The following is a 57,671-nucleotide window of genomic DNA, read 5'->3' on the forward strand; positions in this document are numbered from 1 at the left end:
GGGGGGGGGGTGTTCCCAGACGATGTCGACATCGACGCTGTCGTGGCCCGGTTCGGGTGGGTGGGTGAGGGTGAGGGGTGCGCGGGTGAGGAGTTCGGTGACGGGGTCGGTGACGGGGGTGGGGGTGAGGACAAGCGGCTCGTCGGGGATGCAGGTGCGCCGGCCGAGGAAGGGCGCCCAGTGGGGTTCAGCGAGGGCGTCGGCGATGCGGGCGATGAGCGGGGCGGGGCCGTGGACGGCGACGGTGAAGACGGCGTCTGCGAGGTAGTGGCGCCAGGACTGGAGGGTGGAGGCGGCTTCGGTGCGGTGGCCGCCGTCGGAGGTGGGCAGGAGGCCTTCGCGGCCGCGGCCGCGGTACCGGGCGCCGCCGACGGTGTGGTAGTCGGTGTGGGGGGTGCCGGGTTTGTCGATGCGGACGGTGAAGGTCAGGTCGTGGTGGCTGGGGTTGCCGGGCAGGTCCGGATAGGGGTCCAGGGCGTGGTCGCGTGGGCGGCCCTGGGCGGAGGCGAACATGCCGATCAGGGCGGAGCGGGTGGGATGCGCGGCGGTGTCGCGGTGGTGGAAGGCGCTGTGGTGGCCCCAGGACTGGAGGGGGCCGGCCAGGCGCAGGAGCAGGCCGCTCACGAGGTGGGCCAGTTGCCGGTGGCGGCCTTCACGCACGCCTGGGCGAGGTCCTCGAAGCCGCTGTGGCGGGTGCCGAGGCCGGTGACGGGGTCCTGGCCGGTGCAGGCGTAGCCGTGGGCGACGCGTCGGCGGGTGCCCACGAGGAGATCCATGTCGCGGGCGTGTGCGGTGAGGGCGGCGCGGGCGGGGAGGGTATAGCCGCCTTGGGGGCGGGCTTTGACGGGCTGTTCGAACGCGCCGCTGTAGGAGACGGGGCGGCGGTCGCGGATGACGTAGTGGACCAGGTCGGGGACAGTGTGGGGCGCGGTGGAGGTCTTCTTCCCCTGCGGCAGTTCCATGATGAACGCCTCGGTGAACAGGCCGAGGAGGTGGGCGGTCTGGTCGGTGTCGCCGTCGAGGTTGTGCAGGAGTTCGGTGATGTTGACGGTGGCGTAGCGGTAGAGGACGCCGGTGGTCAAGAACGCGGTCTGCAGGTGGGCGCCGCCCCGGTCGCCGGGGCGGGGCCAGTCCTCGACGGCGGTGAAGAAGTCCGGTTGGAGGTCTGCGGTGTGGACACTGAAGGCGGGGGCCATGTGGACGGCGCCGTCGACCTGTCCGTCGGGGATCTCGGCGAGCATCCGGCCGAAGAGGTTGATGGTGGCGGTGCGGCGGGTGAGCAGCTGCTGGATGTCGGCGGCCGGCAAGATGCCGTCCTTGTCGCTCTTCTTCGCCTTGGGGGTTTTGGCTGAGGTGTTCTTCCCGCCTGCGGTCTTCGTCCTGTCGCTCTTCGCTTCGGCTGCTTTCGCCGCCGCTTCTTCGAGTGCGTGGCGGTGCTCGTGGCACAGGGCGGCAAGGCGGTCGGTGGTGTCGGCGGGCAGGTAGAGCATCGCCTGGGTGCGGCCCTGCTGCGCGGGGTCAGTCTTCAGGCCGCCTTCCTTGCCGGTGGCGCAGCGGGCGACCTCGGCGGCCGCGAACGCGGCGAGGTCCTGGCTCCAGCCGTCGACGTGCAGGCGGTCGGCGAGGACGACGGGCACCATGCGGGTGCGGGCTGCGTACTCCTGGAGGTCGTCCTCCAGGGCGTGGCGGATCACGTGCTTCCAGGACTGGCTGGAGTGGAAGAGGCGGGTGGTTGCGCCGTACTCGATGGTTTTGGGCTCCTGGGTGTCGGAGCGGTTGAGGTTGGAGGCCGGGATGGGCTGCAGGATGTGGAGGTCGACGTAGCGGGCGCGGGTCATGAGGGGTCCTTGGCGGCGTGGTCGAGGGTGGCGTAGTAGGCGTCGAACCAGCGGGTGCGGACGCGTCCGGGCTGGTGCTCGTATTGGGCGAGGTCGTCGAGGAGGACGGGCCAGTCCGGTGTCAGGCCGGCGCGCAGGATCCGCTCGGTCAGGGCGGGCAGGCGGCGGTGGGCCTGGTCGGTGCTGACGCGGGTGATGACGTCCAGGGCCTCCTCGGTGCGGCCGGGGGTGAAGCCGGCGCAGCGCACCGCGGTGGCGAGGAGCGCACCGAAGTTCGGGCGCCGGTACCAGGCGGGGTTGAGGTAGGTGCCCTCGTCGGGCGTGGCCTCTTTCGAGTCCGCGTCCGGGCCGGGTCCGGCGTCGGTGCCGGCGTCCGGGCCGGGACGGCCGGCGAGGGCGACGAGGCAGGCGAGGGTGTAGTGGGCGCGGCGGGCGGGGCTGGTGCGGGTGAGGCGGGACAGGTGGCGGTGGATAGCGCCGTCGCAGTCGTCGACGGGGCGTCCTCTTCCCAGGCTCAGCTGGTGGCGGATGCCGTGGTCGCGGCACAGGTCGGTGACGTGGGCGATGTAGGCGCTGTAGCCGCGGCGGCGTTCGACGGCGCTTGTATATGTGGGTGTCGGGGTCAACGGGGCCTCGTGGTGTCGGTCGCGGGTTCGCGGCCGGCGCGGCGCAGGGCGGTGGTGGCGTCGTGGAGGGCGCGGCGGGCCTGGCGGTGGTGGAGTGCGGTGGTGGAGGCGGCCCGGTGCAGGGCGTGAATCGCGTTGCCGGCGAACGCGGCGCGGGCGCTCTGGTGGTAGTCGTCGAGCAGGCGCCAGAAGGTGGTCTCGGCGAGCGGCCAGTAGGCGGCGAGGGCGTGGTGGGCCCAGGTGCTGCGGGTGGTGGCGGGCCGGGCGGGGCGGGCCGGTCTGTCCGGGGCTCGGGGGGTGGTGGCGTCCTTCCATGCCTGGTTGGCGGTTTTGGCCAGGGCGGCGGCAAGGGCTTCGGCGGCGTGGCAGCAGTCGGCGATGCGCTGGGCCAGGCGGGGGTCCCTGTCCTGGGCCCAGGTCCACACCGGCGGGGTGGTGGCGCTGTACCAGCCGTTGTCGATGACTTTGCTGCTGTCCTGGTCGAAGCCGTGGACGCGGACGCGCAGGGCGCGGCGCAGCTCGGCGGGGAGGTCGTTGAGGGTGTCGAAGACTTCCGGGCGGCGGATGGCGGCGGTTTCGTCGGGAGCGAGGACGAGGGCTTCGAGGTCGCGCCACCAGGCGCGGGAGATGTCGGCGAGGCGGGGGGTGCGGCGCCGTTCCACGGGTAGTTTGGCGTTGGTGTGGATGGCGAGGTAGGGGTCGGTGGCGGGGAGTCTGGGGTGTTGGGTGGCCCAGGTGAGGTAGGCGTCGGTGACGTGGGTGCCGTCCTCGTCGGGGACCAGGAGCAGGGCGTGGCGGGAGCGGCCGGTCAGCAGCCTGCCTGGCCAGGTGACGGGGTGGGGCGGGGCGTCGGGGTCGGGGGTTTTCGGTTCCTCCCATGGGCACAGGTCTGCGTGGTTCTGCTCGTCGCCGGTGAACTTGGGGATGCCGACGAGGAGGGTCTCGTGGAGGGTGCGTCCTAGCGGGTGGTAGGAGGCGGTGCCGCGCAGCGGGCCGGCGGTGGAGCGGACTGCGGTGCCGGCGGGGGTAGTGCGCGGGGTGCAGCCGCCGAAGGCGCCGTAGGAGTGGTGGATGAGCAGGTGCCAGAGGGCTTCCTTGACGGGCAGCGGCTTGGGGTCGGTGTCGGTGTGGGGGCTGAACCAGGCCAGGTTGTTGCCGGCGGGTCTGCCGTAGGTGAGCTTGTTGACGCTGACCGGGATGGGGCACTGGGCGGCGAGGAGGGGGTCTTGCATCCAGGGCCGGTGGGGGTGGAAGGCGTCCCATTCGTGGGCGTCGATGTAGGTGTGGACGGCGGTCGCGTCGAAGCGCCCGGCGGCGAGGTGTTCGCGCCGCAGCGCGTTCCACTGCGAGGCGGGCAGGTCCGGGTCGTCGAGGCCGGTGGTCCGGGCGCAGATCACGACGAGGATGCGCAGCAGCGCGGATGCGGCGGGCGGGACGGGGAGGGCAAGGTCGTCGAACTCGTGGGCGCGTAACAGGAGTTCGCGCAGTCCGACGGTTTCGTAGCGGTGCGCGGTGCGGACGTCGATCCAGGGGTCGTCTGCGGCGCTGAAGGACGGTCGGGTCGGCATGTCGGGCGGGCTCCGGGTCGGCCGCGCGGTGCCGGGCGGCCGGGTGGTCAGGGTGGTGGCGGGCAGGAGGGCTGTGGTTCGGCGGGCAGGCTCCCGCACCGCCGGGCATGGGAGGGCCGCGGCGGGTGCCGGATACCGGGGTGCAAGGTCACGTGCTGGGGGCAGCGGGGCGCGGTGGGGCCGGCGGGCAGGGGCTCACGGCGGGCTCCGCCACACGGGGTCGCCGGGGCGGGGGATGCTCTGTGCTGGGTCCTGCTGACCGCTGCGGATCAAGCCAATCACGGGCACGGAAGCCGTGTACAGCCGAGTGAGAAAGTATGACGATCCGTCAAATTGCTTTCTGCTCTTGTGATTTGAACCGATGCTGCTCCCCGGGGCGGCGGACCCCAGGGGTTGCGCTGTGCCGTGTGCCGGGCCACGACGCCTGCATGCCTCGCCAGCCGTCGGCGTATACTGGCGGCAGTGACGCACAGCGCAGATTCAGGTGTCGTGCCCGAGCACCTGGCGCTGTCCGAGAGTCAAAAATCTCTGAAGCCACACCCTCCCAGCACTACGAAGTCGACTCGGCAGACGAGACGTAGGCGGCGGGACTCCTTCGCGACCTGTGGAGTCTTCCGTGCCCCTGTTCTCTCTCGCCTGCATCGTTGTCCTGGTGCTGCTGGTGCCCATCGTGTTCTGTGCCTTCGCGGCCGTCCTTCACCCTGATCGCGACGCCGCCCGCCGGGCCATCACCGTCCTGGACAAGCTGCTGCGCTTCCTGTCCTTCGTCCGCCAGTAGTCGTAGCGGGTCCGACACCGCCTCGGTGTCGGACCCGGCCTCCTCTGTGTGCCCCACGGGTGCGACGTGGAGGTCCGCTACCGGTTGGGAGGCGTACGGCGCCCTGGTGCCGCGCTTCAACTGGCATGTTTGCGGCGACTCCAGGCCGCCCCCGGTCTTGACGAAGGCCGCAGTCCGATGGAGTGAACGCGCCGGCCAGTGATCCCACGGGGCCTGTCCCGTTCGCTGCCCGCTGGAGGCAGCAGTCCGGAGCTGGGCGCCGAAGCGCGGGAGCCTGCAGTCGCTCTGCGCGGGACAGGGCCGCCGGGAAAACCGCGCCCCCGCCTGCGCGCCACCCGTGCGAAGTGGTGCGCGGCCCGCGCGCGAACCCGGCCTGGGGGTCGGGCTGCGGGTGGGACCGGGTTCACTTCGCCCGGTGGACGAGTCCGAGTTCCTCCTCCAGGTGGAGCCGGTGGCCGCCGAACTGCTGGGGCCCGTCCATGGGCAGCAGCACGATGCCGGACAGCATCGGGTGCCGAGCCCAACCCTGCGGCGGAAGGTGGCGCAGGCCGGGGCAGGCGACCCACGCGGACGGGACCGGCAGGGTCCGCTGCAAGACGGCGCGCACCTGCCGGGCGGTGGTCGGTGCCTCAGGCAGTTCGATGCGGCCTTCGGGGTCCAGGGTCCGGCGCCGGGAGCCCGGCGGGCGGTAGCAGGGCAGGATCAGTGTGCGCGCCGCCCCGAGGCGGGTGACCGCATCCGCGGCGGTCAGGCGCTGGCGGTGCAGGTCGGCGAGGGAGGAGACGCGGCGGGGCGGGGGCAGGAGGTGGAGGGCTGCGAGGTGCTCCTCGGCCCTCTCGGCAGCGCGGTACTCGGCCAGGAGCCGGGCGAGTTCCTCGCCGGCCTGCCCGGGCAGGGGCGCGGCGCCGTGGATCTGTTCGACGGCTTCCTGCACGTGGTCGGGAACGAGGAACGGCTCCTGGCTGCGGGCGCGTAGGAGGCGGGCGGTGGCGTGCAGGAGGTAGGCGGGCTCCAGGGCCTGCCAGCTCTGGGGCAGGGCGGTGGTGCCGCAGGCGCCGACCGGTTCGAGGACGGTCAGGGTCCGGGGCAGCTCCCGCAGCCACGCCGCACGCCGGCGGCCTTCAGCGCGCCACAGGTGCTCGAACCGGCCCAGGCGTCCCAGGCGCTGCAGCAGCCGGGCTATGGAGGCGAGGTCGCTGACCATCAGATCGACGTCCACGTCCAAGCTCACGTCGAGCATGCTGGTACTCACCACGACCAGACGCCCGGGGCGCTGCCCGCACGGTCCCAGCGCCGCCCGCACGGCCCGCATCTTCTCCTCCCGGACCAGGCCGGGGAAGCGGGCGTGCAGCAGCACCAGGTCGCCTGCCAGGTCCGGCCGCATCGCCAGCAGGTAGCGGTAGGTGTCCTGCGCGTCCGCGACCGTGGCGCACGCCACCGCCGCGCAGCCGCCCCGCCGGGCGACGGGCGCGATCAGCTCCCCCACCGCGGCCAGGCGCTCCCCCGTCTCGACGTCGCGCACGACGCCGTCGGGAGACTGCCCGTCGTCCAGGGGCCGGTAGCGGACTTGGCGGATGTCGATTCGGGCCGCGCGGCGCTGGGAGCGGGCGTGGCGCAGCCGGGCGGTGAGAGCAGGGCGGACGGGTGCGGCGGTGCGGGCGGAGGCGAAGACCCAGCCGGGGTAGTGGGGTGCGTAGGTGTGGGCGGCGAGGCGGCGTGCGGGGTGGCCGGCGCCGGTGAGGTAGGCGCGCAGGAGGTCGTCGGCGGTGCGGGCGGGCATGGTCGCGGACAGGACGACGACGGGGCAGCCGAAGGAGCCGAGCCAGCCCAGCAGTCGGCGCAGGTGGTGCAGGCCGAACGGGGCCAGGGCGTGGGCCTCGTCGATGACGACGGTCTTGCCCGAGAGGGCGAGCATGCGCAGGGCGTTGAACTTCACCGGCAGGACCGCCATGAGGGCCTGGTCGACGGTGGCGACGGTGAACGGGGCGAGCAGGGCCTGGTCCCAGCCGCGCAGCCACGTGTCGGGCACCGTCGCACCGCAGCCGTCGGCCGCTGCGGTGGTGCTCTCGCTGCCGCCGGGGGCGGCCGGCCCGCTTTCGGGCACTGCGGCGGCCGGGGTCCTGTGCGCGCGGTCGGCCACCTGGTCGTCGATGACGCTGCCCCCGTCCGGGGCGAGGGCGTGGTCGCCGTAGGCGGCGTTCAGCCAGCTCTGGTGGTGGACCAGGGTGACCGGGGCGCGCTCGGGTTTGTGTGCCGCCACCCACTGCACGACCGTGTCGTACAGGGCGTCGGCGGTCGCCGTGGTCGGCAGCAGCCACAGCAGGCCGCTGGTGCCGCATGCCTCGTTCATGATGCGGACCGCTTCCAGGGCGGTGACGCTCTTGCCCGCGCCCGTCGCATCGGTGACCACGAGGATCCCCGGCCCGGCCCGGGCGACCAGGCCCGGAAGGTCCTCCATCACGGAGGCCTGCAGGGCGTTGGGCCCAGGCAGGCCCGGATGGGCGGTGGTGAAGCCGGCCTCGTCGAGGGCGATCCGCTCGAGCCCCGAGTCGTCCACCGCTTCCGGCGCCCGCCGCAGTGACCACGCGAAGTGCTCGCGCGCGCCGAAGGACGGAGCATGCGCTTTCGCAAGCCAGAAGCCCCGCCGGCTCGTCAACCGGTCCGCCACCACCCCGAGCCCGCACACCAGCACCGCCGCCTGGACCGACATCCGCTCGGGCACCACCCCCTCGGCGCCGGTGAGATGGGCGAGCTGCGCGACATAGCGGCGCCGCAGCCCGTGCCACGCCGCGCCCCCGAACAGCGCCCGGGTACGCTCCGGGGACGCGGCCCCGGCAAGGTCGAGCTGCAGGAACCGGCCATGATGGCCACCCAGGACCTGCGCCACCCGCACCCCGGCACTGTCGTTGCCACCCGTGTCGTAGCCGAGCTCGGCGAGCAGATCGACGGCCAGGTGCATGGAGGCCCTCTCGTGCGACACCCACACCGGGTCGGCCGCATCCGCCAGCAGCTCCTCCTCCAGACGCGACCATGCGCCCGGCAGCGCGGACTGGAACAGCACCGCCAGCTTGCCCATATCGTGGAGCGAGGCGAAGAACGCGGCCAACGACCGCGCCCGGGACACGTTCACACCCAACCCGTCCGCGACCAGCTGGCGCTGACTGTCCGTCAGGAACCTGTCCCACAACTCGAGGGCGACCGCGGCGGCATCCAGCAGATGGAACAGCAGCGGATACCCGGTGTCGGTCGCCCGGTCGTACTTGCCGACCGGCCCCAACGGCAAGCCGCCATAGCGCCCGTCCTCGACAACCCCCACCACTCCCCCGACCCTTCAATCCCTGGCACAGCCTGCTGGGGCCGCGCCCCGGCGAACACGCCAAGCCCCGACCGGCACCGGCCTACCCCATCACGGATCCCCGCGCCCCCGCCCGCAGCACCGCAATTCCAACTCCCGGACGCAAGGCCGCTGGTAGGCTCCGACGCAAGAGCTCGGGCAGCCCCACCATCGGCGGGCGCAACCCTTCCCCGCACCGGCGGGGGTGGCCCGACCCGCGGCGTCGCGGTGACGTAAAGCCGACGGCAGACTCTGAGACACAACACCTCCCTGCACACGCAGGGGTGCCACGTACCGGGCCTCGATCGTGCGATTGTGGAACGTCTCTTCCCCCACAAGCGGGGTGCCACGCTCCAGCACCAGCGGAGGAATTGGTCGGCTGTGCCTTCCCCGCATGCGCAGGGGCGTTACGTGCGCCTTCGACCTGGTCGTCGCGCCGCGCTTGTCTTCCCTGCACGCGTAGGAACCTCGCACGATAGACGGGCGCTCACTCAGGCACATCCCAGGGCGGGTCGGGCGCCGGGTGTCGCCGCCTCAGCTCTTCAGGAGACCTCCCTTTCACACACCGGGCCGACTCTTACGTTGCAGTGCTCCTCTACGACCCTGCCGAGGGGGCGGGAGAGAGACCGTGCCGCGCCCGGTACCAAGAGGTCAGGAGGTCGCGTTCACGCAGGCGCGCATTGCCGATGCGCGCAACGGGCGGGAAGCCCGGTTGCTTGGCCCACTCCCGCAGCACCCGGTCGGAGATGCCGGCAGCGGCCGTGATCTGGGAAGAGGTGACCATGTCACTCAACCCCTCAAGGGCGGCGAGGACTTGGGAGGGTTCTTTGAGCCCGCGGTGCCGGGCGAGCCACGCCTTCACGGCAGCGATGTCACGGGTTCCGCGGTCATCTGCGGGCGGAAATGGATCGTCCCCGTCCGGGCCGTACGTGTGAATGAAATATTTGACCATCGAGAAGGAGATGCCGACAGCCGACCCGAGTTCGGCGCGGTGGAGCCGAGGACCGCTGTTGGAGATCAGGATCTGCCGAGCGGTGGCCTCGCCGACGCCGAGTTGTCCGGCGATCCACTGTGCGCTCGCGGACATCGCCCGATCACTGGCCGCGGCCCCCTCGCGCATCTCGCCGATCCTGATCGCTTCTGCAGCTTTCACCGATGTCCGACCGCCACGTTCGCCGGCCTGCCGCAGGAACCAACTGCGAACTTCGGGCCAGGAGCGCAGTCCGTGCCCGTCCGCCCGGGGAAAGGGGTCCGCACCGCCCCCGTGGGCGGAGGCGTAGTAGCCGATCAACGAGGGGTGGACACCGAAGACTTCAGCCAACTGCGGTCCGCTCAGGTGCACATCAAGCGCGGCAACGGTGCGCGCCCGGTCCACCAGGTTGCGCGGGCCGGGCCGCCCGGCAGAAGAAGCACGGTACTCCTCGTACCAGGCAAGCACCGCGTCCCGAGACCTCAATTGGTTGCGTCCGGTACTTGTCGGCGGGGGAAAGTCCGGCTGGCGCGGCCAGTTGGTGCGCACGGAGTCGAACTTGTGCCCTGTCGCGTCGGCGACCTGCCGCATGGTGACGTACTCCGGCAGGCCCGTAAACGCCGCACGCACTTCGTCGAGGCTCTTCACACGTCACTCCTGCCGTTCCCGGCACCGGCCCCTTCCCCCGGCAGCTATCGCCAGGCCGACGCCACGCCACACATCCAATGCGGGTAATTTATCGCACCAGGACAGGCAGTGAGGTTCCAAAGACCAGCCCAAGCACGCCATGCCGTACAGTCGCACCGAAGCTGGAACGCTCACACCAACTGGCCAAGCAGGGCCGACACCGCCCACCACCGCTCCCGCACTCAACTGCAGATTCTCATCAGGTACCCCGATCCTGTATCGCGCAGTGACGTCACATGAGCGTTGCCTCTCGCCTGCCACGCAGGTCAGGAGAAGAGCCGACCCGGTCGCGAGCGATATCCGTGTGAGGCATCAAAAAACATCGGCATGCGACTCAGTAGCTGCCGCCCGGCCAGTTGGCCATCACCGCCGCAACTCTCCGAACATCTAGGCGCACCGCGCCAGTCCCGACTGCCACGACCCACAGAACGACGCGGACAACAGACCCCGCGAGGTAAGCTCATCTCCAGGCAAGCCCTGGCCCACCAAGAACCAGCAAAGCCGCAACATCACAGCACGTCAAAAAGGGTCTTCCCCGCACACGCAGGGGTGTCACCGGTGACGTTCTCACCCTGGCGGTGCTGCCGGCCGTCTTCCCCGCACACGCAGGGGTGTCACGGCCCGCTCGTCGGCACCGTGATCGACACCAGCGTCTTCCCCGCACATGCAGGGGTGTCACGCTCTTCCCCTCCCCGGGCGCACCGGTGACCACGTCTTCCCCGCACACGCAGGGGTGTCACATACAACCGCGGCGTCCGGGTCAGCGAACGCACGTCGTCCCTGCAGATGCAGGGGTGGCACGACCCGATGGGCCGCTGGCCTTGTGACCATGTTTCTTCCCTGCACGCGCAGAGACCCCGCATCGACGTCGTCGTCGGAACCGGCAAAACTCCGACTCTCCTCGCCCGTTCGGGGTGCTCAGCGGGCGTGTGCTGCGATGGCGTGAGGCGGATGTCTGCCACGGCGAGACCAAAGGACACCGGCTGATCAGCCGACAGGCTGAATGCCGAGGCGCTCGAGGGCATCACCGGTGGCGGCGAGCGGAGGATCAGGCCACAGCAGGTAGCTGCTCCCTGCCTCGCTCTCCGAGAATCTCTTCCTCTGCAGACCGTGCGGGGTGCTGGACGGCAGGTCGAACCAGATCTTGCGGTAGCTCGTTGAAACACTCCCCAGGTACGGAAGGTCGCCGTCCGCGACGATGAAGAACTCCCGCGAGCTGAAGATCGACAGTTGATCCGGGTCGTCTCGGCGAAGGGAGCTCCCACGCATGATGATGGCGCCCACGATGTTCTCCGCCAGAAACTGCCGAACGTATTCCGCCGTGGCGGAACTCCGCACGAAGAGCAGGATGCGCTGGTTGTTCTCGGTGTCCTCGCTGATGAGCTTGAGGAGTGTCAGGAGCTTGTCGTCGGGGCCCAGGTCGTCGATCCTGTCGAGGAAGTCGTCGACGGCCTCGTCAGGGATCGCCGCCACCACCGCTTCCACGTCGAACAGGCTGTCTTGACGGCTGTGCTCCGGGAAGCCCCCGGAACCGTGGAACCGACCAGAGCGGCTCCCGTGCGCCCCGGCCGCTGCGAGGCGCTCCAGACGGGGCCCGAGCAGCGCTGTGCTGAACGCGGCGCGGCTCTCCGCGGCGGTACGGAGCAGGGCTGCGCCTGCAGCACGGGACCATTGGGCATAGAAGGCTGCCGCGTCGTTGATGAGTGCGCGCTCGAGGGGACTGACACGGTAATGGACGACTTCCATGCGCAGGTCAGCCGGCGGGAGGAGGGAGCCGTGGAACGTCGGGGTCTGAATTGCCCTGACGCCGGAATGCCGTAGGGCCTGCGCTGACTTCTGCAGTTCCGCTGGGTGTCCAGTGACGACGACGGCGGTGTCGCCCGAGGTGATCAGGTCCGTCACTGCGGGCAGGTAGTGGGCGGCGTCCTCAAGGATGGCCAGGGCGAACCCCGTGTCGCGCAGGTGGGCTTGGGCGATCGACCCGATCAGGTTCCTGGCGACCACGACGGCCGGGGCCCCCGCGTCGGTGGAGTGGAAAAGCCAGGCGCGCATCTCGCCCTGGTCCCGAATGGCGGTAACGGGGACACCACGCCCGGCCAGGGCTTCGGCATGCTGGGTGACCGTCAGCGGGTGGGTGACCACAAGGACCCGCGCGCCGGGGTGCCGGAGGAGGAAGGCGTGAACGGCCGCGGCAAGTGCAAGGGTCTTCCCCGTTCCGGTAGCCAGAGTCATCGTGCGGACCTGGCCTGGTTCGAGCTCGGAGATCGCCTTGATCGCAGGTTCGTACGCAGCGGCAGGCCGGCGCGGGTCTGAAGTGTGGTGGGTCATCGCCCCTGGCCTGCCTTTCTGCGCATCTTCCTCAGGACCCATGCTCGTGCCATGGCGAGCTTTTGAAGGTCTTCGTCGGTCAGCTCGCGCTTGAAGTGGAAGACATCGTTGCGGATCTGTCCGACAGGTCTGATCTCGTAGGTGAACATGTCGCGGTTGGCTCCCATGATGCCGACGAAGTGGGGCCAGTTCCTGCTGTTCATCACGATGCTGACCTGCTCGTCAAAGGTCATAGCGACGAGCTCGGTCGGGAGGCGGTCCTCGCGGCCTTTGTAGAGGCTGGCAAGGGCGTGGCGGGCGCACTCCTCGAGTTGCTCGGGGCTCACCGCGGCGTCGATGAGGGACCGCAGCCCGGTCTCAGTCTCCTTGAGCAGCAGGTAGGGGCTGGCGACGCGGTAGAGGTAGGAGATCACGTCCGAGCCCGTCACGATGCCCTGCAGCCGGTCCGGATCGCCGACCAGCACGGCGTCGGCGCCGTCCAGAGGGGCGAAGAGGCTGTCGATCGGGTCGACGGCCCGGACGTAGACGGGCTGCTCCACGAAGTCCTCGACGACGAGCTGTTCGGGAGCCCTGGTCTTCTCCCACAGCCAGGTGCTGTTGACGAGGCGCTCGGTGAAGGAGCGGTGGGAGAACAGGCCAAGCACCTCGTTGCCGGCGACGACGGGCACCTGGTTGAATCCCAGCCCGTTCATGATCTTGAGGGTTTCGGGCACGGTGTGGTCCGCGGGCACGGTGACCGGCCCGTCGCCGGAGAGCAGATACGAGACCCGGTGGAACATGTGCAGTTCATCCGGGCGGGCCGGTGTCTGCGGCTCGTCCAGGGGTGCGGTCACGCGCTCCTCCAGTCGTTCCCGCCGGCCCCGCCGAGGTAGTGCCCGTCACCCCGGACGGGCACACGGTGTGCAGGTCCCAATGGAAGGGATCCTATCTCCAGACTGCCGGGCAGATCCCAGAACCAGTCCCCCAAGGCGCAGCCTCTTCTCTCCCTGGCTCCGCTTGCCCCCCTTGGTCGTTGCCACCCGACCGGCTGGCCGTCACCGTCGGAACTCTCCGAACATCTGACGCACCCCGCCAGTTCCGACTGCCACGACCCACAGAACGACGCGGACAACAGATCCCGCGAGGTAAGCTCATCTCCAGGCAAGCCCCGGCCCACCAAGAACCAGCAAAGCCACAACATCACAGCACGTCAAAAAGGGTCTTCCCCGCACACGCAGGGGTGTCACCGTTCCCCTCAGCCCCCGGTTCCGCCCTGTCGAGTCTTCCCCGCACACGCAGGGCTGGCACGACCACCGCGCTGCTGGGGGTCGGACGCGCCTGCTACCTCGTCACGCAGGATTGGCGCACCGGACGCCGGCGGGGAGGCAGGCTCGCGCCTCTCCTGCCTGTGCACGCAGAGCCAGCAGCGCCGTATCCGGTAGCGTTGCGCACGGCACCACTGCCGCGCCGACAGCAACAACGTGCCCGCCCCGTTTGGGAGCCGACACGGTGGTGACTCTGCTGAAAGGCCACCGCGGGAGCGCCTTCTCTGCACTTGCAGAGCTGCCACGCGCCACCAGATCCTGGGGCGCAGGCCGCGCTTCCTCCCTGCACACGCAGGGCCTGCACCGTCTGGTCGGGATCCGCCAGCGCTCCGAGCCTTCCCCGTACTCCCGGCGCAGGGCTGACGCATCTCGGGCGAAGATAGCTTCGGTGAGGTGGATCCCCAACCTGCATTCGCAGGACTGGCACGGATTCCACGCCGGCACGTCGAAGGCAACTTCAAGTCCCTAACCCTCTGGAGCTGATGTCGACTCGGACTTGCTCGGCGATTTTATGACGGTAGCCATATCAGGTTCCTGTCGCGGTGGACTGCACCGTTGCGGTCAGCACGTCGAAGGCGTCATCAGCCAACTGGGTGTGTTCGCGCCCGGGGGGCACGATCTTGCGGGTCGCGACGACGAAGTCCTCGATGTCCTGCCGGCAGGCGCTCAGATGGGCGTGGCCGTCAGGCGCGTCAAGGCTGATGTGGACGCGCCTGTCGCTGCCGTCCGTGGCGGCCAGGGCCGCCGGGTCGCTCCAGATCCTGACGTCGCCAGTGCCAGTGGGGTGGGTGAGGCCGTCGGTAAGAAGGTCTCGGGAGAACATCCACGTCACCGGCGGCTGCCCGTCGGGTGCGAGGGCCATCACCACAGCGTAGGGGTCGTGGGAGCGGTAGAGGAGTTCGGCGGGCACGCCGATGTCCTGCTGGCCGGGGGCGAGCAGGCGCAGGCGCATCCGGGCACGCAGTGTGGTCGCGCCGTTTGCGGTGACGCTCTCCATGTCCAGACGCGGGTTTCGGGGGCGGGTCTTTGGCCGGTCAGCGGTAGGTTTCGGGCTATCGGCCCGGTTGCGGGCAGGCCGCGGGGCGGCACCCTGCCGTGCTGGTGGCATGGCAGGGTGGGGTTGGCCGGCCGCTGGCGAGGCGGCCGACGGGTCGGGGGGCAACGGATGGCAGCCGTCGTTGAGCAGGAGCCTCAGGCGCTGCTCGAGTACCGAGGTGTCACCGTGAACAATTCCGTCGGTGTACAGCATTAGTTCGCTCCCAGGTGCGGGGGCGGATTCGGCGGGTTTCTGCCCGGGCGGCAGGGCATCTGCGGAGTGGGTGCTGTGCTGTGCTTCGCGGGCGGCGAGGCGGAGCAGGAGGGCGGGCTGATCCTTGGGGCATTGGTTCAGGGCCCACAGGGCCAGGCGCGGCCAGGGCTTGTCTTCCCTATCGGTTGCGTGTAGCCCTGGCCAGTAGGGGTCGGGAGTGTCGGTGGCGGTGTGGCAGGCCGGCGGTCGCAGGAGGAAGGAGTCGTGGGCCCACCAGGTGGGACGTCGATCCTCGTTCGGGGCGCCGCTTGCCGACGTGTGGCCGGCTGCGTTGCGGTATGCGTCGGGCCAGGCGCTTCGGTGGGTGCCGGTGTGGAGCAGGCATTCCAAGAGGCGCTCATAGGTGCTGGTGTGGCTGTGCCGAGCCGCTGATCGGGTCAGCGTGTGCAGGACCTCCTCGGCAAGTTCGCAGGGGTCGGCGGAGGGCGGCGTGTCGAACAGGCGCTGGACGGTGGTGGTCTTGCCTGTGCCCGGGCGGTAGGAGACGAACAGCATGACCGGCTCCTGGACGCCCTCAGGCTCGTACCAGGGGTCGCTGTGACGTCTGACGGTGGCGGCCAGGAGCGCAGCCAGGTCGGACTGGCCGGTGCCGGCGGTGTCGGCCAGGAGCGTGGGCAGGCCCGTGCCGGGCAGCCGCTCGAAGTGCAGGCCCTGCCCGTGGGCCCAGTGCCTGCAGCCGCAGTCGTGGAGCGCATCGTGAGCGGTCTTGATGCGGTAGTTGTCGTCGGCGTTGTCCAGCAGCACCGACCAGGCCGGTCCGGGTTCGGGACGAAATTCCAGCGCGGCGTACAGGGCTGAGGCGAATGCGTTCCTGCTTCGGGCGCCATCCGCGGCCAGAAGCTTGAACAGGCCGGCAAGGGGTGCCTGCGCCTGGGAGTGGAACCTGGACTCGATACTCCCGTCCCCATGCTCCAGAAGAGCTCGCAGCAGGGCCAGCGCCGCAGCCCGCCTGCCGCCCGTCGGCGAAGCCGCGAGGAGGACCGGGCCGCCCCTGCGGGAGGCAGCCGCGGTGTGCCAGGTGCGCGGCGCGCGCCAGGCTTCGCGCATCGAGGCGGCGTTCTTGTGCGCGTTGTCCTGCCCGGCGCTCTCCTGCCGGGAGGCGGGCTGTCGGGGGGAGTCGGCCGTGGCACTGCCGCTGTCGCCGTCGGCGCTGTCGTGGCCGAGGTGGCGGGTGAAGCGCTGGGCAACGGTGTCAGGCAGCGGCTGCATGAAGGCCTGCACGTGGGCAGCCCCCAGGCTGGAGGCGGCCAGCAGCTCGTCAAAGCCCGCAGCCGGGTCGGGAACAACCGCGTCATCGGCGGGGGTCATGTCGTCTCGGATGGTCATCGGTCCTCCCTCGTTTCAGTCGGTGTCGGTGTCTGAGGCACCGCCGCGGAGTTTGGCGCGGGCCCGGCCCACGCGGCTCTCCAGGGCCTTGGTCGTCAAGCCGACGTGGAGGGCGGCTTCGGATTGGCGGAATCCGGCGGCCCGCAGGACGAGTGCTTCCTTGACCTTGGGGTCCTCCAGGCGCTCGAGGACTCCCTCGACCCGCTCGCGCAGGACAACGGCCTTCAGCGGGTCGACGGCGCGCTGGTCCGGCAGGGCAGCCAGGGCCAAGTCGGGGCTGTCGCCTGCCAAAAGACGCTGGGAATCTCTGTGCCGCCGGTACCAGCGCTGGTATTCGGCCTTGAAACACAGCAGGCAGGCGCCGACGAAGAAACTGGTCAAACTCGCACCGCCCTCAGGAGCCCAGGCCCCTTTGAGAAGAGCGTGCCGGCGAAAGAGCCGGGCGGCGGCAATGGTCGTCTCAGCGGCGACCTCGTGGCGGTCGTCGCGCAGCCAGGGTGTGGCGATCATGTCGTCGGGGACGGGTCGGCCGAAGGCACGGGCTCGGGCGAACACCTCACCGCTGGCGCACCAGTGGTTGAGCACGCTCCAGCCGTAGCGCATCTGCTGCTCCATGAACGTGTCGTAGAGCGGCCCTTTGAAGCCGACCTGCCGCAAGCGGCGTACGACCTCGGCGTCCGCGGCGCGCCTGGCCGCCCGGTCCGCGAGGTGGCCGCCGCCGATCCGGACGAGTTCTTCTTCCAGGTCCGCCAAGTGGGGGCTGTGCTGCGCGGCGGTGCCGACAGGCTGTGGGCCTGAGCCGCCGGACGCGGTCTCTGACGTCTCGTATGCCACACCCGCTCCTCCTGGACGCATCTTGCGCCGCCCCCCTGACGGCCCGACACAGCCAGTTGTAGGTCCCGCCCCGCAGCCGCCCCTCGCCCCGCAGCACATTTTCTCAAGTGATGTACGTCACACGAGGGGTGATGATGCGTCAGCTGCCTACACCCCTGGTGCACGGGCACCGCGCACCAGGCGCAGCCGCCCCCTGACCCTCTATGGGAGCCCGCCATGACCAGCAAGCAGCCGCGCCCGCTGCTCAACCAGCGCGCCGCCATGATCTTCCTGCTCGGAGCCCTGTGCGCTGCCGGCGCCGGCATCCTGACCGTGGTGGCCGGAGCCGCACTGGCCACCGGCGCGCTGACCGCAGGAGGCACCTTCGCCGGCGCCGTCGTCTTCTTCCACTCGATCATCGAATAGGCACCCGCTCACGCCAATGGATGACCCTTTCGGCCCGGGCAGCGGTGTCACGCTACCCGGGCTCGGGGTCGCTGTAAGACGGGACTCTGCCTCGCCCGGTTACAGCGGAGGCTTCCCGTGTCCAGAGTTCACCGCCGGGTCTCATGCCCGGCCGCGCTTGGCCTGCCGCCCTGACGTGCCTTGGAGGTGAACAGGCGGGCACGCCAGCCGCACGCCCTCATCGGGCGCTCTCACCGGCCTGCTCACGGCCAGCCCGACCCGAGGGACGCCGAACTGCAGCGCCGCCATCAGCAACTGGCAGCAGGGCGCGGGAGGCACCGAGCAGGTAGTGGGTGACCGGCGCTTCCATCTCCTCGCCGCCCACACTGGCTTCGGCAGCCGAAGAGGGCAACGACCACCTCACCGCGGGCGCATCGAGGCTCCAGGTTGCAAGCGGCCCAGCGCTGATGATGACTCGTCGGGCTGTGCTGCAGGCTCCCCCTGGGGCAGTCGGCTCTGTCCGCGGCGGACCGGGGTCACCGTGTTGCGGTCCCGCACACGCGCAGGGGTGTCACGACCGGTCCGGCAACCGTCCGGTGACCGCCTGCCGGACGCGGGCGCTGCGGTCGTTGCGGAGCTGGTCGAGAATCGGGGCGTGGGGTTGTTGTTGGCCGGCAGGCATGCGGCTCAGTGTGTGGGCCAGGTTGGCTCTGACGGTGGTGTTCGTGTCGTTTGCGAAGGCCTGTACCCAGTGGGGTTCCTCGTGGGGGCGGCGGGCCCAGCAGACAACCGCGCACTGGCGCATGTGTGCGGCGGGGTGTGCGGCGATGAGGTGGATCGGGACCGGATCGAGCAGGTCGGTCGCATCGAGGGCTTGGGCACAAAGGCTGGCTGTGCTTGGGGGGCCGGGGTGGGCGGTGATGTAGGTCAGGGTGAGCCGGTTGATGGCGGCGGCCTGTTCGGGGGTGGTGGCGCACGCGGCGGCGGCATGGAGTGCGGCGGCGGGCAGGTTCTGGGCGTCGGTGGTGACGGTGAAGGCACTCAGGGGGTGGTGGGAGCGTTGTTCGAATTCGTCCATGGGGTGGCTGCCCGGATTGGTGTGCAGGGCGATCAGAGGGGCGACCATGGCGGTGCGTGTTTCGGACGGCAGGGCGGGGGCCAGTCGGGCGAGTGCCCGTAGGACGGTGGTGCGCCGGTCGGCGGTGTCGCGGGTGTCCTGTGCCCAGGACAGCAGGTGGTGTGCGGCCTTGTCGCGTAGTTGTTCGATGGGATCGTCGTCTTCGGTGCCTGCGGTGCTGCTGCCTGTGGGTACGACGGTGAGGAGGGCCGCGCACAGGACGGGCCAGGTGCTCATGCCTTGGATGACGCCGGGGGTCAGTACGGGTTCGGCGAGGAGCTTCGCGGTGAGTTTCCGTGCGGTGTTCTCGACGGCCGCATCGTCGATGCGCCAACTCGCCAGGATGGCTGCCGTGTCCAGGTCGCCTGTGCCGGCGCGTTGGAGCAGTTCCTGCTTGATGCGGTCGTGGTGGGTGGTGACTGCGGTGAGGTGGGCCGAGGCGTGGGGGATGCCGGATTTCAGGGCGTCCCAGAGTGCGTCGACCGCTTGGCCGGCCTCGGTGAGGTCAGCTTGGGTACATGCCGAGAAGAGGGCGAGCATCGGGTCGTCGGTGAAGCGGTAGTGGTGGGGTTGTCTCGGGAGCCAGGTCAGGACGGTCGGCCAGACGCGGGTGAGGGCGGCTTGCGGGAGGCGGTGGCCGAGTGCGGCCAGCGCGCCCGTTGCGTGGCGGACCGGGTCGCTGCTCGACATTCCGGCGGGCGGGCCGTCGACGACGATGCCGGCCAGGTCGTCGGCGATCTGCTCGACATCGCGGTCGGGGACGAGGTCGGCCTGTGCCTCGAGTACGGCAGCAGCGGCTTCTCTCACCCACCGGGCCCCGATCTCAAGGAAGCAGCCCGTGTCGAGGAATTGGTCCGTCTTCGCGGCGACGGCGACCGCCTTCTTCCGTTCTCCGGCGAGGATGAACTGCCGTACAGCCTGCTGCGGCATGTCGGCGCGCTCCCACGCCTCGCCCAGCCGCTTTCGGGCGATCTGCTCGTCTGCCAAGGCCCCGCCGAGGCGTTCTTGCCACAGCCAGCGGCGGGCGTCCCGGACGGCTTCACGGGGCCGGTCGTCGACGAGTTCCTCCAGTGCCCCAATGGCCGGGTCGTAGGCGCCCTGGATGAGTCCTGCTTCGCGGGATCCGATGGTGCGGGCTCCCAGCAGGGCCGCCGCGGACTGGGCGAAGCCGTCCCTGCCGTAGGAGAACTGGTGCGAGAGCATCGCAATGGTTCGCAGGGCGTGGCGGGCATCCGCCGCAAGGCCTGCGGACATCGCCGCCAGGACCGCTCGGCGGTAGGCCTCCACCGCCTCGGCTCCCTCGTCCGCCATGGCCAGGGCCCGGCCCTGGCGCATCAGTACCAGCGATGCGAGCCGCTCGGGAATGCGACCGCTCAGTGCCCGCGAGGCCAGGTCGGCATAGGCGCGCGCTGGTGGGGTGTGGGCGCGGATGGCGAGGTCTGCCAGGCAGCACTGCATGCGCACCCGAATCTCGGCCGGCTGGTCATCGGCGATGCGCTCCGACAGGGCCTGCAGGTCCTCGGGGTCGTCCAGCGGATCGTCCTCCACCACAACCTGCTCGGCCACAGCAAGCGCGAGACGGCCCGCAGGCCGTATGCCGGCGTCTGCGAGTTCGGTGAGGGCGGTGACGACGGGGCCCAGGTCGTAGCCGTGGACGTACCAGTCGTTGAGTGCCTGCAGCACGGTGTAGAGGTGTCTTTCGGCTCCCTGGCAGTCCGCGGCCAGGCGTTTTGCCTCTGCCAGTTCCTGCCCCGCTGTGAAGCCGTTGTCGTGATGGTCCATCAGGATTGCGGCGGATACCAGGAGGGCTTCGTGCGGCCTTCCGCCGGCGTGGAGCAGTTCTCTGCGGCGGGCGTGGATAGTGGCGGCGTGGGCCCGGTAGTTGGCCTGGGTGAGGATGTCGGCGAGGTCTGCCATCAAGATGGCCGCCTTGAGCGGGTCGGAGGCAGCCGTCTCCTCGGCCCTGGCCAAGGCGGGTGCCAGCTCCAGGTACTCGAGCGGGTCGTTGAGAAGGGCGTAGGCGTTCGGCAGTGCCGGCACGGGCGGCAGTTCGAGGCCGTAGAGGGCCTTCGCCCATTGGGAGCCGAATACTGCGCCCACCACGGTCGGGCGGTCCCGCAGGAAGCGGGTCAGGGCGGCGGCGTCGTAGAGGTCGATCTGCAGGTCGTCGTGGTACTTCTCCTGCAGGGCGACGAGTTCGTCCTCGACGGCGGTGTCGTCGACCTGGCAGCCGACCGCCAGGACGAACCGGACGGCTTGGAAGCGCCGCCTGGTCCATTGCGGCTCGGGGGTGGTCGTCCGTGGGGGGCCCGCAAAATCGGTCACCGCCTCGCGTAGCGCGGCCGGGCTAAGCGAGACGATCCTGCGGACCTGGTAGACGTGGGTGCTTCCGCCCTTGCGGCCGATCAGATCCAGGCCGCCCTGGTTTTGGCCGGAGCGCCCGTAGCCGCGGATGTCGTTCATCCCGTCGACTATCCACATCGTCTCGCCGACCAGCCGCTCGAAGAGGGGCGGCGAGAGCTTCCCGCACGGCAGGATGTCCGCGGCCAGAGGCGGCGGCAGAGACTGGGTCGGCTTCCGGCTCACCAGCGCACTCAAGCGCACCTGATCGAGACCGTCGTCCTCGTCTGCCATCACACGATCCCCTATCCGGCGCCGGTGCAGTCCATCACTACCACCAGGGACCGACAGGACCCGGCAGGCTCGCTTCACAGAGGAGAGCTGGTAGGCAGGGCAGGCAAATCCAAAGCTCTTCATCACCGGAGCCGCATCCGCTGGCAGGAGCAGGCCTTGAAGTACCCGGCCTCCAGCGGTGACTACGAGCCAACTATCCCGTTGTGCAGCCTCGTTCTGGCGGGAGGGCCGTACGCTGACCGTCCTGGATGGGCAGGTTCTCGATACGGTCCGAAGCAGGGTGGGGGCGAGTGGCCGAGCACGTGGGATCGGTGTGGGGGCGCTGGGACTGGGAGCACAGGGACAGCGAGCGCTTTTACGGCAGGGCGCTGGTTGCCTGCCTGGCGGAGGAGTCGATCAGCAGGAACTTCGGGCACAGGAGCGTCACCAAGGACCGGCTGGTGTCAGTTGCCGGCTCATGGGGGTTCGTCAGTGACGTGCTCGCCCAGACCAGGGGTGAGTATGTCGCCTACCGCCGGTTGGACAGTGACGCGGCCAACGCCCGCTTGGCCTTGAGTAGGGCGAGGTCCGCCCTGGTGGTCGACGGTTCGGTGAAGCTGTGCGCCGCCATCTTGTCGCTGGCCCCGCTGTGGCTGCTGGCCGACTTCCTCCTCGCTCATGGGAGCCTGTCCGGCTTTCCCGCGTTCTTGGCGTTCTCGGGTGCAGTCGCAGTGTTCATATGGTGCGTCCGCAAACGCCCGCAGTCGCAGCAGTCCGCGGAGAGCATCGCCTCCTGGTTCATCGCGTGGACAAGGGATCGTCGGCGTGAACGCTCGCGCAATGCGCACCGCGAGGTGTGGGCCAACGCGCTGAAACCGGTCCTGATACTGAAGTTGCAGGCCCAGGTCGACCTGTTGCTGGGGCCGGACCAGGAGTCCTTGCTGCGGGTGGAGGACCACGGGGGCCTTCGGGATGTCCACGCCCCGAAGTACGTGGTGGCGAGCACCGCAGAGGAACTGCTGCGGCAGAAGATGGACCAGCTCGAGGGCGGCACCATCGCCGTGTGCGGCCCCAGGGGCGCCGGGAAGACGACGCTTCTGCGGTCCTGCCTGGTCAGGCCCCGCCACAACTTCGACCTCACCGTGTTCGTCCAGGCGCCGGCCGACTACACGCCCCAGGACTTCCTCCTGGGCCTGTTCGCCAAAGTGTGCGAGCGCTATCTGGAGTTCTACGGCGAGGGCTCCGACAGCGCCGTGTTCACCCCCAAGCGGCGTCGGCAGAACCTGTACCAGCGGTCTTGGCGAGCGCTGAAGTGGCTGGCCAGTTTCGTTCTGGCCCTCGCCGCGCTGGCGGCCGCGCTGGGCCGGGGTGTGCGGTGGTCCTACGACCGGTACGTGAAGCCGCAGATCGTCGACCACCTCGGCTACTGGTGGTCCTGCTCCAGGGATTGGGCGGTGGCTTTCTGGACGAGCCATCCCTGGTGGTCAGGGGCGATTCTGCTCGTCGTGGGCATGCGCCTGATGCCAACTATCAGGTTCCGCAAGAGGACATCGGCGAAGTCGCTGATCAGCCAGCGGTGCCAGCGCTACCTGTACCGGCTCCGTACGGTGCAGAGCTCCAGCACCACGGTGAACATCGGCGTCGCGGGCCCGCAGGAGACCTCGCTCGGCCACTCGAAGACCACCTCGCTGTCCTCAATCCCGCTCACGTTCCCCGAACTCGTCTCGGAGTTCCGCGAGTTGCTGACCGATATCGCCGCCTGGCACCCCCGGTACTTCCGCAGGGCCAGGGTCGTCATCGCCATCGACGAGCTGGACCGGGTCGGCAACACCGCGCAGGCCCGCAAGTTCCTCGGGGAGATCAAGTCCGTCTTCGGTATCGAGAACGTCTACTTCCTGCTCGCCGTGGCGGAGGACCTCGGGGCGGCCTTCGTACGCCGCGGCCTTCCCCACCGCGATGTGACCGACAGCTCCCTCGACGACCTGCTCTACATCCCGCCGCGGACACTGGACGAGTCCCAGCAGATGCTGGCCCGCCGGGCCCCCAGCATCACGCCGCCCTTCGTCCAGCTCCTGCACGCGCTGTCCGGCGGCGTCCCCAGAGACCTGATCCGCTACGCGCGCAGGCTGGTCGAAGTGCACCGCTGGACGACCCGCTCCGAGCGCAAGGACCTGGCCCCGGCCGTGATATGCGAGGAACTCGGCGACACCCTCGAGGGCTTCCGGACCCTGATGGCCGCGCACCAGTGGTCGGCCGACAGCGGCCGGCTGCTGGCCGACCTGCAGACCCTCGTGCAACTGCTCCACTCCCCCCTCTACCGCGACAGCGCGGAGTCCCGCCACAGGATCCGAAACCTCGCCACCAACCCCTCCGCGGCGCAGGCGGGCTCGGCCGGAACCGGCCCGCAGGCGCAGCAACTGCCCGGAGAAGCGATGGTGCTGTGGCAGGAGGCATCGGCATGCACCTACTTCTCGCTGACCCTCCTGGAGATCTTCGGCGCCACGAACTTCGAGATGCTCCGCTCGCAGGCAGCCGACGAGGGACGCCACGGCAGCCCCCAGCGCTTGGCCGAGGCCCGGCAGGAACTCGCCGTCTCACCGCACAGCGCACGGATCATGCTCGACGACATCCGGGCGGCATGGGGGCTGCCGGTGTACAGCGCGTAACAGCCCGGCAGCGACAGGCAGCAGGCGCCGCTGCGCTCTGCCGTCCTATTGCCGATCCCAGCCGGGACTCGAAGTCTTCGCTTCCATGGCCCTGTTGCTGCCGGGCCGGTGACAGTGCTCAGTTCTACGGTTGCGGCATGGGATCGAAATCCGCGCGGCGCGCGCACCGGGAGAAGGCACGCAGACGCAACCGAGGGCTGCCCGGCGTCTCGGGTGTCATCGACGACTCGCCTGCGCTCTGGGCGGAATCCTCTGCCGAAGCGCTGCAGTTGCTTGCCGACACCGGCAGTGTGCAGGCCGCCGGAGCAGCCGCCCGTGACATGCTCGACCAGGCGGTCGATCACCTGGCGGAGTTGCTCGAACCGTACGACGGTTGGGATGTCATTGAGCTTCTGCGTATCCGGACCCTGCCGATCTCCGGGCCGTCGCCGGACGGCGGCGCGGAGAGCATCGTCTCCGTCATCGAACTCGTGGCGTTGATCGCCGCTTCGCGGCACGAGCCCCCAAGCGTCGAGTCGGCAAAGCAGCAGGAGCTCGCCGCGGTCGTCGATGCGGTGTACATGGCCGCGGCGCGGTGTCTGCGGATCGGCGCGCTGGTGACTGCGTTCAGCACGGCAGCGGACGGCGGCCCGCTGGCCCGGCTGCAAACGGGCACGGTCGTGCGTGAAATGACGCTGCGCAACGTCGCCTATCCGCACATGGCCCGTGACACCCTCCGGGACCTGTTCGGCCATCCTGCTGTCGAGTCGGATTGCCGCGCGGTCCTGGGGTTCAGCGCGGAAGAAGCCGTGGCCGTGCTGGACGCGTGCACGAAGCTGCGGACACAGTCGTGGCAGGCGCGGATGGAGCGTCTGGCGTCGCCAGCCAGAGGGCTCTTGTGCTCGACGAGGCCGTGCGCAGCGGTTCGGGCGACAGTCTCACAGCCTCCGCGCGCGAGGCCGCCGAGCAGGTGCAGGCGGCAATACAGGGGCTGTGGAAGGCTCCAGCGGACGGGGCGGCGTTCGGTGTGGACGACTTGTGCCGGCATACGGGCCTGTCGTCCGGTGTGGTGTCGGCTGTCGTCGATGCCTTCACCATGCCCGAGGCGCAGGCTCCGCCTCGCGAGATGGCGCTGCGCTTCCTTTCCGGTGTGTCGCCCCTGCGCACGCACCCGCTGCTACGGGACGCGACGGGACGCGTCCTGCTGGTCCATGACGTCCTACACCTTGCAGCTGTCCGGGAGACGCTCGAGCAGGATCTGAAGGATGCAGGCCGGTGGGACGCCTACAGCAAGCACCGCGGCCGGTACCTGGAAGAAGAAGCGGCCCGCCTGTTGACCGTGCACTTTCCCGGCGCTGAGGCATACAGCGGGTTCGAGTACTTCGTTCCCGACCCCGAGGCTCGCGTGGTACAGCAGGAGCCGTCGCAGTACACCAAGTGCGTCGAAGCCGACGCACTCGTCGTCGTCGACGATGTCGCCCTCATCATCGAGGCGAAGGCCGTGGCACTGACGCCTGCGGCGCGGGCAGGGCACGGCCAGAGACTGCGCCGGGATCTGAGCCGTATCGTCACCGACGCCGCCGAGCAGGCGCAGCGGCTACGGGAGCGAATTCGCTCGGATGCGGGATTGCGGCTGCGGGACGGCATGTGGATCGATCTCGGGCATGTCCGCGAGACGCACACGGTGGCGGTAAGCCTCGAGGACCTGTCCGGTATCACCACGGTGACCGCGGAGTTGGTGCGCGCCGGTCTGCTACCGCCCGGCGACCTGCCGTGGACGGTGTCGCTGCACGACCTTCGGGTCATCAGCGAGCTCGTGGCGCGGCCCGCGGAGCTGCTTCTCTACCTGCGCAGGCGCACCGGGGTGGAGACGACCCTGAAGTTCGTTGCCGTCGACGAGCTCGATCTCTTCCTGCAGTTCTACTCCAGCGGCCTGTGGGTGGAGCCAGACCCGGATGCGGTCGCGGCCGCACTGCCCGGGTTGGGGTCTGCGACCACCGCGTCACGGCGCCGCCGAAGCTCCGAGCACGGCGAGGTCATCGTCAGTCTCACCGGACCGCTGGATGACTGGTACGCGTACCAGCTCGGCGACAGCCCCGTGCCGGCGCCGAAGCCGGCCATGGTCGGTGACGCGGACCTGGTCGCGTTCGTCGACGCGATCGCCGAGACGGCGGCGCCGGGCTGGCTTGCAGCCGGGGCCGTCCTGCTCGGCGGATCAGCGAAAGGCCAGGGCCAGTTCACCGCCGCCATGCGGAAAGTCTGCACGATGACGGCGAACGACGGCCGACCGCACACCATCGCGCATGTGTGCGGCACGACGCCGGCGGACAGCAGCGTCCTGATCTGGATGAGCGTCCCCCATCCGACCAGTCAGAGAGCCGCCGAGGTGTTCCTGGACCGCTACCTGCGGGCGAAAAAACACCAGTTGGGCGTCAGCCGCGCCTTCGCCTTCCTTGTCGACGGCCGCTCCCGACGACTGACGGGAATGCTCTACGACAACACCCTGCCGGGTCCGGACCCTCTCCTGGACCGACTCGTCGCCCAGTAGGCGTGGCGACCGTGATACCCCGAACGCTCCCACCACCACCCCGCGCCCCGCCGTCGCAAGCCCAAGCGGCAAGGCTGAAAAGTTCGTTGAGTGACCGGCTTCCCTCCACTGCGACACCGCAGATGTGACAGCAAAGGAATGACTCGGCCAGACCTCTGCCACCCGGCTCGTCAGGAGACCTCACCCCCCGCACAAGCAGCAGTGCCTCGGCCGAGACGATTCTGCTGGCTGCCACGGCCGACAGGACAATGGCGCGGGCAACGGACTCTGCGAGGTAGGCTCATCCTCAGGCAAGCACCCATCCGCAAAGAACCAGCAAAGCCACGACATCACAGCACGTCAAAAAGGGTCTTCCCCGCACACGCAGGGGTGCCACGTACGGGCCTAGCCCGAGGGTGCGGCCTCCCGCGTCTTCCCCGCACACGCAGGGGTGCCACGTACGGGCCTAGCCCGAGGGTGCGGCCTCCCGCGTCTTCCCCGCACACGCAGGGGTGCCACGTAGCACGGGACGTCACCGTGGACCCCACCACCGTCTTCCCCGCACACGCAGGGGTGCCACAGCCGAGAAGAACGCTGGATGGGCCGCCATGCAGTCTTCCCCGGTGCCACGACACCGCCGAGCTGGTAAGTGCGCCCATGGGCGACGAATCCTCCCTGCACACGCAGGGGCACCGCCCGACGCCCGTGCCATCCCCTACCAGGCGGCATTCCCCGTGCTCGTGCAAGTTTCTTCGTCCACCCATCCACTGGGCACTCCGAAAGTCAAGAGCGCCACAATGCCGGGCACCATGACTACGCCGCAGGTCAGAGTGCCTCTCGTATTGCGATTCTCACTGCAGTTCGCTGCAGATTCTCATTAGATGTCTCGGCTCGTTCTCATGTGATGTCACCACACAAGCCTTGTCCCTTAACTCACAGCACAGGTCAGACACGCGAGCCCGCCCGAGCGCTATGACACTAGCGCGAGACATCAGGCAGACATCGAGATGCAACTCAGCACTCGGGCCCGGAGAAGAGCCTGGGGACATTCTCGCCTCCAACTCCTACGGCCCGTTGGTGCGGATCCTGACCGCGATCCGCTCGTATGACGCCCGCATGCTGGAAGCCCTCGCCGTGCCGCAGCGCAGCGGCAGGCGCAGCAAGGGGCGCAGCGCTGAGGCGGTCGGCTCCGCTGGTGAAGGCGGGGGTTCGGGCGGGGTGGGGGCGTTCACGTTGCCGGTTCGGTTCCAGGGGCGGGTGGATGAGGACGCGTTGGCGCTGTTCGTCTCCACCCAGGTGTTCCGGAGTGAGAGCGCTTACTGGAGGGAGGGGATGGAGCACTGCAAGAAGTGGTTCGACGAGACCGGATCATTGGAGGTCCCCTACAACCAGATGGTCGGTGAGCTGGGCAATTTTGCGCTCGGCCGGTGGGTTTCGGATCGTCGGTACGAGCGGGTCTGTGGCGACATGCCCGGCTACCGGGTTCTGCTGCTCGATATGGTCGGGATGATCTGGTCGGTGTCCGACGCCAAGTTCGAGACCGGACTGGCTTGGGCGCGGCAGTGGGCCGCTGAGCACGGCGGGGGCCTGGCTGTGCCGGCCCGGGCCTCGATCCAGGGCTACCCGATTGGTACCTGGCTGGCTGGCCTGCGGGCGCAGGCCAGCGTCCCTGACGGCGAGAAGGGTGTACTTGAGCCGGAGCGGCGGGCCGTGCTGGAGGCGATCGACCCGTGGTGGTGTCCGGCCTGGCCGGTTACCTGGCAGCGCGCCTATACCGCCGCCAGGATGTGGTGGCTGGAGAGCGACGGCCGCGTCGACTGGCCCGCCCTGCCCGCCGGGACGGTGTTTGAGGGCGAGCAACTCGGCCGGTGGATCGTGGCGCAGCGGGCCGGCTGGTCGAGCCTGGCGGAGGAGCAGCAGGAACTGCTCGCTACGCTCGGCATCGAGCAGGATCCGGAACTGGCTGCCGCGGCGGCCGCGGCGCGGGCGGCGAAGGCCGGGCCCCGTATCTCCCAGGCCGACCGGTTCGCGCAACACTTGGAGGCCCTGCAGCGGTTCGCGGTGCGGGAAGGGCACGCACGTGTGCCAAGGCAGCACAAGGAGCTGCTGGAGGTGCCTTCCGGGGCCGAGGACGGTGCGGTGGAGACGGTGCTGCTGAGCCTGGGGTCGTGGCTCAACAACCAGAAATCCAGGCGGGCTGGCCTGACCTTCGAACAGCTCCGGCTGCTCGGCCGGGCCGGGGTCGACTGGGCAGCGGAGCTTGCCCCTCTCCGGCGGGAGAGCGAGGAAGCGGCGGTGCAGGTATGAACGAGATCGACTGGGCATCGGCGCGGGCGTCGATCGGGTCGTTCGCCATCGGGCAGTGGCTCGGCGCTGGTGCACCAGATGGTGGGGTGCTGCTGCGGCTTTGAGGCCCTGGGGCCGTCACCCACTGCTGGTGGTGAGGTGACGGCCTTCCCTGTCGACCCCGACGGTACTCCAGTACCCAGGCGACCCTCACCGAGTGGGTCTGTACGGTCATCGGCTCTGGCACGTAATCGGTGGTGACCAAGTGTGACGACTGTCGTTGGCATGGCGTGCACGACGTCAATGAGGTTGTCAGCGTGGTGTTTTCGGGGCTGTCTGCACTGGTCGTCGAGGGTGTGGCGGACGAGGGCGAGGTCATCCGGGTGTCGGCCCGGACTCGGGGCGATCCGGTTCCGTGCCCGGCGTGCGGACGGCTGACAGGGCGGGTGCACGGCTTCCACGGACGGGTGGTCGGGGGTTTGCCGGTGGACGGCCGGCGGGTCGTGGTGTCGGTGAGGCTGCGGCGACTGGTGTGTCCGGTGCTGGGCTGCCCGCGGCAGACGTTCCGCGAGCAGATTCCCGGCGTCGTGGAGCGCTACCAGCGCCGCACCAGACGACTTTCCGACCAACTCGGCTCTGTGGTGAAGGAGTTGGCGGGCCGGGCGGGCGCCCGCCTCTCCCGCGCGCTGACGTGCGCAATCTCCCGCTCGACCGCCCTTCGTCTGCTGATGCGCCAGGCGCTGCCGCCCCTTCGCATCCCGCGCGTGCTCGGAGTCGAAGACTTCGCCTCGAGCGCCGGCACCGCTACGCGACCGTGGTCGTCGATGCCGAGACCGGCGGGCGGATCGACGTCCTGCCCGGCCGCACCGCCCAGGCCCTGACCGCGTGGCTGCGCGAGCACCCCGGGATCGAGGTGGTCTGCCGGGATGGGTCCGGCTGCTACGGCGAGGCGATCCGCCGGGCTCTGCCCGACGCGGTGCAGGTCAGCGACAGGTGGCACCTCTGGTCGAACCTGTGCGACAGGGTCCTGGTCGAGGTCCGCTCCCACACCGCCTGCTGGGCCACCGCCGTGAACCCGTCCGACCCGGTGGCATGCGCGAGCAGACCATCCGAGAGCGTTGGAAGCAGGTCCACGACCTGCTCGGCCAGGGTGTCGGCCTGCTCGAATGCGCCCGCCGTCTCGACGTCGCCCTGAACACCGTCAAGCGGTACTCCCGCGTGAAGGAGCCCACCGGCGACCGCCGCGCACCTCGCTACAGGCTCACGCTCGTCGACCCTTACCGCGGCCACCTGCGCGCCCGCAGGGCCAGGGGCCCTGCGGTACCCGTCACGCACCTCCTCAGGGAGATCAAGGAGTTGGGCTACACCGGCAGCGCGAACCTCCTGGTCCGCTACCTCAACCAGGGCCGCGCCGAGGGCGGCAGGCCCGTCATCATCCCGAAGCACTTCGCCCGACTCCTGCTCACTCGCCCCGAGAACCTCCGCGACAAGGACACCGAACTCCTGCGAGAACTCACCCATGCCTGCCCGAGATAGCCGAACTCGCGAGCTTTTCCCGCGAGTTCGCCACGCTGCTGACACCAGCCGAGGGCAATGGCGCCAGACTCGCCGACTGGCTCACCCGGATTCGCACCGCCGCCCTCCCCCAGCTGCACTCCTTCGCAATCGGCCTCGAACTCGACCGCGCCGGCGTCGACGCCGGGCTCACCCTCCCCTACAGCAACGGCCGAACCGAAGGCGTCAACACCCGGACCAAGCGAATCATGCGGCAGATGCACGGCCGAGCGGGCTTCCCCCTACTCCGCCACCGCATCCTCCTCCCGTGATCACCACATACCGTCACCACCGATTACGGACCAGAGCCGATGACCGTACAGACCCTGCCCGCCCGGTCACACCGGCGGGCGCCCGGCGGCCGGAACCGTGCCCCTGCCGTTGCCCGCGGCCAGGAAGCGGTGCAGGGAGGCTGTGGTGGCGGCCGTGAAGGCCTCGCGCTGCTGCGGGGTGACGGCGTCCAGGGAGAGGTAGGGGTTGAGGTCCTCCAGTTCGACCAGGAGCAGTTCGCCCGCCGTGGTGCGGCAGGCGTCGATGCGTTGGATGCCGTGGTCGAGGGTGTTCCAGTCGATGAAGCGGCGGGCGAAGGCCAGGTCGGCCGGGGTCGGGCGGTAGGGCGTCAGGTGCCAGCGGCGGGCGGGGTCGGGGGCGTGCAGGGCGTACTGGAAGGCGTCGTCGACGAAGTAGAAGGAGACCTCGTAGCGGAAGTCGACCAGGGGTTGCAGGAGCAGGCCGTTCCAGTCGAGGCGGGGCAGGTCGGCGCGGTCGACGACGGTCAGGCCGATCGAGTCCGCGCCGTCCTTGGGTTTGGCGACGTAGCGGTCGGCGGGCGGCAGCAGGGCGAGGTCGGCGGGGCGGTCGACGGTGGGGATGACCGGGAAGCCTGCTGCTGTCAGGGCGGGCAGGTAGCCCTTCCCGGCCATGTCGCCGCGGCCGGTGAGCGGGTTGTAGACGCGGGTGCCGCGCTCGGCCGCGAGGCGGCGGAAGGCGTCGTACTGCCCGCGGTAGTGCACGACGGGACCGCTGTTGCGGACCACGACCGCATCGAAGGCGTCCATCAGTGCGGCCGCGTCCCGCGGGTGGCACAGGGCCAGGTCGAAGTGCTCGCGCAGGCGCGAGGTGAGGTGGATGTCCTCGTCGCCGTAGCGGCGCCCGCGCGCCGGGTAGGCGAGGTCGGTGACGAACAGGATGCGGGGGCGCTCGGGCACGTCGTCGTCCTTTGCTGGCGGGTGGGCGGCCACTCTACGCAGCGCCGCCCGGGGCCGGTACCACCCGCCGGCGGTGCTCAGCCCACCTTCTGCCGGGAACCGGGACGGGGACGGGTACGGGTACGGGGACGGGGGCGGAGGAAGCGGGAGGCGCGGCCCGCGGCCGGGGCCGGGGCCGGGGTCGTGGTGCGGGCCGGGCCGTCGGGGACGGTGAGGGCGAAGAGGGCGGCGGCGACGGCGACCGCGGCCAGGACGTAGTAGCTGAGCTGGTAGGAGGCCATCGGCGGGTGGGCGCGCTCGGTGCCGGTGGCGCCGAGGACCAGGACGGAGGTGACGACGGCCGGGGCCAGTGCGCTGCCGGTCTGGCGGACGACGGTGTTGAGGGTGGCGGCGTGGGCGACGTCGGCGCGGTCGACGGTGCTGAACGAGGCGATGGTGGTGGGGATGAAGACCCCGCCCATGGCCAGGCCGAGCAGGAACATGTAGCCGCGGAACGTCCACAGGCTGGTGCTCGCGTCGGCGGTGGCGAACAGCAGCATCACGCCCGCGACGCCGAGCAGGCCGGTGCCGATGATCAGCCGCGGCCCGACCCGGTGGTAGACCGCGCCGACCACCTGCATCGTCACCAGGACGCCGAACGCCTCGGTGAAGGTGGTGCTGCCGCTGTCCAGGGCCGAGCCGCCGCGGGCCTCCTGGATGAAGATCGGGCCGAGGAACATCGCGCCCATCATCGGCACGTAACCGACCAGGCTGATCAGGTTGGTGTCGCGAAACAGCCGGTCGCGGAACAGACGCAGCCTCAACACCGGTACGGGCGAGCGGAGTTGGTGCCGGACGGCGACGACGAGCAGGCCCGCGCCGACCACGAGGGCACCGACCACCTGCGGACGGTCCCAGCCGAGGTCGGGCCCCGCGCAGATGCCGTACATCAAGGTCGCGGTGGCCGCGGCACACAGCAGCAGACCGGGCAGGTCCAGCCGTCCGGCGGCGTGGTCGCGGTGCTCGGCCAGGAACAGCGCCCCGAACAGCACCGCCGCGGCACCGAAGGGCACGTTGACGTAGAACACCCAGCGCCAGGACAGGCTCGTGACCAGCAAACCGCCCAGCAACGGGGCGATGGCCGGAGCGATCTGCTGCGGGATGACCATCAGCCGCGAGAGCCGGACCTGTTCGGCCTGGGTGAAAGTACGGAAGAGCAAGGCCTGCGAGGTCGGCATGAGCAAACCCGCCGCCAGACCCTGCAGAGCACGAGCGCCGACCAGGGAAAGCAAGTCGGGAGCCGCGCCGCACAGGCCGCTGGCGGCGGTGAAGGCTGCCAGTGACAGCAGCAGCATGCGGCGGCCGCCGTAGCGCTCCACCAGCCAGGCGGAGGCGGGGATCATCATGCCGAGGCAGACCGGGTAGACCACGACGACCCCGGTGAGAGCGGCCGGGGTGAGGTCGAACTGCCGGGCGATGCTGGGCAGCGCGACGATGGTGATCGCGCCGTCGATGATGCAGATGAAAGTGGTCAGGACAGCCATGATGGGCACGACACGGCGCTGGCTCAAGCGGGTGCTCATAGAAGCTGAGCATACTCACTATGATGATGCTCAGAAAGTCTGCGGGTCCGCGGAACACACCGCAGCGGCCCCGACGGGCTTCCGAAGAGGACGAAGAGGATGGGGAAGGCACGGCATGGCAGAGGAACCGGCAGCCCGGCAGCGGTTCGGCAGCAGCGACGTCCTGGTCGACGAACTCTTCGCCACCACGCACAGGTTGCGCATCTTCGTGGACGGCAGGCTGCGCGAGCACGGCGCCTCGGTCGCCCGGCTGCGGACCCTGCGCGTCCTAGCCCTCGCGGGCAAGCCGCTGCGCATGCGCGACCTCGCCGAGCACGTCGGCAACGCCCCCCGGACGACCACCACGATCGTCGACAGCCTGGAGCGCGACGGCCTGGTCGAACGCGTCCGGCACCCCACCGACCGGCGCGCGTTCCTGCTCACCCTCACCGCGGAAGGCACCCGCCGCCACCGCGAGGCCGAGGAACTCGACCGGGCCGCCCTCGCCGCAGCCACCGGCACACTGGACGCCACCGAGCGCGAGCAACTGCGCACCCTGCTCGGCCGGATCCGGGCCGCGGTGGACACCGACACCGGTCGCGAGGACAAGAGCGGTGGCGAGGACAGCGGGGACGGCGGCGGGGACGAGGACTGAGCCGCGGGCGGGCGCCGACTGGGAGCGACGCTCCTGGGACGGACCCTCCGCTCTACGGGCGGCGGCGGTGCGGCCATAGTCGGAACGGGCCGCCGGAGCGCCGGAGCGCCGGAGCCCCGGCGGCCCGGAGCGGGAGGGAGCCGTCCGATGGAGGAAGCCGTAAGGGAAGAGACGCGGGAAGCCGTGCAGAAAGCCGTGCAAGAGTCCGTACGGGAAGAGGCGCGGGGAGGCGTGCAGGAGTCCGTGCTGGTGGCGCCCGGTACGCGGCCGCGCCACTTCGTCCGCAGGGCGGGGCCGGTGCCGGTGCTGGTCGCCGGGGGCACGGGGGCGCCGCCGCGACCGGCGCGCCGGCCGACCGGCTCGCCGACCGGCACACCGTCCTCACCTACGACCGCCGCAGCCTGTCCGGCAGCCCAGCAGACCAACCGGAGCGGACGACAGTGGCCGTGCACGCCGACGACCTGTCCCGGCTGCTGTCCTCCCCCACGGCGGAGCCCGCCCTCGTCCTCGCCAGCAGCCTCGGAACGCTGGTGGCACTGGAGCTCGCCGCCCACCACCCCGGCCTGGCCAGGCCAGGCCAGGCCACCGCAGTGGTCGCACACGAACCCGCGGCCGTCCAACTCCTGCCGGAGCACGAACGGGCCTCGGCCGTACACGACCTCCTCGAAGCCGAGGAGACATTCACAGCAGACGGCATCGACACCGCACTGCACCGGTTCGCACGGTTCGCCGGGATCGACCCGACCGACCGCGCACCGGACGCCCCACCGCGGGCGCGAGGCCCCGAACAGGTGCGCAACGCCGAGTTCCTGCTCCGCCACGACATCCACATCCCCCCACCGCCACCGGCTCGACCTGGCCGCACTGCAAGGCTCGGACGCCCGGATCGTGCCCGCCGCAGGCGAGAACTCCGCCCACATCTGGCCGCACCGGTGCGCCCAACTGCTGGCCGCGGAACCCGGGACCGCCTGCGAGGCCCTCCCCGGCGGGCACAACGGCTACGCCTTCCGTCCGCGGGCGACGGCGAAACGGCTGCACCGGATACTCACCACCCCCGGGCAGAGGGCAGCGGGCGGGGTACACCGACGGACGGGCAGCGGACAGCGGACAGCGGATGGATGGACGGACGGACGGCGGCAACCGTCGAACCCGCCGTCAGCGGGCGCTCAGAGCAGGCGGGTGAGCAGGATCCGGCCGCCCTCGTACACGCCGCCGTCGATGGCCACGACCCGGCCGCCGGCGTAGCGCAGCGGCTCCCGGACCTCCTGCGGGGGGATGCCGAAGTGCCCGGTGAGCGTGCTGTGGCCGTGGACGAGGAGGGTCCCGCCCAGGGCGTCCAGGACGAGGGCCACGGGGTCGCGGGGGTCGCCCGGCCGGGCGTTCCGGAAGGCGCCGCGGGAGCTCATCCGCCTGCTGAACTCCAGCCAGGCCCCGGGGTGTTCGCCGGTGAGCACGCGGGCGGCGGCGGCGTTGACGGCCGCGACGGACGTCCCGAGTTCGAGGTACTGGGTGGTGTCGGCATGCAGCAGCAGGTGACCGTCGACCAGGGCCGCGGCAGGGAGCCCGGAGAGCCACTGCCGGTGAGAAGGGGTCAGCCGCCGCAGGTCCGTCCCGCGGCCGCCGAAGCGGGCCCAGCCGCCGTGGAACCCGCCCGGCTGCTCCCAGCCGGGGACGGGAGCGGCGCCGAAGCGGTGCGCGGCGAGCAGTTGCACCTCGTGGTTGCCCAGCAGGGCGCCCACCCGGCCGCCCTCGTCGCGGGCCTGCGCGGCCAGGCGGCGAATGTCCTCGATGACACCGATACCGTCCGGCCCGCGATCCACATAGTCACCGAGCAACCACAACCGGGCCCGTCCGCCGGACCAGTGCCCGTGCGCGTCGGCGAGCCCCGCCTCGCGCAGCGCGTCCTGGAACTCCGCGCGGTGGCCGTGGACGTCGGCTGCCGCGTACAGCGGGGCGGGTGCGGAGGACACGGCGGGACGCTACCAGTACGCCGACGGGGCGGGCGGCCATGGGGTGGTGGCGATCGGGTAACAGGCGTGACCCAGGGGACGGCGATCCGGTACGGTACGCCAGCCAACCGGTAATTTATGCACACCTTATGTCCAACTGGGGATACCAATGAACATCGATTTCAGCCTTGACCCGGTCTTCTCCTGGTACGTCATCCTGCTGATGTTCAGCGGCCTGGCGACGATCTGCATCGGTCTCGTCCCGGTCTCCGCGCTCAGCGTCGGCTGGCGGATCGTCAACGTGATCGCCGGTCTCGCCTTCTTCGGCTACGGCGTCTACCTCTGCTTCTTCTTCGAGGGCACCAGCTACCGCATCTTCTTCCAGGCGCTCATCGTGCCGATCGCCCTGGTCGTCAACTTCTTCAAGGCGATGTCGAACCGCAACCGGCCGACCGTGCCGGTCCCCCCGCAGGCCCAGGGCCCGTACCCGGGCCAGGCGCCGTTCGCCGGCCAGGCCCCGGTCCAGCCGCAGGCCCCGGTGCAGCAGCCGCAGGCCCAGCAGGCTCCGGCCGCGGCGCAGGCCGAGGGCGGCCCGACCGCCTGATCGTCTGATCGTCTGATCGATCGGTCACCTGATCGCCCGGTCGGCTGACCTTCCGTCACCGCCCGTCCGCCCGACCCGGTTCCGTCCGACGCCGTGCGGGCGGGCGGTGACGTGCGTTCACCGACGGTGCGGGACCGGGCTGTTGACGGACTTTACGTGTTCATGGATAGTCTCACGCGCGGGGGCGCCCCGCGGGTGAGAGGGGTGTCGGGATGGGAATCCACGGGGTGGCGACGACCGGTGCGCGGACGGGGCGGGTCGATCCGCTGCTGGCCGACCGGGTCGTCGAGGCGCTGCTGCTCGTCGGCCTGCCCGTCGCGCACGGCGGCCACGGCCCCGGCGTCCACCTGCTCGCCACCGACGGCGGGGACGGCGGCCCCGACACCGACCGCTGGCCGGTGACCCTGCGCTGGATCTGTTCCCCCCGCCTGGAGGGCGCGGCCGCGGTTGCGGGCGCCGACGCCCGCAGCCCGTGGTCCCGGACGCGGCAGGTGGTCGCGGACAGCATGGAGACCGCGCTCGCCGAACTGCTGCCCGCCCTCGGGGTGAGCGCCACCCGTGCCGACGCGGACGGGCCGACCCTGGTCGGGCCGGGCAGCTCCGACGCCCCCGCCGGGGCCGGGGCGGGGAGTTCCCCGGCCGGGAGCGCGGCGGCCGGGGGCGAGATCGAGATCGAGGTCCATCCTGCCGTCGCCGCTGCCGTCCGCCGCGGCGCCGCCCTCGCGGGCCTGCCGCTCGCCCGGGGCCCCCGTACGTCCGGCGTCGCGTTCGCGGCCTGCGGCCCTGCGGCGGGCACGACGGACGGGCAGGCGGCCGCGGCGGACGGGGAGGCGGCCGCGGTTGTCGATGTCGCCTGGCAGCCCTCCCACCAGTTGCCCGGGGAGCCGCTCGTGGCGACGGCCGTCCGGGAGGCCATGCACCACGCGGTCGGCACCGCCCTGGCCGCCTGCGGGCTCCGCACCTCCTGGCACCGGCCCGCGGACAGCGCCCCGCACCTGCACGTCACCGACCACTGACGGCCCGTCGGCCCGTCGCCCCCTCCCCCGGCGCCGGTGGACCGGCCCGCGCCGCGCCTGCCCGCACCCGATCGCCGACACGCCCTCAGGGCCCGCTCCGCACTGGTGCGTTCACGACCCACTCGGTTCCGCGCTGCCCTCCCGCCTCCTGGCACCTTCCCCCACGCAGCGCTGAACTCGTTCGAATGAGCCCCGGGGGGATCAATTGTGCGCGTGCCCGACGGACCCGTACCCGCGGTCGGAGGAGGCCGGAGGGGCGGGGCCGGTTCCGGGCGTGACGGGCGGTCAGGCACAGTAGAGGGGTGAGGGCCGGTCCCGGTGGCGTTGTCGCCGTGCGGGGGCGGCGGGGTGCGAGGAGGTGGAGGTCGCGGTGGTGCGGCGCTTGGAGTTCGACGAGGGTCAGGCGATCAGGCTGCTGGGGGTACCGGTGATGGTGTGGCGGTGGGCCCGGTGCAGCGGGTTGGTGCCGGTGCCTGACCTGCCGGACGGGCGCTGGTCGCGGGCGGTGCTGGAGGGCCTGGACGTGGGGGTGCTGCGGGCGTCCGTGCCGCCGGAGTTGGTGGAACCGGCCGACGCGGCGGACCGGCTGGCGGCGGCGCTCGGCACGCCGAACGTACCGGGCCGCCCGCCGGTGGTCTCCGCCGCGCTGGTGGCGAACCTGGTGGCCCGGGGTGTGCTGGCGGACCTGAGCGGCAACCCCCGGTACGTCTGGATCAACCCCGAGCAGGTCGACCGGCTCGCCGCCCGGCCCGACGTCCGGCGCCTGCTGGCCGGTTGAGCTTGGCGTTCAACCGTTCGCAGTGGTTCGTGGTTCGTGGTTCGTGGTGCGTGGTTCGTGGTTCGTGGTGCGTAGTTCGTGGTCCGTGGTTCGTGGTTCGTCGGGGTTCGGTGCCCTTCTTGCGGTGGGCGGCCGGCTGCTGATTGACGAGTAGCGGCCACCCGGTGGACGGTGGTCGTCGGCCGGAGCCGTTGCCCGGGCTCAGCGAGGGCTCAGGAGGCAGAACTCGTTGCCCTCCGGGTCGGCCAGGATCCTCCACGAGATCGCGGACTGGTCGATGCCGGGGTCGGTGGCGCCCAGGGTGCGCAGCCGGGTCTCCTCTGCCGCCGGGTCGTCGTCGCGGTAGGGGGCGACGTCGAGGTGGACGCGGTTCCAGCCGCTCTTGGCATCGGGGGTGCGCACGAACTCCAGGTAGGGGCCGACGCCTCGGGCGGAGCGCAGGGAGGCGTGGTCGTCGGCGGTCTCGTGCACCGTCCAGTCCGTCGCCTCGCCCCAGAACCGGGCCATCGCGCGCGGGTCGGCGCAGTCGACCACCACCGCGGCGATCGGCCCGGTGTCCCGGTAGAGGGGGCGGGGTTCCAGGACGCAGAACTCGTTGCCCTCCGGGTCGGCCATGACCGTCCAGGGGACGTCGCCCTGGCCCACGTCGGCAGGAGTCGCGCCGAGGTCCTTCAGCCGCGCGACCAGCTCCGCCTGGTGGGCGGCCGAGGTGGTGGCCAGGTCGAGGTGCACCCGGTTCTTCACCGTCTTGGGTTCGGGGCGGGCGACGATGTCGATGCAGACGGCCGCGGGGTCGGGGTAGTCGAAGCCCACGGGCTCGAGGTTCGTCACGCCGGGTCCCTCGCTGTCGACGCCCCAACCGAGCGCCTGCGCCCAGAACCGGCCGAGCGCGGAGTCGTCGTGTGCCTTCATGTTGATCTGCACGAGTCTTGTCGCCATGCCGTGCATCCTAGGACCGGGCCCGGGGCCGGAAGTGCGCTGCCGGACTTCGCCGGGACGTGTCAACTGCCGTCGGAGTCGCGTGGGACGCCCGCGATCCAGCCTGTTCGGTTCCCGGCCCGGGGAGGACGCCGGGAGCCTCGGGAGCAGCTGCCGGGCGCGCGAGCGGCCCCGGCCGGACGGAGGGGTCTCCGCCCGGCCGGGGCCGTGTGCCCTGTGCCGCGTACCGCGTACCGCGTACCGCGTGCCGTGCTCGGTGCCTAGCCGTTGCTGATGGTGAAGGTGGTGCCGGGCTGGCGGACGATGTCGCCGGTGGCGGAGTTGCTGACCTGGACGTTGCTCAGGACGGCGCTGCCGCGGGCGCCGGACATCGCCAGGATGCCCGCGCCGTTGTTGGACTTGTCGATCCGCACGTTGCTGATCCTGACGTCGGGGATGCTCCCGCCGCCGGTCTTGAACTGGATGCCGTCGTAGGTGCTGTCGTGGATCTCGGTGTCGCGGATGACGACGCCGGGGATGTCGAGGTTGGCGGCGAACAGGGTGAGCGCGCCGAACTCCTGGTCCTCGTTCCAGAACGCTCCGCCGCTGCGGTAGACGGCGTTGTTGGCGATCAGGGTCTGCCCGGAGAAGGGCAGCGGGTCGTGGTCGGTGGCGAGCATGATGCCGGGGTAGTTGGCGGTGTCGTAGACGAGGTTGTTCTCGATCCGGTTGCCGTAGCCGCCGTAGACCGCGATGCCGGTGGCGCGCCACGGGAGTTGGACGGTGTTGTTGACGAAGGCGTTGTCGTGGCCGATGTCGACGGCGGTGTTCTTGACGTACTTGTTGGACCAGACGGCCATCGAGTCGTCGCCGGTGGTGCGGAAGGTGGAGTTGAACACCGTCGAGTTGCGGGTGCCGTCGGCGAAGTTGATGCCGTCGGCGTAGGTGTCGCGGATCCGCATGCCGCTGAACTGGAGCCCGTCGGCGGGGTTCCACAGGTCGGGGATGTTGTCGTAGTCGCGGCCGACCCAGACGGCGACGTTGGCGTGCTCGATCCAGACGTTCTCGATCTTCGTGTTCTTGCCGAACCGGCCGTTGAGGCCGACGCCGCCCTCGGAGCCGTCGGAGGCGCCGCGGATCCGGCCGGAGCCGAAGATCGCGAGGTCGGAGATCTTGGTGTTGTCGTCGATGTCGAAGCCGAAGTTGCCCTCGTGCGGGTGGTTGATGCCGCCGACGACGTTCTGCGGTTCGGTGAGCGTGTAGAACTGCGAGTACCACATGCCCGCGCCGCGGATGGTGACGTCGCGGATGCCGACCTGGTTGTAGGTGCCGCGGTGCAGCGGGTCGACGGTGAGGACCTTCTGCTCCTGGCGCCACTGGCCCTTCGGGATCCACACGCAGGCGATGCTGCCGTTCTGGTCGGCCGTCACGGCGGCCTGGATCGCGGCGGTGTCGTCCTGGCCGTCGTCGGGGACGGCGCCGAAGTCGGTGATCGAGGTGCACTCGGCCGGCTTGGACTTGGGCGGGGCGACCTGCTCCAGGTCGATCAGGTCGATGGTGTAGGAGGAGGCGGTGTCGCCGCTGTCGCGCTGCAGGCGCAGCTTGGTGCCCGCGGGGTAGCTGGCGGGCAGCAGGGCGTGGGTCTCGTCGAAGAGGCGGCGGGCGTCGGCCTGCGGGGTCTGGGTGAGCCCCTCGGGCTGGTCGGTGGTGCCGTAGAGCCAGCTGTGCTTGGAGGAGAGGGTCAGCTTCTGCACGAACACGTTGTCGGCGTAGAGGCTGAGGGTGGCGTCGGTGCCTCCGCCGCCGGGGGCGTCGGGGATCGAGTTGCGCACCACGATGGAGTTGGTGGGGACGGTGGAGGTGATCTCGACGTACTGGCCGGTGGCGGTCAGCTTGACGGACTTGCGGCCGGAGGACTCGGAGGCGTAGTTGGTGTGGCCGAAGGTGCGGGTGGCGTCGGCCTGGAGCAGTTCGCCCTGGTACCTGCCGTCCTCGGCCTCGTAGCTGGTGAAGGGTGCGGCGGCGCCGCGGCCGACCACGACGGACTTGCTGTAGGTGTTGTTGCCCTCGTTGGTCTCCTGCGCGGTGCCGGTGGCGTCGGCGGTGACCGTGACGGTCGCGCCGCCCGCGACGGCGGTCCAGGTGCCGGTGACGGGGAGGGTGAGGGTCTGTCCGGCGGGGATCGCCGGGGTGGTGGTGTTCAGCGTCGCGGTGCCGACGGTGAGGCGGGTGACTCCGGCGGGGGCCGGGTCGATGCCGCGGTTGTGGAGCTTGACGGTGAAGGAGGTGGCCGCTCCGGCGGCGGGGCTGGCGGGGTTGGGGGTGACGTCGAGGACTTCGAGGTCGGGTCCGGGGGCCTGGCGGACGGTGATCGGGCTGCTCGCGGCGAGCAGGTTGTCGTCCTCGTTGCGTTCCCGGACGGTGTTCGCGGGGTCGACCCGGGCGCTGGGCAGGTAGCTGCCCTGCGGACGGGTGCCGATCTCCTTGCTGACGGTGGCGGACTCGCCCGCGGCCAGCGCGGGGACGGCGGCGCTGTCGGCGAGCGCGCCGCCGAGCAGCAGGTCGACGGTGGTCGCGGCGGCGGGCAGGTTGCCGGTGTTCTTGACGGTGGCCCGCAGGGTGATCGCGGTGGTCTCGTCGGGGCTGGCCGGGGACCACGCCACGTCGGTGACGGTGAGGTCGGGGTTGGGCGCGGGGGTGCCGACGACCTGGAGTTCGGCGACCTGTCCGGCGGGGGCGCCGGTGTTGGAGGTGAACTTCAGCTGCAGGTCGGCGGCCCTACCGGTGACCGGGACGGTGATGCTGTTGGCGCCGCTCGCGGGGTCGAAGCGGTAGTCGGCGGCGGCCTTCAAGCTGGTGAAGGCGGTGGCGCCGTCGGCCCGTCCGAGCACCTGGATGTTCTGGGTGCGGGCGCCCCACGACGCGTCGGGGTTGAGCTTGACGACGACGTTCTGCAGGTCGGCGTCGCTGCCCAGGTGCACCGTCAGGGTGTTGGGGAAGGCCCCGGAGTTGCCCTCCCAGTAGGTGGTGAGGCTGCCGTCGTTGGCGTTGGCGGGGGCGAAGGTCCACGCCTGGCCGGAGGCCTCGATCGGCTTCCCGGCGGCGAGGTTGCTGCCGGGGGTGCCGGTGCCGCTGCCGGTGCGGGTGACGGGCGCGCTGGGGTCGGACTGGTTGCCCGCCGCGTCCTTGGCCCGCACGGTGTACGTGACGGTGGCGGTGGCGGGCTGGCTGTCCGTCCAGGTGCGGACGGTGGCGGCCGTGCTGGCCTTCAACTGCCCGTCGGCGTACACGTCGTAGCCGGTGACGGCGGTGTTGTCGGTGGCCGCGTCCCAGGTCAGCCTGATCTGTCCGGCGGCGGGCTCGGTGTACGCGAGGTTGCCGGGCGCGCTGGGCCTGACGGTGTCGCCGGGAGCCTCGCCGGTGCGGGTGACGGGGGCGCTGGGGTTGGAGAGGTTGCCCGCCGCGTCCTTGGCCCGCACGGTGTACGTGACGCTCTCGCTCGCCGGGCGGGTGTCCGTCCAGGTCAGTGTGGAGCCGTCCACCGTGGCCGCCAACTGGCCTCCGGCGTAGACCTCGTAGCCGGTGACGCCGGTGTTGTCGGTCGCGGCGCTCCAGGTCAGCCTGATCTTGCCGGCTTCGGGCTGGGTGTAGGCCAGGTTGGTCGGCGCGGTGGGGGCCTGGGTGTCGCCGGAGGTCGGGCCGTACGCCTCGAACTCGGCCAACTGGGCGGCGGGCCACGCGGAGTTGGCGGTGAACAGCAGCCGCAGGTAGCGGGTGGTGGTCGCGGGCAGCGAGACCGTGACCTGGTTCCCGGCCGCCGGGTCGAAGCTGTAGGCGGCGGGGGCCAGCAGGTCGGTGAAGGTGCTGCCGTCGGCGGAGCCCTGCACCTTGAGGGTCTCGCTGCGCTGCTCCCAGCCGGGCGGCAGCTTCAGCACCAGCCGGTCGACCTTGGCGGCGGAGCCCAGGTCGCCCTGGATCCACTGCGGGAAGGCGCTGTTGGTGCTCTCCCAGTACGTGGCCTGGTTGCCGTCGGCGGCGTTGCCCGGGCCGTAGTTCTGCGAGGTGCCGCTGGCGGTGAGGGGGCGCCCGGCGAGCAGGTTGGGGGTGGCCGCGGTGCTCGTCCCGTGGACCTCGAACTCGGAGATCTGGGCGGCCTGCCAGCCGGTGTTGGCCGAGACCTGGACGCGCACCCAGCGGGCGGTGGCGGCGGGGAAGTCGATCCGGACGGTGTTGCCGCTCGCCGGGTCGAAGACGTGGCCGGCCGCGGCGGCCAGCGGCGTGAAGGTGCTGCCGTCGGTGGAGCCGAGCACCGTCAGCGTCTCGCTGCGGGCGCCCCAGCCGGTGGGGAGCTTCAGCACCACCTGGTCGACCTGGGCGGCGGAGCCCAGGTCGACCTGGACCCACTGCGGGAGGGCGGCGCTACCGCTCTCCCAGTACGTGCCCTGGTTGCCGTCGTTCACGTTCGCGGCCGTGTACGGGCCGTTGGCGCTGCTCGCGGTGACCGGTCGGCCGGCCGCGAGGTCCGGGCCGCCCGCGGCGCGGGCCGGTAGCACGGGCCCGGTGAGCAGGAGCATTCCCGCCACGGCCGACGTCGCCGTCAGGCGTGGGAGTAGGCGCTTGGATCTCATGACGTCCCTCTGTCTCGGGGTGGGTAGGGGGAGAGGAGAGTCGAGAAAACGACAGGAATCTGTTCGTTTTTTGCGCGATGGCACCCAAGGGTTACAGAGGGGCGAGGGGAGTGTCAACGGACCGTAAAGAGGATCCGCACACGGAACACCCGGGGCCGGTCGCCCTCGACGGGTACGAGCGGCCCCGGGTGCCGGCCGGTGGGCCGGGCCCGCGCACGGGCCGTCGCCGCAGCTCAGGCGGGAACCGCCCCGGCGGCGGAGCACGGCGGTCGGCGCCGCGACCCGGCCCCCGCCAGCGCGATGGCGTCCTGGACGGTGCCCGCCCGGACCGCGAAGACCTGGACGCCGCCCCGGGAGCCCGCGTCCGCGGCGGGGAGGGTGGAGGGGACGGGGACGGGGAGGGTCACCAGCCAGACCGGCAGCGGCGCGGGCTCGGGGCTCGGGGGTCGGGGGTCGGGAGCCTCCGGGGCCGGGAGACGGGGGCGGAAGCGAGGACCATGAAGGGCTCCGTTCGTCTGCTGCTGAGCGGCCTGCCCTCCCCGCGGCAAGCAGGGCTGGGCACGGAGTACAGCGCGCTGTGCAGAATTCGCATCGCCTGGCGGCCCGGGGCAGGCAGCCACCGTGGCGGATCAGCGCAGCTCAGCTGGGATCGGCCGACTCGGCTCCGTCGCGGCGATGGCCCGTACCGCAGGGCGTCCTCCTGCCTGGGCGGCCGCCGCTTGCGATATTGCGCAAGAATCCTGTCGATTTTTTGCGCAGCCTTCCGCTCCGGCTTCTCAGCGCGTGCTCAGACAAGCCTCATCCCAGGTCAAGACCGGTGGCAGAGCATCTTCCGCATGACAGCGCCACCCGAATCACGGATCTCCTCCCGCCGCCAGGAGCGTCGCGCCAGGCGGACCCGGCGGGGCCGGCGGATCAGGCGGGCGGTGGTCGTGGCGGTGCTGCTCTCGGCGCTGGGTTCGTGGCTGGTGGTCTCCCGTCCGACGACCGGCGCCCCGGCGAGTGCGGTGGCCTCCGCCGCGGTCACGGCGGACGGCGGGGCTGCGGACGGCGGGGCGGAGGCGACGGAGAGCGCCACCGCGTCGGCCGCGGACAGCGCGCTCGCCGCGGCGGTCGGCGCGCTCGACGGGCACTTCGCCGTCACGGTGACCGACCCCGCCTCCGGGGCGTCCGCGGCCTGGGGCGACGACTCCTTCGTCACCGCCTCGATCGTCAAGGTCGACATCCTGGCCGCGCTGCTGCTGCAGAACGACGGCGTGCTGACCAGCAGCCAGCAGGCCGCGGCCGCCCTGATGATCGAGCAGAGCGACAACACCGCGGCGACCACGCTGTTCGACGCGGTGGGCGGCGCGGCGGGGCTGGACGCGGCCAATGCGACCTTCGGGCTGACCGCGACCGTCGCCGGGACGGACGGCTTCTGGGGGCTGACCGAGACCACCGCCGCCGACCAGGCGCAGCTGCTGCGGGTGGTGTTCACCGAGGACTCGCCGCTGGGCCCCGCCTCCCGCGCCTACCTGGCGAAGCTGATGGGCCTGGTCGCGGACGACCAGGACTGGGGCGTCTCCGCGGCGGACCAGGGCGGCGCGGTGAGGCTGAAGAACGGTTGGCTGTCCCGGGACAGCACCGGGCTGTGGGTGGTCAACAGCATCGGCATGGTCGAGTACGGCGGCCGGAGCCTGCTGGTGTCGGTGCTGAGCGACGGCTCGGCGAGCGAGGAGGCGGGCATCGCACTGGTCGAGTCCGTGGCCTCGACGGCGGTGCGGTCCTTCGCGGCCGACCCCGGGTAGCGATCGACGCCGGGTGACGGCCGGTACCGGGTAGCGGCCGACGCCGGATGGCGGCCGACGCCGGGCCGTGCGGGGCGTCCCGGTCAGGGCGCCTTGGCCACGCGGGCGACCGCCCGCAGGTAGCGTTCGATCGCCAGGTGCTGGAGGGCGAGCGCGACGGGGCGGCCGAGCCGGGCGTACCAGGCGGCGAGCCGGGAGAAGGCGGTGACCTCGAACCACACCTCGCCGTCGGCGTCCATGCTCACCACGAAGGACTCCTCGCCGCGCTCGGGGTGCCCGGGCAGGGTGCCGTAGGCGAAGCCGATCCGGTAGGGGGTCTCGACGGCCCAGACCACCCGGCAGGGGATGACCAGCCGGGGCAGGGGCAGCCCGGGCAGGCGGAGCCGGAGCAGGACGGTGGTGCCGGGGTCGGTGCGGGCCGCCGCCGGGTGGACGGCGAATCCCGAGCCGAGCTGGGCGCCCCAGCCCAGGACGTACCCGCCCGCACGCTCCAGGACGGCCCGGCCGCGGCCGAGGTGGACGCGGCGGCGGAGCCAGGAGTAGCCGGGGGGCAGGGCGGCGTCCGCGGTGGCGCCGACCTCGGGGTAGCTGGGCGCGGCGGCGCGGGCGGCGAGGTGGCGGCGGTGCAGGTCGTTCGGCGGCATCCGTCAGTTGTACGCCGCGCGGGGCCGGGCGGCCAGGGCCGGTGGTCGCTGCCGGTGGCCGCGTCCGCTGGTGTTCGGCCCGGTGGGGAGGGTGCGGCTGTGGTGCACCTCACCCGCTGCGCCCTCCGGCCGGGGGCGGTGCCGCAGCGGCCGGAGGGGCGGGCTGCCGGGGTCAGCCCTGGACGGAGGCCCAGAACTCCTCGAAGGAGAGCTTGCCGTCGCCGTTGGCGTCCTTGGCGTTGATGATCGCCTGCGCGACCGTCTCGGTGACGTGGTAGTCGCCGAGCTGGGCCATGACCGTCTTGTACTCGCGCGCGGTGACCCGCCCGTCGCCGTCGACGTCCAGGCGCGCGAATGCCGTCCGTGCCGCTTCGATGTCCGCCATCGGACCCACCCCTCTTCTTGCTCCAACACCGGTCTTGACGCCGTGTTTCCGGCGCGCGGGCCACAATAGCCGCAGCTCCGGACGCACCGACAGGCCGGCCCCGGTCAACGGGGCCGCGGGGGGTGCGGCGGGGCCGCGGGAGGGGCGGCGGCGGGTTCGGCGAAGGCCGCGCGGGCCGGGGCCGGGTCGTCGCCCCCGGGGAGGTGCCCGGTGTCATGGGGCGGTCAGGAACCGGGTGGAAGCGGCCGGTTGCATGTTCCGGCATGACGGACGTCGTGGTTCCGACCGGCGCGCGGGCAGGCGTGTGCTCCCCCGGCGTGCGGGCGGGGACGGGGTGTGCGACCGCGCGCTGCCGTAGGGCGGGTGGGAGTGGAAAGGATCAGCCTCGCACGTCCGGGAGAGGTCCGGAGAGGTTCCAGGAGGGGCACGGCCATGGCGAGCGAGTTCCAGCGCTACAAGTTGACCAGCATGTTCCGCGCGTTCGACACCGACGGGAACGGTTACCTCGACGAGGAGGACTTCCGGGCGCTGGCGGACCGCTGGGGGCGGCTGCCGCGGGTGGCGGCGGATCCGGAGCTGGCGGCCAGGGTGCAGCGGGTGATGCTCGGCTGGTGGGACGCGCTGTACGAGGCGGCGGACACCAACGGCGACGGACTGGTGGACATGGACGAGATCCTGGCCATGGTGGACCGGCTGCCGGAGATGCGGGAGGCCGTGACGGCGACGGCGGACACCGTCTTCGAGGCCGTCGACGAGAACGGCGACGGCCGGATCTCGCGGGAGGAGCACCGCCGCCTGGTCGACGTGTGGAACGGTCAGCCGACCGACACCACCGGCGTGTTCGAGCTGGTCGACCTGGACGGCGACGGCTTCCTCTCCCGGGAGGAGTTCACCGAGCTGTGGGCGCAGTTCTGGATCAGCGCGGACCCGGCGGACCCGGGCAACCACCTGTGCGGGGCGCTCGCCCCGGCGGCCGGGTCCGCGGCCGGGTCCGCCGCCGGGGCGTAGCGGGGAGGCTCAGCGCTTGGAGATCCCGACGTTGCGGATGTTGACGGGCAGCGTCGGGAAGCCGTCGCCGGGGCCGTTCTGGTCGTCCTCGCCGCCCGCGGCGATCTTCTGCAGCACGTCGAGCCCGGAGGTGACGCGGCCGAAGGGGGTGTAGGCCGGGGAGAGCTTGGTGTCCTTCCAGACGATGAAGAACTGGCTGCCGTTGGTGTTCGGTCCGGCGTTGGCCATCGCGACGGTGCCCGCGGGGTAGGTGGCGCCCTCCAGGTTCTCGTCGGGGAAGGAGTAGCCGGGGCCGCCGCTCCCGGTGCCGGTGGGGTCGCCGCACTGCAGGACGTAGATCCGCTGGGTGGTGAGGCGGTGGCAGTGGGTGCGGTCGAAGTAGTCGCGTTCGGCGAGGAAGCGGAACGAGTAGGTGGTGCAGGGGGCCTGATCGGTGAGCGCCCGGAAGGTGACGGCGCCCTGGCTGGTGCGGAGGGTGGCGTTGTAGGGCTTGGCGGCCTTCTTGGCGTCGAAGACCGGGATGCCCTTGAAGTTGTCGGCGGGGACGGCCGCGGTGTAGGTGCACGCGGCGGCGGCCCCGGCCGCGGGGGTGGCGGCGGTCGCCGTACCGGTGGTGGTGGTCAGGGCGAGCGACACCATGGCCAGGACGGTCAGTCCGGCGCCCCAGGTCGTGCGCTTCATTCGACAGCCTCCGTGGTGAGAAGGGGTGGGCAGTGGTGGGGATCGAGCAGCGGGCGGGTTTGGCAGGGACCTGCCCACCGCACTTGCCGCCCGAACCTCCCGGCACCCTCGCCCCACCCTTCCGCCGACCCGCCCGGGGCGCTCCCGCCCCTCGTCGCTCCCCCGCCCCCGCGCGTCGCACCCCTGGCCCGCCGGTCTCCCCTCAGCAACGGTTCGTCCAGCAACCTTCTCGACCGCCTGTTCGATGTGACTCCATCGTCTGCTATCCGGTGAGCACGGTTCCGGGGAACGGGAGGGGCCGTGGAGTGCCCGCTGCCGCCGTGTGCGAGGACAGCGACGGCGACGACGGCGGTGACCGCGAGACCGACCGACGCGGCCCACTGCTCACCGGGACGAGAGAACCACCGCGGAGATGATCCAGGGCAGGAAGGTGCGCAGGTGCGACATGGTTTCGGGAGGATCTGATCAACATTTCGGGATCGCCCAGCGTAAGCGGCCCGTGAACAGGAAGGACCCGAAGATCACGCTTCCTGTGCTGGTCGACGGCGCTGTCCTTCTGGAGTGAAGGTGAAGCTCGTGGTGAACGGAGCGTCACCACGGCGGACTGCCAGGAGCAGTGGCTGCTCGTGGCTCGGCGGCCAGGAGGGCTCGGTGCCCGGGGCGGCGCCGTTCCAGAGGTGGAAGAACAGCATGGGCGCGGAGCGGTCGGCGGTCGCGTAGCCGAGCGTCTTCCCGTAGTAGGGGTTGGTGCTGCCGAAGAGCACTGATGGCGTGCCGAAGGCCGAGGTCACGTCGGGCCATGTCCGGTCTCGGGCGGCCCAAGGGTCGATCGCGGCAAGCATCGTGGCGTACTCGTCCGCGCTTAGCGCCCTGTCGAGCTTGAGCCACCCCTGCCGGTGCGCGAACTCCGCGTAGACGGAGGCCACGCTGGTGCTGTGATCAGCTGGCAGGACGGCCTCGAAAGCGCCCTTCACGCCGGTCGCGGTCCGTGCCTCCCGCCGCTCCAGGGCGCGCTTCTCCTTGTCCCACGCTCCTTGCCGACCCTCAACGAACAAGAGATGGTCCAGCGTCAGCCTGATGGCGAACTCCCCGCCCCACATCCCCGGCCGGCGGAGAACATCGTTGAGCTGGTCGACGAGGTAGGCGTGGATCTCGTCCGAGGACGCGAGCGTGTCGGCTGGCATGCCGACAGTCTCCCCAAGACGGTCGAAGGAGATCAGGATGCCAGGAGTATCCGTCGCCGCAGCAGGGCGAAGCTCGCGCGGCCGTAGCCCTGCCTTTTGAGGTATTTGATCCGGTTGACGTGGCCTTCGACGGGGTCGCTGTTCCAGCGCAAGGTGAGGCCGGCGGTCACTGCGTCGAGGTCTTGGCGCAGGTGGCGGGCGAAGTTGCGAAGGGGCGGCAGGTCGGTGGCCTCGGTCTGCTCGATCCACTCGGGTAGGTGCTCGCCGTCGAGGTTCTTCATCATCCGGGCGAAGTCGCGTACCCGCTCGGCGGCGGTGGCCAGTTCGGGGCATCGGGCGAGTAGGTGCTTGAGCTGGAGGGCTTCGTCGCTGGTCAGGGCGTCGGGGTGGCGGGTGAGCCAGCCGGTGGCCTGTCGGACGGTCGGTGTGGTCGGCAGTCGGGGTGCCGGTGCGGGCGAGGAACGGAGTGGCTCCAGCCAGCGTCTGACGCTGCGGTTGCTGCCCCGGTAGCCCAGGGCCTGGATCTCGCGGAAGAGCAGTCCGCTGTCGGTGCAGCCCTCGTTCCACCTCTGGTTCAGGTAGCCGGTCCACGGGGCGAGCGAGCGGCTACCCGGCCTGGACGGGACCAGCAGTTCCTCGACCGCGGGTGCGTGGGCGTACTTGCGGACCGTCTTGCGGTCCAGGCCGAGCAGCTCGGCGATCCGGCCGATGCCCACCCCCTTGCCGTACAACTCCTCTACAGTGGCGAAGCGTTCGCGGGTCGTGCTGGCTCGTCTGCCGTCCGGGAGCTGCACCTGCGGTTCGGGGGCGGGGACAGGCTCCTGGACCTGGTCCTCCGGTTCCTTCAGGCAGGTGCGGTGGGCGATCACGCACTTCTCGACCGTCTCGGCAAGGTTCTTCCAGAGATGGAACCTGTCTGCCACCTGCACCGCGTCCGGTGCGGCGGTGCGGACCGCCTCGGCGTAGGCGCTGGCCCGGTCGCGGCACACGATCTCGGCGCCGGGGTGCCTGCGCAGCCAGTCGGACAGGGTCTCGGCGGTCCGGTCGGGCAGCACGTCGATGGGGCGGCCGGCCTCGATGTCGATGAGGACGGTCGCGTAGACGTGCCCGCGCTTGAGGGCGAAGTCGTCGACGCCGAGCACCCGCGGCGCCCGCTGCAGCGGCGGGTCGGGCAGCGTGTGTATGAGGTTGAGCAGGGTGTTCGCGCCGGCCCGGCAGCGCAGGTGCTCGGCGAGCCGGCTCCCGGCCCGGCCGGCGAGGGCGAGAGAGACCGCTTCCAGCAGCCCACGCTGGAGCAGACTACGGCGGCCGTAACGGAACGTCAGTCCTTCGACCTGCTCGGCGAATGTCCGGCGCGGACAACCGGGCGTCTGGCAGCGGAACCTGCGAACCGACAAGGCGATCGTCGCAGCACGGCCGCCGACGGCCAGGTCGGCGATCCGCCGCCGGTAGCGGTCGTGCACCCGGGTAGAGCCGGCACCACACCCTGGACAACATGCCTGGTCGGAGGCCGTACGGGCAGTGATTCGCAGCCCTGTCTCCGCGACGCGAACCTCCTCGACCACCAAGCCGGACAGCTGTGGGAGCAGCAGCTTCAACGTCTGATCACATAGCACTACTGTTCAAAGATCGACCTGGCGAGCAGTCACGCTGGGCGATCCCGAAATGTTGATCAGATCCTTTCGGGATCCCCGTCGGCGGTCGGCCGGCATTCCCCCGGGCCGTGTTTCCGCAGGAAATCCACCGTGCGGCCCGCCCGTACCGCCCGTCGGCTGGACGGATCATGCCACCGGCGGACGGACGGGCGGGTGCGCGGCGAACCGGAGCGGGGCCCTCAACCGAGGGCAGCGGCGGCGACGGCGGCGGCCACGGCGACGGTCACGCCGCCGTGCACGGGACCGGCTCCGTGCACGTCGGGGTCGGTGGCGGGCTCGGGGTCGGTGGCGGTGGCGTGCGCGTGGGGGCCGGTGGTGACGGTGCGGTCGGCGGGCGAGGAGTACGCCCGGGTGCTGGTCGCGGTGAGGACCGCGGCGACGGCGAGGGCGGCGGCCGCAGCGGCGGCGCGCCGGTGGAGGGGGTTCATGCGGCTCCTGGGGGAGGACGGGGTCAGCACGGGCGGAGCGACTTGAGCGCGTTGTCGTGGGCGCTGCCCCGGGTGCCCGGGGCCATCGCGCCGACGGTGCCCCGGTAGTCCTTGCCGGGGTACCAGCAGTAGGCGACGGGCGAGTTGTTGACCCAGGCGGAGATGCCCTCCTCGCCGGTGAACCGGGAGCCGTCGGGCAGGTCCAGCCGCTCGGTGTCGGCGAGTTCGGTGCCGGGCAGCAGCGCGACGGCGGCGTGGTCGTAGTGGACGCCGTCGTAGAGGCAGAGCCACCCGGCCGGGCAGGCGACGTGCCGGGCGGCCCGGCTGTCGCCGTTGAGGACGTGCACGCCGGGCGGGTTGCTGACGGCGGCGTGGTGGACGGGGGGCGTGGGGGCGGGGGTGGCCAGGGCCGGGGCGGTCGCGGCGGCCAGCGGGGCCGCGGCCAGCAGCAGGGCGGCGGCGAGGGCGCGCAGCGGGCGGGCGGCGGTCAGGAGTTCCACGGCGTCCCCAGGAGCTTGAGGTCGGTGGCCTGGTCGGTGCCGTCCGCGGTCCACCACACCTGGGCGTTGGCGCCCTTCGGGATGGCGAAGTCGGCGTGCACCGACTGCTTCGGCCCGATCTGCCGCCAGATCACGTCGCTGGTGCCCTTCAGGCTGGCGGCGCACTTCGCGGCGTCCACGGCGGGTGCCCGGCCGCCGTCGCAGTCGTAGACGACCAGCGAGAGGTCGGCGGGCGCGGGCCCGGTGGTGGTGAAGACCAGTCGGCCGCCCTCCTCGATCGGGCACCAGCTGACGGTGCCCCCGGTGACCGGGACGGCGGGCCCGAGCGGGCCGGTGCAGACCGGCTCGGTGTCACGGGCGGCGGGCGGCATCGCGGCGACGCCGCCGGGGCCCGCGGGGGCCGCCGGGGCTACGGGAGCGGCGGGGGCCGCGGCGGTCAGTGCGAGGACGCTCGCGGAAACGGCGAGGGCCGCCGGGAGGCGGTGTCGCCTGGGGGTGTGGGGCATGTCTCTCCTGCTCGGGTCCTGCTGGGGTGGGACGCCCGTGGAACGGGACGGCCGCCGAACCGGTCGACGGTCACGCTCAGTCATCACCAGGGCGGCCGCCCGCCTATCGCTCCGTTGACGCACTGTCACCCGATCGGCCAGCACCGGGGCCCGCCCGGACGAGCCGCCGACCGGCCGCCTTCGGTGACGGAGCGTCAGCCCGTCGGCCCGGGCCCCGGAGTCTTCACGGGGGCCGGGCCGACGGATGCGGAGGGTGCGGGAAGCACCGCGGTCAGACGGCGAGGAGGTGCTGGAGCAGGTCGCGGTAGTCGCGGAGCGCCAGGCGCAGGTCCTCGGTGCGCGAGGAGCCGTCCTCCGTGCTCTCCGCGCTCTCCGCGCTCTCCGTGTTCCCCGCGCCCCTCGTACGCCCCGCGCTCCCCTGCCACGCTTCGCGCAGCGCCGTGCGGCGTCCGTCCAGGCTCTCGACCAGCTGCCGCACCGCCTCGTCCAGCGCCTCGTCGGCCTCCCGCACGGCCCGGCCCGGGTCGTCCACGAAGCCGGCCATCGCACGGTCCAGGCGGCGGGCCGACTGCGCGGCGAGGTCGGGCGGGAGGAGGACGGGGGTGACGGGGGCGGTCGCGGTCGCGGCCTCCTTGGCGGGGGCGGGGGCGGTGCCGTGCGCGTCGCGGTCGGGCGCGGCCTCGCGGTCGGGCGCGGCCTCGCGGTCGGGCGCGGCCTCGTGGTCGGGCGCTTCGTGCAGGACGGGGTCGGTCGCCTCGCCCAGGCCGTTGCGCGGGAAGTGCCGTCCGCCGGTGGTGCCGCGGCGCGGGGTGTCGGTCCGGACGAACCTGCCGGCGGGGCGGGCTCCGGCGGGGTCGGTGCGGTGGTCGTGGTCGTGATCGCTGATGGTCATGCCGTCCTCCTCGGTGGGGATCGGGTCGGGTCGGTGGTCGGGTCGGTGGTCGGGGCCGCGGCGCGGGTTCAGGCGTGGTGCTCGCGCCGGAGCGAGAACTGGTGGTCCGGCGTCCGCGGCTTCGTCGCGGTGTCGGGCCGGGCCCGCTGCGGGTCGCCGTCCGTACCGACCAGGGCGGTGAACAGTTCGCGGGCGCCGAGCAGGGCCCGGCGCTGCTCCTCGGTGTCCGGGGCGACCCCGGCCGGGTCGGCCGCGGCGAGGGTGCGCAGCACCCGGTACGACTCGACGTGTGCGCCGTGGTCGACGGAGATCGCGTCGATCTGGGCGTCGACGTCGGTGTCGGGGTAGCCGCGGTCGCGGGCCACCCGGGACAGCAGCGCGTCCGCTTCGGCCAGGGCCTGCCCGGGGGCGTCCACGAAGTGGGCCTGGGCTTCTCCCCACTGCTGTTCGGCGCGGGCCCGTTCGGCGTCGCCGAGCGGGGTGAGCGTCAGTTCCCGGTGCCGTTCGACGCGCCGGGCGAGTTCCCGTTCGGCCGCGGCGGTGTCGCCGTCGTACCGGGCGACGGTGCGCCCGTACTCGGGGCCGAAGCGGCGGCTCAGGCTGGGGTGCTGCTGGCGGCGGAGGGCGAGCACGCCGCACACCGCCGCCACCACCAGGACCAGGACGAGCGCCACGATCAGACCGCTGGACATGCTCTGCCTCCTCACCGCGGGCACCCGTCCGCCGGGCCGCCCTGTTGGGTTCGCTCGCGGATCCGGGTGACCCGAACGGCGGCCCGCAAACACCGCGGCGCCGCTGACGCCGGGTCAGCCCCCCACCGCCGACGGCTTGCCGAGCACAGGCCGCCGGGCGTCGGGCGTCGGACGTCGGGCGTCGGCCGCGGGCCACGGGCCACGGGCCGCGGGCCTTGGGCCGCCGAACGGGCGACACCTGCGGTGAAATCCGCGAACGCGGGTAGTCGGGCACCGCGTCACCGTGCAGCCCGTCCGTCTCCCCCGTCCGACAGTGAGGTCCGTCCGTGCCAGGTTTCACCGCCCTCGACACCACCGCCCGCCTGCCGTACAGCGCCCACCCGCACATGCCCGTCCGGGCCCAGCTCCGCTTCGACACCGCGCTGCCGTACGGGGTGTGCCTGGTCCTCGGCCCGGACGGGATCGAGGACGGGGCGGTGACCTGGTACTTCGCGCGGGAGTTGCTGAACGACGGCTGCTACGGGCCCGCCGGGCTGGGCGACGTCCGGGTGGGGCCCGGGCGGGCGGGCGAGGTCCGGGTGACGCTGTGCTCACGCGCCGAGCAGGCGGTGCTCAGCCTTCCGGCGGCCGACGTGGCGGCCTTCCTGCACGACAGTTACGTCCTCGTCCCGCCCGGCACCGAGTCCGACTGGCTGGACCTCGATGCCGCCCTGGCCCGGATCACCGCCTGAGGGGGCGTCAGCGCGGGGAGAGCCCGGCCAGCAGGAGGTCGACGACGGCGTCCAGGTCGGTGTCGTTGGCCGGGGAGGTCCAGTCGGCGGCGTGCGCGGGGTGGTGGAAGCGGGCCGTGGCCTGGAAGACGGTGCGGCCCGTGGCGGCCGGGTCGGCGGCGGTGAGGTCGCCCGCGGCGACTCCGGCCGCGACGATGCGGCCGAGCTGCCCGGCCAGTTCGGCCTCGTGGGCGGCGACGACGCCGGTCGTGGTGCTCATCAACTCCCGGAAGGTGCGCTGCAGTTCCGGGTCCTGGGTGGCGTAGTGCCGCTTGGTGGCGTTGAGCGTGCGGATCCAGTGGCGCAGCCGCTCGGGGGCGGGGAGGGCCGGGTCGTCGGCGACCGCGGCCATCGGGACGGAGGTGCGGCGCAGCCAGCGTTCGGCGACGGCCTCGCGCAGTGCGGCCTTGGTGCCGAAGTGGCGGTAGACGCTGCCGTGGCTGACACCGAGCGCCCGGGCGACGTCCACCACGGTCGCCTTGGCGGGGCCGTAGCGGCGCAGGACGTCCTCGGCGGTGTCGAGGATGCGCTCGGTGGTCAGCTGTTCGGTCATGTCCCGAGGTTATCGTCCGGCTCCTCCCCCTCGCCCTCCTCGCCGTTTCGCCCCCTCGCCCTCCTCACCGCTTCACCGCTCGCTGTCGAGCATCCGCATCTGCGCGGGGTCGTAGCGGTCGCCGCGGGCCGAGTCGGCGGGCACCGCCGCTTCGATCGCGGCGAGGTCGGCCGCGTCCAGGGTCACGTCGAGGGCGCCGAGCGCCTCGTCGAGGCGGTCGCGGCGGCGGGCGCCGATCAGCGGGACCAGGCCGTCGCCGCGGCTGAGCACCCAGGCGATGGCGAGCTGGGCGACGCTGGCGCCCTTGCGGTCGGCGACCGCCCGCAGCGCCTCGACCAGGGCGAGGTTGTGGCCCAGGGCGTCGCCGCTGAACCGCGGCAGGTGGGCGCGGAAGTCTCCGGCGGCGGCCTGCGGCGTCCAGTGGCCGCTGATCAGGCCGCGGGAGAGCACTCCGTAGGCGGTGACGGCGACGCCGAGCTCGTTGGCGGTGGGCAGGATGTCCTTCTCGATGCCGCGGGAGATCAGCGAGTACTCGATCTGGACGTCGGTGACGGGGTGGACGGCGTGGGCCCGGCGCAGGGTCTCCGCGCTGACCTCGGACAGGCCGATGTGCCGGATCCAGCCCTTGTCGACCAGTTCGGAGAGGGCGCCGACGACGTCCTCGATCGGGTGCTCGGGGCTGATCCGGGCCGGGCGGTAGACGTCGATGTGGTCGGTGCCGAGCCGCTGGAGGCTGTAGGCGACGAAGTTCTTGATCGCGGCGGGGCGCAGGTCCACGCCCAGGAAGGCGCCGTCGGCGTCGCGCAGCGCCCCGAACTTGACGCTGACGACGGCCCGGTCGCGGTCGCGGCCGCGCAGCGCCTCCTGGAGCAGCATCTCGTTGTGCCCCATGCCGTAGAAGTCGCCGGTGTCGAGCAGCGTGACGCCGCGGTCGAGGGCCGCGTGCACGGTGGCGATGCTCTCGGCCCGGTCGGCCGGGCCGTACATGCCGGACATGCCCATGAGCCCCAGGCCGAGGCGCGAGACGGACGGGCCGGTGGTGCCGAGGGTGGTGTTCTCCATGGCTCCACCGTACGCCCCTCGGCTGACATATTTCAAAATCTGTCAGTCCAATTCTGCCCGACCGTGGTGCTCGGCCGGTCCGCCCAGGCGGGCGAGGAACTCGGCGTGGTGGGCGCTGACGACCGGGAGGTCGTCGAGCGGCGCCCAGCGGTGGGCGTCGTGCTCGGTGAGTGCGACGGGCGTGCCGTCGGGGACGGCGGCGGTGAAGGCGAACTGGCGGGCCCGGACGCCGGCCCGGCCGGTGAAGTCGGCGGCGTGCAGGTAGACGAGGTCGAGCCCGGTCAGGCCGGTCTCCTCGGCGAGCTCGCGGGCCGCGCCGACCAGCGGGTCCTCGTCCGGTTCGAGCGAGCCGCCGGGGATCTCCCACAGGCCGCCGAAGTAGTCGTCCGCCTTCCGGCGGACCGTCAGGACCCGCCCGCTGCCGTCCTGGACGACGACGCCGCCCAGGAGCGCCTCGATGCCCTCGGCCCTGGCCTGCCGGACGAGCTGCTGGAGATCGGTCACCGCGGTGCCCCCGTTCGTTCGTGTGTCTCCCGACCCTAGCGACGCCCACCGACAGCCCCGCGGGCCGCGGGCCGCGGCCGGGAGGCCCGACCGGGAGGCCCGACCGGGTGTCACACTCCGCTCCCCGGACGCCTCTCGGGTCCGGGCGGGGCGTCGGCACCGTCCGCGGCACCGGGAGGAGCGGGTAAATGATCATGGTGACGGGTGCGACCGGGACGGTCGGACGCGAGGTGGTGCGGCTGCTGGCGGCGCGCGGGGACGCAGTGGCGGCGGTGACCCGCGATCCGGCCGCCGCGTTCCCCGCCGGCGTGCGGCGGGTGGTGGGCGATCCGTCCCGGCCGCGCTCCCTGGACGGGGAGCTGGCGGGGGTGCGGGCCCTGCTGCTCTCCCCGCGGGCGGTGGGCGCGGCCGCGGCCGACCTGCTGGCGTCGGCGGCGGGGCACGGAGTGCGGCGGGTGGTGGTGCTGTCGGCGGTGACGGTCGAGTACGGGGGCGGGTACCGGCGCTTCGCCGCGGAGTTCGAGCGGGTCGAGGCCGCGACCCGGGACTCCGGCCTGTCCTGGACGTTCCTGCGCTGCGCCGACTTCGCCGCCAACTCGCTGGCCTGGGCGCCGCAGGTCCGGGCGACCGGCACCGCCCGGGGCGTGCACGGCGCGGCGGCCACCTCGCCCGTCCACGAGCGGGACGTCGCCGAGGCCGCCGTCCTGGCCCTGCGCGACGAGGCCCACGCGGGCCGGGCGTACCCGCTCACCGGGCCGCAGTCGCTGACCCAGTACGAGCGGGCCCGGCTGATCGGTGCGGCCCTCGGCCGGGAGGTGCCGTTCGAGGAGGTCCCTCCGGAGGCGCTGCGCCGGGCGCTGCTCGCCCAGGGCCTGCCCGCGGACGTGCCCGACCGGCTGATCGGCTACGCGGCGGCCTGCCTGGCCGCCCCGGGCCCGACCACGGACGCCCTCCCCCGCCTGCTGGGGCGCCCCGCCCGCACCTTCGCCGCGTGGGCGGCCGAGCACGCGTCCGCCTTCGCCTGAGCCCGGGTGCGCGCCCCGGTCGGGTCGGGGCCGGGGCAGCGCCGACGGGCCCGGATCGCGGCGTGGATGC

Annotated in this window: 43 protein-coding genes and 1 pseudogene; 14 read left to right on the plus strand and 30 right to left on the minus strand. The window is 71.6% G+C overall.

Annotated features, from left to right (window positions below):
- The 4 genes from cas5e to casA form a co-directional block, all read right to left on the minus strand.
- Positions 1-660, minus strand: a 660-nt coding sequence (gene cas5e / locus OO57_RS10595) for a type I-E CRISPR-associated protein Cas5/CasD (protein ID WP_051777118.1), incomplete at its 3' end; no start/stop codon positions are given.
- Entirely contained in the window at positions 621-1,838 is a 1,218-nt protein-coding gene (gene cas7e, locus OO57_RS10600; protein ID WP_033252106.1) for a type I-E CRISPR-associated protein Cas7/Cse4/CasC, read from the minus strand. The genes cas7e and cas5e, both read right to left, overlap by 40 nt.
- Positions 1,835-2,464: a type I-E CRISPR-associated protein Cse2/CasB gene (gene casB, locus OO57_RS39300; RefSeq protein ID WP_051777121.1), complete on the minus strand. Its 630-nt coding sequence runs from the start codon at positions 2,462-2,464 to the stop codon at positions 1,835-1,837. Before casB ends, cas7e begins: the two co-directional genes overlap by 4 nt.
- Complete coding sequence (gene casA / locus OO57_RS10610; protein WP_051777123.1) at positions 2,461-4,032, minus strand: type I-E CRISPR-associated protein Cse1/CasA; 1,572 nt, start codon at positions 4,030-4,032, stop codon at positions 2,461-2,463. The genes casB and casA overlap by 4 nt, the downstream gene beginning before the upstream one ends.
- A gap of 616 nt (positions 4,033-4,648) precedes the next feature.
- On the opposite strand from casA, the gene OO57_RS43725 reads away from it, so the two are divergent.
- Positions 4,649-4,810: a hypothetical protein gene (locus tag OO57_RS43725; protein WP_158715078.1), complete on the plus strand. Its 162-nt coding sequence runs from the start codon at positions 4,649-4,651 to the stop codon at positions 4,808-4,810.
- Positions 4,811-5,213: 403 nt separating this feature from the next.
- On the opposite strand, the gene OO57_RS10615 is transcribed toward OO57_RS43725, so the two are convergent.
- The 6 genes from OO57_RS10615 to OO57_RS10640 form a co-directional block, all read right to left on the minus strand.
- A complete protein-coding gene (locus tag OO57_RS10615) occupies positions 5,214-8,093 on the minus strand; it encodes a CRISPR-associated endonuclease Cas3'' (protein WP_234337297.1) in 2,880 nt (959 codons plus the stop codon).
- A gap of 646 nt (positions 8,094-8,739) precedes the next feature.
- Entirely contained in the window at positions 8,740-9,762 is a 1,023-nt protein-coding gene (locus tag OO57_RS10620) for a hypothetical protein (RefSeq protein ID WP_033252108.1), read from the minus strand.
- Positions 9,763-10,788: 1,026 nt separating this feature from the next.
- On the minus strand, positions 10,789-12,129 hold the full coding sequence (locus OO57_RS10625) for a hypothetical protein (RefSeq protein WP_033252109.1): 1,341 nt from the start codon (positions 12,127-12,129) through the stop codon (positions 10,789-10,791).
- Positions 12,126-12,962: an HPP family protein gene (locus OO57_RS10630; RefSeq protein ID WP_033252110.1), complete on the minus strand. Its 837-nt coding sequence runs from the start codon at positions 12,960-12,962 to the stop codon at positions 12,126-12,128. Before OO57_RS10630 ends, OO57_RS10625 begins: the two co-directional genes overlap by 4 nt.
- 997 nt (positions 12,963-13,959) lie before the next feature.
- The gene (locus tag OO57_RS42385) at positions 13,960-16,068 is read right to left on the minus strand and encodes an SsgA family sporulation/cell division regulator (RefSeq protein WP_051777125.1); all 2,109 of its coding nucleotides are present in this window, start codon (positions 16,066-16,068) and stop codon (positions 13,960-13,962) included.
- A gap of 15 nt (positions 16,069-16,083) precedes the next feature.
- Positions 16,084-16,821 carry an RNA polymerase sigma factor gene (locus OO57_RS10640; RefSeq protein WP_158715079.1) on the minus strand — a complete coding sequence of 246 codons (738 nt, stop codon included), beginning with the start codon at positions 16,819-16,821 and terminating at the stop codon, positions 16,084-16,086.
- Positions 16,822-17,118: 297 nt separating this feature from the next.
- Here OO57_RS10640 and OO57_RS10645 point away from each other — a divergent pair, with 297 nt between their 5' ends.
- Positions 17,119-17,307: a hypothetical protein gene (locus tag OO57_RS10645; RefSeq protein WP_033252111.1), complete on the plus strand. Its 189-nt coding sequence runs from the start codon at positions 17,119-17,121 to the stop codon at positions 17,305-17,307.
- Positions 17,308-17,857: 550 nt separating this feature from the next.
- Here the strand turns inward: OO57_RS10645 and OO57_RS46725 are convergent.
- Entirely contained in the window at positions 17,858-21,037 is a 3,180-nt protein-coding gene (locus OO57_RS46725; RefSeq protein WP_158715080.1) for a hypothetical protein, read from the minus strand.
- A gap of 290 nt (positions 21,038-21,327) precedes the next feature.
- On the opposite strand from OO57_RS46725, the gene OO57_RS10655 reads away from it, so the two are divergent.
- From OO57_RS10655 to OO57_RS38415, 4 genes and pseudogenes are all read left to right on the plus strand, one after another.
- The gene (locus OO57_RS10655; protein ID WP_033252113.1) at positions 21,328-23,682 is read left to right on the plus strand and encodes a P-loop NTPase fold protein; all 2,355 of its coding nucleotides are present in this window, start codon (positions 21,328-21,330) and stop codon (positions 23,680-23,682) included.
- Between the two features lie 877 nt (positions 23,683-24,559).
- Positions 24,560-26,209, plus strand: a complete 1,650-nt coding sequence (locus OO57_RS39310; RefSeq protein WP_051777127.1) for a hypothetical protein — start codon at positions 24,560-24,562, stop codon at positions 26,207-26,209.
- 1,056 nt (positions 26,210-27,265) lie between these two features.
- Positions 27,266-28,495 carry a helicase associated domain-containing protein gene (locus OO57_RS10665; protein ID WP_158715081.1) on the plus strand — a complete coding sequence of 410 codons (1,230 nt, stop codon included), beginning with the start codon at positions 27,266-27,268 and terminating at the stop codon, positions 28,493-28,495.
- 299 nt (positions 28,496-28,794) lie between these two features.
- Positions 28,795-30,300: pseudogene (locus OO57_RS38415) on the plus strand (ISL3 family transposase).
- A 66-nt stretch (positions 30,301-30,366) separates the two neighbouring features.
- Here the strand turns inward: OO57_RS38415 and OO57_RS10675 are convergent.
- Together OO57_RS10675 and OO57_RS10680 are read right to left on the minus strand one after the other, a co-directional pair.
- Positions 30,367-31,236 carry a hypothetical protein gene (locus OO57_RS10675; protein ID WP_033252115.1) on the minus strand — a complete coding sequence of 290 codons (870 nt, stop codon included), beginning with the start codon at positions 31,234-31,236 and terminating at the stop codon, positions 30,367-30,369.
- Between the two features lie 77 nt (positions 31,237-31,313).
- Positions 31,314-32,759: a DHA2 family efflux MFS transporter permease subunit gene (locus tag OO57_RS10680; RefSeq protein WP_234337298.1), complete on the minus strand. Its 1,446-nt coding sequence runs from the start codon at positions 32,757-32,759 to the stop codon at positions 31,314-31,316.
- A 154-nt stretch (positions 32,760-32,913) separates the two neighbouring features.
- Here OO57_RS10680 and OO57_RS10685 point away from each other — a divergent pair, with 154 nt between their 5' ends.
- Positions 32,914-33,432, plus strand: coding sequence for a MarR family winged helix-turn-helix transcriptional regulator (locus tag OO57_RS10685; RefSeq protein WP_081973593.1), 519 nt, complete (start codon positions 32,914-32,916; stop codon positions 33,430-33,432).
- A 1,166-nt stretch (positions 33,433-34,598) separates the two neighbouring features.
- Here OO57_RS10685 and OO57_RS10690 read toward each other — a convergent pair.
- Positions 34,599-35,402 carry a metallophosphoesterase gene (locus OO57_RS10690; RefSeq protein WP_051777131.1) on the minus strand — a complete coding sequence of 268 codons (804 nt, stop codon included), beginning with the start codon at positions 35,400-35,402 and terminating at the stop codon, positions 34,599-34,601.
- A 148-nt stretch (positions 35,403-35,550) separates the two neighbouring features.
- Here OO57_RS10690 and OO57_RS43730 point away from each other — a divergent pair, with 148 nt between their 5' ends.
- The 3 genes from OO57_RS43730 to OO57_RS39320 all read left to right on the plus strand — a co-directional run bounded on the left by OO57_RS43730 (position 35,551) and on the right by OO57_RS39320 (position 37,779).
- Positions 35,551-35,985 carry a hypothetical protein gene (locus tag OO57_RS43730; protein ID WP_051777133.1) on the plus strand — a complete coding sequence of 145 codons (435 nt, stop codon included), beginning with the start codon at positions 35,551-35,553 and terminating at the stop codon, positions 35,983-35,985.
- 212 nt (positions 35,986-36,197) lie between these two features.
- Positions 36,198-37,001 (plus strand): hypothetical protein, encoded by an 804-nt coding sequence (locus tag OO57_RS10700; RefSeq protein WP_158715082.1) that lies wholly within the window; start codon positions 36,198-36,200, stop codon positions 36,999-37,001.
- 370 nt (positions 37,002-37,371) lie between these two features.
- Entirely contained in the window at positions 37,372-37,779 is a 408-nt protein-coding gene (locus tag OO57_RS39320; protein ID WP_158715083.1) for a hypothetical protein, read from the plus strand.
- 201 nt (positions 37,780-37,980) lie between these two features.
- Here the strand turns inward: OO57_RS39320 and OO57_RS10710 are convergent, their stop codons facing one another.
- The 3 genes from OO57_RS10710 to OO57_RS43735 form a co-directional block, all read right to left on the minus strand.
- The gene (locus OO57_RS10710) at positions 37,981-38,718 is read right to left on the minus strand and encodes a VOC family protein (protein WP_033252117.1); all 738 of its coding nucleotides are present in this window, start codon (positions 38,716-38,718) and stop codon (positions 37,981-37,983) included.
- Positions 38,719-38,978: 260 nt separating this feature from the next.
- Positions 38,979-43,271, minus strand: a complete 4,293-nt coding sequence (locus OO57_RS10715; protein ID WP_081973594.1) for a discoidin domain-containing protein — start codon at positions 43,269-43,271, stop codon at positions 38,979-38,981.
- Positions 43,272-43,558: 287 nt separating this feature from the next.
- Positions 43,559-43,732 (minus strand): hypothetical protein, encoded by a 174-nt coding sequence (locus OO57_RS43735; RefSeq protein ID WP_158715084.1) that lies wholly within the window; start codon positions 43,730-43,732, stop codon positions 43,559-43,561.
- A 429-nt stretch (positions 43,733-44,161) separates the two neighbouring features.
- Here OO57_RS43735 and OO57_RS10720 point away from each other — a divergent pair, with 429 nt between their 5' ends.
- Complete coding sequence (locus tag OO57_RS10720; protein ID WP_051777142.1) at positions 44,162-45,112, plus strand: serine hydrolase; 951 nt, start codon at positions 44,162-44,164, stop codon at positions 45,110-45,112.
- Between the two features lie 83 nt (positions 45,113-45,195).
- Here OO57_RS10720 and OO57_RS10725 read toward each other — a convergent pair whose 3' ends face one another.
- Positions 45,196-45,756, minus strand: coding sequence for a DUF1990 family protein (locus OO57_RS10725; protein ID WP_033252118.1), 561 nt, complete (start codon positions 45,754-45,756; stop codon positions 45,196-45,198).
- A 172-nt stretch (positions 45,757-45,928) separates the two neighbouring features.
- Positions 45,929-46,141: an EF-hand domain-containing protein gene (locus OO57_RS10730; RefSeq protein ID WP_033252119.1), complete on the minus strand. Its 213-nt coding sequence runs from the start codon at positions 46,139-46,141 to the stop codon at positions 45,929-45,931.
- 432 nt (positions 46,142-46,573) lie between these two features.
- Here OO57_RS10730 and OO57_RS10735 point away from each other — a divergent pair, with 432 nt between their 5' ends.
- On the plus strand, positions 46,574-47,149 hold the full coding sequence (locus tag OO57_RS10735; protein WP_033252120.1) for an EF-hand domain-containing protein: 576 nt from the start codon (positions 46,574-46,576) through the stop codon (positions 47,147-47,149).
- 9 nt (positions 47,150-47,158) lie between these two features.
- Here the strand turns inward: OO57_RS10735 and OO57_RS10740 are convergent, their stop codons facing one another.
- The 8 genes from OO57_RS10740 to OO57_RS10775 all read right to left on the minus strand — a co-directional run bounded on the left by OO57_RS10740 (position 47,159) and on the right by OO57_RS10775 (position 53,687).
- Positions 47,159-47,830 carry a peptidylprolyl isomerase gene (locus OO57_RS10740; protein WP_033252121.1) on the minus strand — a complete coding sequence of 224 codons (672 nt, stop codon included), beginning with the start codon at positions 47,828-47,830 and terminating at the stop codon, positions 47,159-47,161.
- 521 nt (positions 47,831-48,351) lie between these two features.
- Positions 48,352-49,014 carry a hypothetical protein gene (locus OO57_RS10745; RefSeq protein WP_033252122.1) on the minus strand — a complete coding sequence of 221 codons (663 nt, stop codon included), beginning with the start codon at positions 49,012-49,014 and terminating at the stop codon, positions 48,352-48,354.
- A 32-nt stretch (positions 49,015-49,046) separates the two neighbouring features.
- On the minus strand, positions 49,047-50,630 hold the full coding sequence (locus tag OO57_RS10750) for an ISL3 family transposase (protein ID WP_033252123.1): 1,584 nt from the start codon (positions 50,628-50,630) through the stop codon (positions 49,047-49,049).
- A gap of 218 nt (positions 50,631-50,848) precedes the next feature.
- Positions 50,849-51,097: a hypothetical protein gene (locus tag OO57_RS10755; RefSeq protein WP_033252124.1), complete on the minus strand. Its 249-nt coding sequence runs from the start codon at positions 51,095-51,097 to the stop codon at positions 50,849-50,851.
- A 23-nt stretch (positions 51,098-51,120) separates the two neighbouring features.
- On the minus strand, positions 51,121-51,597 hold the full coding sequence (locus tag OO57_RS10760) for a peptidase inhibitor family I36 protein (protein WP_051777145.1): 477 nt from the start codon (positions 51,595-51,597) through the stop codon (positions 51,121-51,123).
- The gene (locus tag OO57_RS10765) at positions 51,585-52,103 is read right to left on the minus strand and encodes a hypothetical protein (RefSeq protein ID WP_033252125.1); all 519 of its coding nucleotides are present in this window, start codon (positions 52,101-52,103) and stop codon (positions 51,585-51,587) included. The genes OO57_RS10760 and OO57_RS10765 overlap by 13 nt, the downstream gene beginning before the upstream one ends.
- A gap of 271 nt (positions 52,104-52,374) precedes the next feature.
- Entirely contained in the window at positions 52,375-52,995 is a 621-nt protein-coding gene (locus OO57_RS42400) for a hypothetical protein (RefSeq protein WP_051777148.1), read from the minus strand.
- 68 nt (positions 52,996-53,063) lie between these two features.
- Positions 53,064-53,687: a hypothetical protein gene (locus tag OO57_RS10775; protein ID WP_051777151.1), complete on the minus strand. Its 624-nt coding sequence runs from the start codon at positions 53,685-53,687 to the stop codon at positions 53,064-53,066.
- 326 nt (positions 53,688-54,013) lie between these two features.
- On the opposite strand from OO57_RS10775, the gene OO57_RS10780 reads away from it, so the two are divergent.
- Positions 54,014-54,418 carry an SsgA family sporulation/cell division regulator gene (locus OO57_RS10780; protein ID WP_033252126.1) on the plus strand — a complete coding sequence of 135 codons (405 nt, stop codon included), beginning with the start codon at positions 54,014-54,016 and terminating at the stop codon, positions 54,416-54,418.
- A 7-nt stretch (positions 54,419-54,425) separates the two neighbouring features.
- On the opposite strand, the gene OO57_RS10785 is transcribed toward OO57_RS10780, so the two are convergent.
- From OO57_RS10785 to OO57_RS10795, 3 genes are all read right to left on the minus strand, one after another.
- On the minus strand, positions 54,426-55,010 hold the full coding sequence (locus OO57_RS10785) for a TetR family transcriptional regulator (protein ID WP_033252127.1): 585 nt from the start codon (positions 55,008-55,010) through the stop codon (positions 54,426-54,428).
- A gap of 72 nt (positions 55,011-55,082) precedes the next feature.
- Positions 55,083-56,072: an aldo/keto reductase gene (locus OO57_RS10790; RefSeq protein ID WP_033252128.1), complete on the minus strand. Its 990-nt coding sequence runs from the start codon at positions 56,070-56,072 to the stop codon at positions 55,083-55,085.
- A 42-nt stretch (positions 56,073-56,114) separates the two neighbouring features.
- Positions 56,115-56,576, minus strand: a complete 462-nt coding sequence (locus tag OO57_RS10795; RefSeq protein WP_051777154.1) for an NUDIX hydrolase — start codon at positions 56,574-56,576, stop codon at positions 56,115-56,117.
- A gap of 188 nt (positions 56,577-56,764) precedes the next feature.
- Between OO57_RS10795 and OO57_RS10800 the strand changes: the two genes are divergently transcribed.
- Positions 56,765-57,601, plus strand: a complete 837-nt coding sequence (locus tag OO57_RS10800; RefSeq protein WP_033252129.1) for an NAD(P)H-binding protein — start codon at positions 56,765-56,767, stop codon at positions 57,599-57,601.
- Positions 57,602-57,671 lie beyond the last annotated feature (70 nt).

Source organism: Kitasatospora phosalacinea, assembly GCF_000717185.1.
Classification (GTDB): domain Bacteria; phylum Actinomycetota; class Actinomycetes; order Streptomycetales; family Streptomycetaceae; genus Kitasatospora; species Kitasatospora phosalacinea_A.

What these genes read in the sequence shown, in the direction of transcription:
- OO57_RS46725 (WP_158715080.1), bottom strand. Translation starts at nt 21,037, where the DNA reads ATGGCAGACGAGGACGACGGTCTCGATCAGGTGCGCTTGAGTGCGCTG.
- OO57_RS42385 (WP_051777125.1), bottom strand. Translation starts at nt 16,068, where the DNA reads ATGACCATCCGAGACGACATGACCCCCGCCGATGACGCGGTTGTTCCC.
- OO57_RS10700 (WP_158715082.1), top strand. Translation starts at nt 36,198, where the DNA reads ATGGGAATCCACGGGGTGGCGACGACCGGTGCGCGGACGGGGCGGGTC.
- OO57_RS10755 (WP_033252124.1), bottom strand. Translation starts at nt 51,097, where the DNA reads ATGAACCCCCTCCACCGGCGCGCCGCCGCTGCGGCCGCCGCCCTCGCC.
- OO57_RS10765 (WP_033252125.1), bottom strand. Translation starts at nt 52,103, where the DNA reads ATGCCCCACACCCCCAGGCGACACCGCCTCCCGGCGGCCCTCGCCGTT.
- OO57_RS10745 (WP_033252122.1), bottom strand. Translation starts at nt 49,014, where the DNA reads ATGCCAGCCGACACGCTCGCGTCCTCGGACGAGATCCACGCCTACCTC.
- OO57_RS10715 (WP_081973594.1), bottom strand. Translation starts at nt 43,271, where the DNA reads ATGCTCCTGCTCACCGGGCCCGTGCTACCGGCCCGCGCCGCGGGCGGC.
- OO57_RS10720 (WP_051777142.1), top strand. Translation starts at nt 44,162, where the DNA reads ATGACAGCGCCACCCGAATCACGGATCTCCTCCCGCCGCCAGGAGCGT.
- OO57_RS10740 (WP_033252121.1), bottom strand. Translation starts at nt 47,830, where the DNA reads ATGAAGCGCACGACCTGGGGCGCCGGACTGACCGTCCTGGCCATGGTG.
- OO57_RS10680 (WP_234337298.1), bottom strand. Translation starts at nt 32,759, where the DNA reads ATGGCTGTCCTGACCACTTTCATCTGCATCATCGACGGCGCGATCACC.
- OO57_RS10710 (WP_033252117.1), bottom strand. Translation starts at nt 38,718, where the DNA reads ATGGCGACAAGACTCGTGCAGATCAACATGAAGGCACACGACGACTCC.
- OO57_RS10730 (WP_033252119.1), bottom strand. Translation starts at nt 46,141, where the DNA reads ATGGCGGACATCGAAGCGGCACGGACGGCATTCGCGCGCCTGGACGTC.
- OO57_RS10775 (WP_051777151.1), bottom strand. Translation starts at nt 53,687, where the DNA reads ATGTCCAGCGGTCTGATCGTGGCGCTCGTCCTGGTCCTGGTGGTGGCG.
- OO57_RS10790 (WP_033252128.1), bottom strand. Translation starts at nt 56,072, where the DNA reads ATGGAGAACACCACCCTCGGCACCACCGGCCCGTCCGTCTCGCGCCTC.
- OO57_RS10625 (WP_033252109.1), bottom strand. Translation starts at nt 12,129, where the DNA reads ATGACCCACCACACTTCAGACCCGCGCCGGCCTGCCGCTGCGTACGAA.
- OO57_RS10800 (WP_033252129.1), top strand. Translation starts at nt 56,765, where the DNA reads ATGATCATGGTGACGGGTGCGACCGGGACGGTCGGACGCGAGGTGGTG.
- OO57_RS10735 (WP_033252120.1), top strand. Translation starts at nt 46,574, where the DNA reads ATGGCGAGCGAGTTCCAGCGCTACAAGTTGACCAGCATGTTCCGCGCG.
- OO57_RS43730 (WP_051777133.1), top strand. Translation starts at nt 35,551, where the DNA reads ATGAACATCGATTTCAGCCTTGACCCGGTCTTCTCCTGGTACGTCATC.
- OO57_RS42400 (WP_051777148.1), bottom strand. Translation starts at nt 52,995, where the DNA reads ATGACCATCAGCGATCACGACCACGACCACCGCACCGACCCCGCCGGA.
- OO57_RS10725 (WP_033252118.1), bottom strand. Translation starts at nt 45,756, where the DNA reads ATGCCGCCGAACGACCTGCACCGCCGCCACCTCGCCGCCCGCGCCGCC.
- cas7e (WP_033252106.1), bottom strand. Translation starts at nt 1,838, where the DNA reads ATGACCCGCGCCCGCTACGTCGACCTCCACATCCTGCAGCCCATCCCG.
- OO57_RS10645 (WP_033252111.1), top strand. Translation starts at nt 17,119, where the DNA reads ATGACCAGCAAGCAGCCGCGCCCGCTGCTCAACCAGCGCGCCGCCATG.
- OO57_RS10685 (WP_081973593.1), top strand. Translation starts at nt 32,914, where the DNA reads ATGGCAGAGGAACCGGCAGCCCGGCAGCGGTTCGGCAGCAGCGACGTC.
- OO57_RS10785 (WP_033252127.1), bottom strand. Translation starts at nt 55,010, where the DNA reads ATGACCGAACAGCTGACCACCGAGCGCATCCTCGACACCGCCGAGGAC.
- casA (WP_051777123.1), bottom strand. Translation starts at nt 4,032, where the DNA reads ATGCCGACCCGACCGTCCTTCAGCGCCGCAGACGACCCCTGGATCGAC.